Raw genomic sequence first — 52,606 nt, 5'->3', positions numbered from 1 at the left:
AGGTTCCACGCGAAGCGGAAGCCGGGCAGCGCATTCTTGTGGATATGCGTCAGTTCATGAATGAACAGCAGCGCGCGATAGAGGGCGAGCGAGGCGAACAGGCCCAACCCGGCCGCCAGCCACGGGCTGGAGACGAGGATCGCCCCGGCCAGCGCGGCATAGCCGAGCGCGGCGGAAATCAGCATGTCGGGCCAGTAGATGTCCGGCCGCGCGGTGTTGATGTCACGCGTCAGCTCTGCCGCGGCGCGCAGCATCTCCATGTCATCGGGAATCCGGGCCCTCTCCGCTGCGGAAGCGGGATGGGCGGCGGGCGGGACTTCAATAGTTTCGTGCGCTGTCATATGCGGTATCCGGTTGCGCCCATGGTACACAATAGTGGCAGCAACATGTCGTTCTGCCCCCGCTTCTCCCGCACCCCGCGCTTGACAAGCGGGCAGCGCCATATTCTCTGCCGACCGCTCCGCATCAAGGAAATGGCCGTGGCTGACACTGACGTAGTTATCTCTCCCGTATCCGGCAAGAAGGACCTCGATGCCTTCATCGCCCTGGCCTGGCGTATCTATGCGGACGACCCGAACTGGGTGCCCCCGCTCAAGGGCGAAATGGTGGAACTGCTGACCCCCGGCAAGAACCCGTTCCACGAACATGCGGACATGCAACTGTTCCTCGCCCGGCGTGGCGGCGAAGTGGTCGGGCGTATTTCCGCCCATATCGATCATCTCGCCATCAGCCAGCCGGTGGAACAGGGCATGGGTCCAGGCACCGGCAATTGGGGCTATATGGAGGCGGTCGACGAGGCCACCTGCCACGCGCTGATCGCCGCTGCGGAAGGCTGGCTGAAGCAGCAGGGCATGCACCGCGTGCTGGCGCCGATCAGCCAGTCCATCTGGGAAGAACCGGGCCTGCTGGTCCAGGGCTTCGATCACCCGCCCGCGATCATGATGGGCCACCACCGGCCGGAATATAAGGGCTGGATCGAAAGCTACGGCTACACCAAGGCCATGAGCCTCAAGACCTACGATCTGGACGTGACGGGCGGTTTCCCCCCACTGGTCAACAAGATCGTGGAAATGGGTGAGCGCAATCCCCGCATCAATATCCGCGAACTCGATCTCGCCAATTTCGAGCGCGACGTGCAGATCGTGATCCACATCCTCAACGATGCCTGGTCGAAGAACTGGGGCTTCGTGCCCTTCACCGATACCGAAATCCGCTATGCGGCCAAGAAGCTGAAACCGCTGATCCGGCCCGACGTGAACATGATCGCGGAACTGGACGGCAAGGCCGTGGCTTTCATGCTCACGCTCCCCGATGCCAACGAGGTGATCAAGGCGATCAACGGCAAGCTGTTCCCCTTCGGCTGGCTCAGGCTGCTGCTGTGGATTCGCAAGCCCAAGCCGCGCACCATGCGCGTGCCGCTGATGGGCGTGCTCAAGGAATATCAATCCTCGCGCATGGCCAGCCAACTCGCTTTCATGATGATTGAATATATCCGCCGCGTGGCCGTGGGCACTTATGGCACCGAGCGCAGCGAGATCGGCTGGATCCTTGACGACAATCAGGGGATGAACGCCATTGCCGATGCCATCGGCAGCAAGGTCAACAAGGATTACTGGATTTTCGAGAAGCCGCTGGCGGGCTGAACCGCCCTCCTGGCGGCGGGAGCCGTCCAAAAAAAGGCCCCCGTCCTTGCGGAACGGGGACCTTTCGGGATCGTATCACCAGCCGCTTGGACGGGAGGGGGGTCTCGGCGGTGACAAGGCGTAAATGCACGGGCCGCGTCCCGGTTCCCGCCCTCGATGCCAGAGGCTGCAAATTTTTGGCATTATCGTTTGGCGATCCCCGGTCTAGACTGGCGCCAATGGGCTGCCTTGCCGGATAACGGCGCAAATCGGCTGCCTTTTTGCTCGGGAAAGGGTCCGATGTCGCTGGGTAACAAGGTCGCCGCCGATCTGCCATTTCTGCGCCGCTATGCGCGGGCGCTTACCGGATCGCAGGAACTGGGCGATGCACATGTGCGTGCCATGCTGGAAACGGCCGTCGCCGATCCCCAGCTTCGCGCCTCGCTCGAAGGTGGACGGGTGGCGCTCTACCGCGCGTTCAACCTCGTCTGGTCCTCGGCAATGGCCGCAGCGGCCGGCCAGGATGAACCATCCGGTCTGCATGAGGCAGCGGCGCAGGCGCAATTGCGCAAGATCACTCCCCTCAGCAGACAGGCGCTGCTGCTGACCACGCTGGAGGATTTCAGCCCCACGCAGACCTCGGACATTCTCGATCGGCCCGTGAGCGAGGTTGAAGAACTGGTGCGCGAGGCGATTGGCGATATCGCGCGCGAAACCGCCTCCAACGTGCTCATCATCGAGGACGAGCCGCTGATCTCAATGCAGCTGGAAGAATTGGTCCGCTCGCTGGGCCACGACATTGCCGGCACTGCCGCCACCCGAAGCCAGGCGCAATCGGTGGCCGCCGAAGAGATGCCGGGGCTGGTTCTGGCCGATATCCAACTGGCCGATGGCAGTTCGGGTCTCGACGCGGTGGACGATATTTTGGCGCTGGGCGAAGTGCCGGTGATCTTCATCACCGCCTATCCCGAAAGGCTGCTGACCGGCTGCTGCCGCGAACCTACCTATCTCATCACCAAACCGTTCACCGAAGCGAGTGTCAGGGCGGCGATCAGCCAGGCGCTGTTCTTCGGTTCGAGCCGGCCGGTAGACTGATCCGCCGAATTTCGGGTCAGAAGCGCCGCTTCAGCTCGAAGAAATGCGCCTCCCGCACCGGCACAACCAGAGTGCATTTCACTCCTTCGGGATCGAAGCGCAAATCCACCGGATGCCGGAGTTCATGGGCCACGATCTTCTCGATCAAATCCATGCCGAAGCCGCGCTTGCGCTCGGATGGGACCGGCGGCCCCCCGGATTCCGCCCATTCGATCCGCGCCTTGCCGTCTGCCTGCTCCCACCGGATCGACAGCTTGCCCCCAGGCTGGCTCAGCGCGCCATATTTCGCGGCATTTGTGGCCAGCTCGTGGATCGCAAGACCCAGTGACAGAGCATCGTTGGGGGCCAGTTCGATCTGCGACCCGTCCAGTTCGATCACCGGCCCGCAATCGCGCGCATAGGGCGCCAGCTCCGCCTCCACTACCGAACCGATCGGGGTCGCGCCCCATTCGGACTGAGTGAGCAGATCATGCGTGGCGGAGAGGGCGCGGACACGCCCCTCCAGCGCTTCGGCGAATTCGTCCAGATCAGTGGCGCGCCTGCGGGTAAGCGCGACGATGGACAGCACATTGGCCAGCGTGTTCTTCACCCGGTGGTTGAGCTCGCGAGTGAGCGAATCGCGGATCGCGTTCTGCTCTTCGAACCAGATGAGCCGGGCCCCGTCTTCCTTCGCCTGCTGAGTCAGCATTCGCGCCAGAAGAGCGAGCAGGAGGGCAACCGCCAGCCCGAACACCAGTGTCGCCACCGAAAGCGGCGAAAGCAGGGAGCCGCGCGCGCTCGTCACTTCCAGCACCCATTGGTGATCAGCGATGGTCACTCCTTCGCGCACATTCAGCATGCCGGGCTGGGGCGAAGCGATCGAAGCCAGAAGCCGGTCATCGCTCACCACCTCGTCATACAGCTTGATGCCGAGGTCCCCGCGCGAGGCGATAAGCAGTGCCGAGGCAAGGAAATCCTGTGCCACAAAGGCCGAATAGACGAAGCCCCGCAGCCTTGCCCCGCCCGGCACACTTTCGAACACCGGCATGTAGATCAGGAACCCGGCACCGCTGTCGCGCCCCTGCCGACGCAGCGAGACCTTGCCGCTGGCGCTGGGCCGCGCGGTCCGCTCCGCCTCGATCATCGCCGCGCGCAAGGTCGGTTCGGTATACATGTTATAGCCAAGGGCACGGCGGTTGCGCTGGGTATCGGGTTCCAGCAGCGTTACCGGCACCGCATAGGGCTGCCCGGGGACGATGGCCGGGCGGATATGAACGTCCTCGCCATATTCCAGCATCACCAGCCGGTCGAAATCCTCCACCTGCGCCGGATCGACCCTCTGGGCCCAGCCAATGCCGTCAGCCCCGCGAAAATCGGTATCGAGCCGCAATTCGCTCACGAAGCGGCGGAAATGATCGGCCTGCGAATTCTCCAGCGTGCCGAACAAGGCGGCACCAGCGCGCAGATAGGCGGCGTTGGCATTGGCGCGCCTTTCAAGCGCGGAGGCAATGGCGCCTGCCCTTTCGCGCAACTGGGCGGCCTCGCTGCGCTGTTCCACCCGCTCGATCGCGTAACAGGCCATCAGCGTCACGGCCATGACGAGGGCGAAGATCGCCAGCGGCACGGCGCGCGGGAACTGCACCAGCCAGCGCCGCGTCGTGCTCTTCGGGGAAAAAAACCGTGCCAAACAAACGCCCTTATGCCCGCCCTGCCCCCGGCTTCTAGCGCTGGGCCTTCACCGTTGCACCCTCTTCGCCGCTGCCCTACTCACTTGCAGGTACCAAGCGGGAAACACGGACCAACCGGATTAGGTTCCGGAAAGGCACTCCCAGCCCCGCCCGCCAAAGAGACCCAGCCTGCCGGAGCACCCAGCGCCCAATGTCAGAACGCAGCGATAATCCCGGCAAGGCAGACGCAAAGCCCGCATCTGCAAAACAGGGCAAGACCCGCACCGCCAGGGCAGGTGCACGAGCCGCAGCACAGGCCAAGGGCAAGCCGCCCGAATGGGCCGATGGGCTGAAGCGGCTCTACGATTCGGTCGTGGAAGAGCCCCTGCCCGACGCCTTCAAGGACCTGCTGTCTCGCCTGGACGACGATCAGTCATGAGCAGGGACGGCTCCGAAAAGTCCGGCAGGAGCGCCGGCGACAGCTTCAAGCGAGAGTTGACCAACGTCATCCCCCATCTGCGCGCCTTTGCGCGCGGGCTGTGCGGCAGGTCTGATCTGGCAGACGATCTGGTGCAGGAAACCCTGCTCAAGGCCTGGGCCGCGCGCGACCGGTTCGAGCCGGGCACGTCCATGCGCGCCTGGACCTTCGTGATCCTGCGCAACGCCTATCTCACGGACATGCGCCGCGCGCGCTTTCGCGGCGAATATGACGAGGGCCTGGCCGAGCGCATCCTCACTGCCCCGGCAGACCAGGAAGAACCGGTCCATCTGGGCGACCTGCACCGCGCGCTGCAGACCCTGCCGGCGGAACGGCGCGAGGCGCTGCTGCTGGTGGGCGCGGGCGGCTTCTCCTACGAGGAAGCGGCCGAGATCTGTGGCTGCGCCGTGGGTACGATCAAGAGTCGCGTAGGCCGCGCCCGTGCCGCGCTGAGCGCGATGATCGAGGAGGGCAGGATTCCCCGCCGAAGCACGAGCGATGCGGAGGCCCACCGCGCGATTCTGGAAGAACTCGACAGCGTTTCGGGCGGAGTGCCCGGCGGGGCGAACGATCTTTCAAACGACTGACCGGCCCTGCGACGATTAACCGGCCGATTGACCGGGAGGGCAACGCGCGCCAATGATAGCAACGCCGCCCACAGGGAGGGGCGAGCGTGGATGAGTTCCGACAAGACCAGCAGCCCGACACCGCAGCATTCCGACCCCGGCGCCAGTCCCGACGGTGCTCCGCGCCGCCGAACGCTGGCCTTTGCCGCGCAGGAATTGCGGCTGATTTCCGCGCTGGTGTTGCTGATCGCGATCGGCCTGTTCCTGGCCCTGCCCTTCGTCCTCTCGATCGGCTCGGTGGTGTTCCTGCCGCTGGTATCGGCCATCGTCCTGACCATCGTGCTTTCCCCCCTGTCGGACAGGCTGGCATCGTTCGGCATTCCCAATGTGCTGGCATCGTTCCTGTCGATGCTGCTGTTCATCGCCATCCTGGTGGTCGCGCTGGTGACGATCCTGAGCCCGGCCGTCGATCTGTTCGACCGCATGCCGGCCATGGCGGAGACGGTGGGCCAGCAATTCAGCCAATTGCGCGGCAGCCTCGCCTGGGTGAACAAGCTCAATGAGCAGCTGGCGGAAATCGCCGGTCATCGCAGCGGGCCGCAAGTGGTCCTCGCCAGCCCATCGTTCCTCGAGGAAGTGGCCTTCGCCACGCCCAGCGTCGTGCTGGAAGTTCTGCTGACCTTCCTGATGGCCTTCTTCATGATCGAGGCACGCGGGCGAATGCGCCACCATGTGCAGCTGCATCACGCCTCCATCAACACCAGCGTCAAGGCCGCACGGGTGATGCGCGACGTGCAGGACCGGGTCGCGGCCTATATCCTGACTGTTACCGTCATCAATGCCGGCGTGGGCGGGATCGTGGCCTTCGGCGCCTGGGCGCTGGGGATGGAAGCCCCGATCATGTGGGGCGGGCTGGCCGCCTTGCTGAACTTCCTGCCCTATATCGGGCCGCTGGTGATGATCGGGGTGTTGACCCTGTTCGGGCTGGGCACGGCGGACACGGTGCTGTGGGGCATGGTGCCTGCGGCGATCTATCTGGGGCTGCACACGGTGGAATCGAACGTGATCACGCCCGCGATCCTGGGCGCGCGCTTCACCATGAACCCGGTGCTGATCCTGATCGCCCTGTCCTATTTCTCGTGGATCTGGGGCGTGCCCGGCGCATTGCTGTCGGTGCCGATCTTGCTGACGCTGACCGCCGTGGTGGACCATCTCGGCAGGCCGAACCTGCTGGGCTTCCTGTTCGGGGAGCCGCTATTCCCGCTCAACCCGGTCGATCCGCCCGCCGGACCCGCCGCAGAGGCGGGTGCGCTGGCAGGCGAGCCCGGCCAGCCCTGAACCGCAAGGTTCCGGCCGGCCGGGTCACTCAAGGCCTGACTATCAGGCCGGGTACTTCCAGGCCGAACCGCGAGCCAGGTTCTCTGCCGCGAAGCCCCAGTTGAGCTGCGCTATCACCTTGTCGAGATAGGCAGGGCGCGCATTCTGGTGGTCCAGATAATAGGCGTGTTCCCACAGGTCGATCACCAGCAGCGGGTTGCCGCCCTGATCGGCGAAGGTTTCCGCATCGTGCGAATCCTTGACGACCAGCTTGCCGTTTTCGTCGACCAGCCACACCCAGCCCGAGGCGAAGTGACCGGCGCCGACCGTGGCGAGCTTTTCCTTCAGCGCGTCGAGCGAACCGAAATCCGCATCGATCTTCGCGGCCAGATCGCCTTCCGGTGCAGTCGCTTCGGGCGACAGCGAATACCAGAAGAAGCCGTGGTTCCACACCTGCGCAGAGTTGTTGAACAGCCCGGCGTTGCTGCCGCGCGCCTTGGCGATCACGGTTTCGAGATCGTCACCGGCCATGTCGGTGCCTTCGATGGCGGCATTGGTCCTGTCCACATAGGTCTTGTGGTGCTTGCCATGGTGGAACGAGAAGGTCTTGGCGGAGATCGCCGGTTCGAGCGCGTCGCTCGCAAACGGAAGGTCGATAAGTTCGAAAGCCATTGTAAATCCTTGCAAGGGAGCTTCGGAGGCGTTTCCATAACGCCCAGAGGCGCTTAGCGGTGCCGCTTTTTCCGCTCAATCTTTAGATCGTGCCTGATCGACTGAAGCGGTCACAGCCACGTCCATCGTCACATTGCCAACCGTGCGCATGATGTCGGGCAGCATTTCCACCGCCACCAGCAATGCCAGCGGCCCGATCGGCACGCCCATGGCAAGGGCAATCGGGCCGACCGAGGCCACGAAGCTGATCGTTCCGGGCAGGCTGACCGAGCCGATAGTGGTCACCAGCGCCACCGCCGCCCCGGCCGCGATAGTGGCCGGCGTGAGCGGTACCCCGGTGAGCTTCGCCACATAAATCGCCACGGCAAGGTTCATCGCCGGGCTTGTGGCGCGGAAGATGGCGACGGCGAGCGGCAGCACGAAATCCGCGCTCGTCTCCCTCACGCCCAGCTGGCGGCAGGCGGCCAGCATTGCAGGTAGGCTGGCGAGCGAGCTTTGCGAGGAAATCGCCACGGCCTGCGCGGGCAGCACGGCACGGGCGAAGGCAGCCGGGTGCCTGCGTCCCGCGAGCACGGCCAGCGGATAGGCCGCAATCAGCACCACCAGACCCATACTTGCAACCGCGAGGATATAGTGCCCCAATGCCAGGAACGTCCCCGTCCCGGCGCGTGCCGCCACGCCGATTGCCAGCGCGAAAACCCCGGCCGGGGCCAGCCACAATATCCAGCCCACAATCGTCAGCATCGCATTACCCAGCGCGGCGAAGAAGCCGGTCATCAGGCTGCGCTGGCTTTCGGGCAATTTCGCCACTGCCACGCCGAACAGGGCGAAGAACAGCACCAGCGGCAGCATGGCGTTTTCCGCCGCCGCGCTCACCAGATTGGGCGCGACCAGCGAGCGGATAAATTCGGCGATCCCTGGGACTACCTGCGCTTCTCCGGGCGAGACGGCCAGCGCCCGCCCGGCCGATGCAGGAATCGGGAAGGCGTCCAGCAGCAGCGGGGTAGCGATCGCGGCAAACAGCGTGCCCGATGCCAGCACGCCGAAAATGAACGCCAGCGTCCGCCGCGCCATTGCGCCCGCCCGCGCGGTTTCCACCATGCGCGAAATGCCGGTGACGAGCAGCGCGGCTACCAGCGGGATGATCGTCATCTGCAAGGCGCGCAGCCACAGGCCGCCAATTGTCTCCGTCGCTTCCACCAGCGGGCCTTCCAGCCGGGTGCCGCCCAGCAGCGCGCCCAGTGCCAACCCGGCCGCAAGCCCGCCGAAGGTCCACCACACGGGCAGCTTCAGTGCCTGGAAACCGGCCTTCGCCTCGCTACGCTCCATCGGTTCCCCACGCGGAATGCCCAAACCCATGGTGACATTAGCGACGCAAAGCGGCATGGCAATGCGGGGGCAGGCAATGGCGTTTCAGGAGCCTCGATGACGCGCAAATATTTCGGGACGGACGGGATTCGCGGGCGGGCCAATGCCGGCATCCTCAATGCAGCGACGGCGATGAAGGTCGGGCAGGCCGCCGGCCGCCACTTCCTGCGCGGCAGCCACAAGCACCGCGTGGTGATCGGCAAGGATACGCGCCTGTCAGGCTATATGATGGAAACCGCGCTGGTGGCGGGCTTCACCAGCGTGGGCATGGATGTGATCATGACCGGCCCCCTCCCCACTCCTGCCGTGGCATTGCTGACGCGCGAGATGCGGGCGGACATCGGCGTGATGATTTCCGCCAGCCACAACCCCTTTGCCGATAACGGCATCAAGTTGTTCGGCCCGGATGGCTTCAAGCTGTCGGATGAGGACGAGCTGGCGATCGAAAAGGCAATGGGCGAAGACATTCCCCTCGCCCAGGGTGACCAGATCGGTCGCGCCCGCCGGATCGAGGATGCGCGCGGCCGCTATATCCACGCGATCAAGCAATCCCTGCCCAGCGACATCCGGCTCGACGGCCTCAAGATCGTAGTCGATTGCGCCAATGGCGCGGCCTACACCGTGGCCCCCAGCGCGATCTGGGAACTGGGCGCCGAAGTGGTGGCCATGGGCGTGGAGCCCAACGGCCTCAACATCAACGATGGCGTCGGCTCCACTGCGCTCGACGCGATCAAGGCCCGCGTGGTGGCCGAAGGCGCGGATATCGGCATTGCGCTGGATGGCGATGCGGACCGGCTGATCGTGATCGACGAGAAGGGCCAGACCGTCGATGGCGACCAGATCATGGCGCTGATCGGCAGCCGCTTGGCAGAAAGCGGCGAGTTGCGCGGCGGCGGCGTAGTGGCCACGGTGATGTCCAATCTGGGCCTCGAACGCTTCCTCGCGAGCAAGGGGCTGGACCTGCTCCGCGCCAAGGTGGGCGACCGCCACGTGCTCGAGAAGATGCGCAAGGGCGGCCACAATGTCGGCGGCGAACAGTCCGGCCACATGATCCTGCTCGATCACGCCACCACCGGCGATGGCTGCGTGGCCGCGCTGCAAGTGCTGGCCGCTCTGGTACAGACGGGCAGGAAGGCCAGCGAATTGCTCCATCTGTTCGATCCGGTGCCGCAGCTGTTGAAGAACGTCCGCTATTCAGGCGGCAAGCCGCTGGAGAACGAGACAGTGAAATCCGTGATCGCCGATGCGGAAGCTGCGCTCGCCGGCAAGGGCCGCCTCGTCATCCGCCCCTCCGGCACCGAGCCGGTGATCCGCGTGATGGCCGAAGGCGACGACGAGGCACAGGTGAAACAGGTGGTGGAAGACATCTGCGCCGCAGTGGAGGGAGCCGTCTGATGCCGCTGGAAATGCGCCCCGATTGCGAGCGTTGCGGCGCCGACCTCCCGGCTGATGTGGGAGGAGCCTTCATCTGCAGTCTCGAGTGCACCTTCTGTGCACCTTGTGCGGAGGATCTGGACGAGCTCTGCCCCAATTGCGGCGGCGAACTGCTCGACCGGCCGACGCGGGCGAAGAAGTGGCACGAGAAATATCCGCCCTCAACGGAGCGCCGGTTCAAGGGGTAATCGCGTGGCCTTCGACAGGCTCAGCATGAGCTTGTCGAAGGCCACGCGCCACCCTAACCCAACCCCATGACAACACCCCCGCGCATCCTCTCCATCGCCGGTTCCGATTCCTCAGGCGGCGCGGGGATTCAGGCCGATATCAAGACCATCGCCATGCTGGGCGGCTTCGCAATGAGTGCGATCACCGCCGTCACGGCACAGAACACGCTGGGCGTGACCATGGTGGAAGCGCTCTCGCCCGCCATGGTCGCGGCGCAGATCGATGCCTGCCTGTCCGACATCGGCGCGGATGCCGTGAAGATCGGCATGCTCGGCTCGCCCGAGATCGCGACGGTGGTGGCAGACAGATTGGAAGGGCTGGCGATCCCGGTGGTGTTCGATCCCGTGATGATCGCCACCAGCGGCTCTGTGCTGGCGGATGAGGCGACGATTGCCGGGTTCGAACGGTTGATGGCCCTTGCCACACTCACCACCCCCAATGTGCCCGAACTGGCCGCACTGGGCGGTGCGGAGCGCATGGCAGCGCGCGGCGTCGCCTATCTCGCCAAAGGCGGCGATGCCGAAGGCGCGGTGGTGGAAGACCGGCTGGTCCGCCCCGGAATGGCGGATGTGGTGTGGCGTTCCGACAGGATCGAAACCCGCCACACCCATGGCACCGGCTGCACTCTGTCCAGCGCCATCGCCACCGGTCTGGGCCAGGGCCTGCCGCTGGTGGAAGCCATTGCGCGCGCTCGTGAATTCGTACGCGCCGCCCTGCTCGCCGCGCCGGGCTTCGGCGCGGGGCATGGGCCAATGGGGCATCAGGCGGTTCGCTGAGGCGGGCCCACATCGTCATTGCGAGCGGCGCAACCGCGCGGCAATCCAGCGCCGAACGCGGCTGCCCTAGATTGCTTCGCTACACTCGCAATGACGACGTGATCGGAATCTAAAAGTCGCCACTTTCGTCCAGCGGGTCCTTCAGGTCGTAGAACTGCTGGATGTGCTTCCAGGCATCCTCGGCCGTTTCGCACCAGTGGAACAGCTTGAGATCGGCCGGGTTGATCGTGCCTTCCTCGGCCAACGCCTCGAAGTTGACGACCTTGTTCCAGAACTTGCGCCCGAACAGCAGGATCGGGATCGGCTTCATCTTCTGGGTCTGGATCAGGGTCAGCGTCTCGAACAACTCGTCCATCGTGCCGAAGCCACCGGGGAACACCGCGATGGCCCGCGCGCGGATCAGGAAGTGCATCTTCCTGAGCGCGAAATAGTGGAAGCGGAAGGAGAGATAGGGTGTGACATAGGCGTTAGGCGCCTGCTCATGCGGCAGCACGATGTTGAGGCCGATGGATTCCGCCCCGGCGTCGGACGCGCCCTTGTTCGCCGCTTCCATGATCGACGGGCCTCCGCCCGAGCAGATCACGAATTGGCGCTGGCCATCCTCGATGATCGACTTCTCGCTGACGATCCGGGCAAGCTTGTAGGCTTCCACGCAATAGCGGGCCTTGGCGGCGAGATTTTCCGCCACCTTCTTTTCCTTGTCCGTCTTGGCGCGGGCGAAGACCGCCTCGATCTCCTCGGGTGCGGGAATGCGGGCGGAGCCGTAGACCACCAGCGTGGAGCCGATGCGGGCTTCGTCCATCAGCATTTCCGGCTTCAGCAGTTCCAGCTGGAAGCGGATCGGGCGCAATTCCTCGCGCAGGATGAAATCGGAATCGCGAAACGCCAGGCGATAGGCGGGATGCTGGGTCTGCGGAGTCTTGGCGGCGCGCTGCTCGACGAACCGCGTTTCCTGTTCGGCGCCATAGAAGCGCCGGTCGGTCAGATCGTGCTCGTCAGTCAATTCGAGCCTCTCCTTTATAATGTTTGCACAAGTGACGTATGGTGCCTTGCCTAGAACCTGTGCCCGGAAGTTGGAAGCGCCGTGATAGCCGCCCCGCCGGGAGAGAGGCCCTCGCGCCTCAGCGGCCCGGCTCGGCGCGGATCAGGCGGTAGCCTACGCCGGGTTCGTTGCGGATGAAGGAGCCGGTGGCGTCGCCGCCGTCCAGCTTCTTGCGCACACCCCGGGCTGCGACGCGCAGATATTCGACATCGTGCTCGTGCCCCGCGCCCCAGACCTGACGCAGCAATTGCGCATGGGTGATGACGCGGCCGGGGTGCTTTGCCAGTTCGGCCAGAAAGCCGAATTCCTTGGGCGTGAGATGGATTTCCTGCCCGCCGCGCCGCACGCTTCGTGCCGCAAGGTCGATGGCGATATCGCCCACTTCCACCACCTGCCGTTCGGCCTCCACCGCAAGCCGGTGGCGCAGGGCCGTGCGCACGCGGGCGAGCACCTCTTCCGTGTCGAAGGGCTTGGTGACGTAATCGTCGGCCCCAAGATCGAGCGCGGTCACTTTCTGGTCGGTCGCATCGCGGGCGGAAACCACCACCACCGCAATGCCCGCCCCCTTGATGACAGGCACCAGTTCGAGCCCATCCCGGTCCGGCAGGCCGAGATCGAGCAGGACGAGGTCCGGCTTGTCGATCTGCAGGGCGGAAACCGCCTCTTTCGCATTTCCAGCTTCCACCAGGCGATAGCCCGCACGGGTCAGGCCCGTGGCAAGCAGGCGGCGAATCTGCGGCTCGTCATCCACCACCAGGATCTTTGCCGCGATCATTCTTCCCGTTCCCCGATCACCAGCTTCGCCTCGGGGAAGATCATGGAAAAGCAGGCGCCGTTCCGGTCCCCGCGATTGGACGCTTCCACCCCGATCCCCATCGCTTCGGCGAAACCCTTCACGATCGCAAGGCCCAGCCCGGTGCCGCCCTTGCGGTCCGACCCTTCGATCCGGGCGAAAGTCTCGAAAATGCGCTTCTCTTCCCCCTCCGGCAGGCCCGGCCCCTCGTCCAGCACCGACAGGACGAGCGCACCCGGCATGCGGCGGGCGGATACCGCAACGGGCGTGCCCGGCGCGCCATATTTCACCGCATTCTCGATCAGGTTGATGAGGCAATGGTGGAACAGCTGCGGATCGACCGAGACGAAGGGCAGGTCCGGCGGCACGTCCAGTTCCACTTTGCGGCCATGCAGCGCCCGGCGCATGTCATGCACTGCCGCCGCGACCGCATCGGTCAAATCCACCGGCTCGATCGACTGTTCGAGCGAGCCCGCCTCGATCCGCACCATGTCCAGCAGATTGGCCACGAAGCGATTGAGACGCTCGGCCTCGCTGCGCGCCTCGCCCAATTGCCTTTCCTGCTCATCGCCGGAAGGCCTGATCTCCCCCAGCAGGCCGAGGATCGAGGTGAGCGGCGTGCGCAGATCGTGGCTGACCGAGGAGAGGAGCACGGCGCGCAGCCGGTCGCGCTCTTTCAGCTGCGTCACGCTGGCCATCTCTTCTTCCAGCGCCACCCGTTCGAAGGCGAGCGCCGCCTGATCGAGGAAGCTGAGCAGCATCGGCAATTGGTCGGACCGGATCGGCGCGGCTGCATCCGGGCTGGCGATGCCGAACACGCCAATCACCCGGCCGCCCGCCGCCAGCGGATGGAATTGCCAGTCCGACGCGGTCAGCGTCTCCGTCGCGCGGCCGGCAGGCTGGTTATGGTCGAAGGTCCAGCGCGACGCGGCATGCTCGATCGCTTCCAGCTGTGCGACCGGGGGCACTGCCGCCCTCAGCTGCAACTGGCCGTCTTCGGGCAGCAGCAGCATGGCGTGGACGCCGAAGATCCGCCCGATCGCCTCGCACAGCAATTCGCCCAGCTCGCCTTGTTCCGTTACCAGCGTCAGTTCCTTGGCGAAGCCCGCCAGCGAACTGTTCTGGGCGGCGCTGCGCTGGGCCAGCAAGGCCTGTTCGCGCACCCGCGCAGCCAGCTGGCTGCTGGCAATGGCCACGCCCAGCAGCACCAGCACGGTCAGGATATTCTGCGGGTCCTGAATGGTGAAAGTGTGAGTCGGCGGGATGAAGAAGAAATTATAGGCCAGCGACGCGACGAGGCTGGTGACGACACCGACCCGCGGGCCATAGCGCGATGCGGCGACCATCACCGGCAGCAGGAACAGCAGCCCGGCATTGGCGATATTGCCTGCCTCGGAGAGCACCGCGCCCAGCACCGCCACCAGCGCCACAAGGCCCAGCGCGACGGCATAGTGGCGCGGCTCGCCCCATTTGCCCGCGGGCGAAGGTTCTGCCCTGCCCCGCCGCGATCCCTCCGCCCGGATCGGCAGGACATGCACGGCAATGTCCGGCGTTTCGCGCACCAGCCGGTCCACCACCGAGCCGTGCCGCAATTCGAACCAGCGCGAGCGGGTGGATTTGCCCACGATCAACTGAGTCGCCCGCGCCTCGGCGGAAAAGCGGGTCAGCCCTTCGACAATGGTTTCAGCCGGGACAGTGGCCACTTGCGCGCCCAGCTGGCTGGCCAGATGCAGCGTCGCGGCCAGCCGGGCATTGTCGGCATCGCCCAGCCTGCCGCCTTGCGGCGTCTCGATATGCACGGCGGTCCACGGCCCGCGCAGGGCATCGGCCAGCCGCTTGCCCGCCCGCACCAGCTCGTCGGCGCCCGGAAGCTCGCTTACGGCAACGACGATCCGCTCCCCCGCCGCCCAGTTCCCGGCAAGGGCATTGGCGCGCAGATATTCGACCATCTCGGCATCGACTGCCTGTGCCGCGCGCCGCAAAGCGAGTTCGCGCAGGGCAGTGAGGTTCGACTTGGAGAAGAAATTGCCCAGCGCCCGGCTGGCTTCCTCGGGCACATAGACCTTGCCCTGCTTCAGCCGCTCGATCAGCTCGTCGGGCGGAATGTCGACCACTTCGATATCGGCATTCTCGATCACCCGGTCTGGCAATGTCTCCCGCACTCGCACCTTGGTGAAAGAGGCGACGACATCGTTCAGGCTTTCGAGATGCTGGACATTGACGGTGGAATAGACGTCGATCCCCGCCGCCAGCAGTTCCTCCACATCCTGATAGCGCTTGTCATGGCGGCTGCCCGGCGCATTGGTGTGGGCCAGTTCGTCCACCAGCACCAGTTCCGGGCGGCGCGCCAGGATCGCGTCGATGTCCATCTCGGGCAGGATGCGCCCCTGATATTCGACCTCGTGCCGGGGGACGATCTCCAGCCCGTGGACCAGCGCCTGCGTCTCCACCCGGCCATGGGTTTCGACCACGCCGACGACCACGTCGGTCCCGTCCCTGCGGCGGGCGGTCGCGTCGGTCAGCATCTCGTAGGTCTTGCCCACGCCCGGCGCCGCGCCGAGGAACACTTTCAAACGGCCGCGGCCCTCCTGCGCGGCCTTGCGCAGGAGGGCCTCCGGGTCCGGGCGCTGATCGGGCAGCGAGTTCACGATGCGCTTTTAGCGCCTTTGGCCGCCAATGTATCCAGTGCCCGGTTAAGCAGCAGCACATTGACCCGTTCCTCGCCAAGGAAACCCAGCAGCGGATGTTCCGTATGGTGCCGCACCAGCTGGCGCAGCCTGTCGGGAGCAAGGCCCCGCGCCGCCGCCACCCGTTCCACCTGGAAAAGGGCTGCCTCGGGGCTGATATGGGGATCGAGCCCCGAGGCAGAGGTCGTCACCAGATCGGCAGGTGGGTTGGCGTCTGGCGTGCGCAGTTTCTCCACATCGGCCTGCACCCGGTCATGCAGGGCCTGGCTTGCCGGGCCGAGGTTGGAGCCATAGCTGTTATCCGCCTCGTAACCCGCCCCGGCGGCGGAGGGACGCGGATGGAAATATCCCTCTCCGGCAAAGCCCTGTGCGATCAGTTGCGAGCCGATCACTTTGCCATCCTGCCGGATCAGGCTGCCGTTGGCCTGATGGGGGAAGGCCAACTGCGCGATGCCGGTGATCGCGGCGGGATAGGCAAGGCCCAGCAACAGCGCGAAGAGCGCGGTGAGCACCAGAGCGGGGCGAAGGGCGGATTTGAGTTCTTCCAGCATTTTCATTCCTTTCCTCCGCTTGCCCCGAGCCTGTCGAAGGGTCGTTCTTCTTCCGAAGAAAGACGGTGCTTCGACAAGCTCAGCACGAGCGGTGTCTTATGCTCAGGCCATTCCCAGCCCGCTCACCGCCACGTCGATCAGCTTGATACCGATGAAAGGCGCGACAAGGCCGCCCAGGCCATAGATGGCGAGGTTGCGGGCCAGCAGCGGCCCGGCGCCGATCGCGCGATATTTCACACCCCTCAGCGCCAGCGGGACAAGCGCCGGGATAATCAGCGCATTGAAGATGATGGCCGAAAGAATGGCGCTGTTCGGGCTGGCCAGCCCCATCACGTTGAGCACGCCAAGGCCGGGATAGAGCACCACGAAGATCGCCGGGATGATGGCGAAATATTTCGCCACGTCATTGGCCACGGAAAAGGTGGTGAGCGCGCCGCGCGTCATCAGCAGCTGTTTTCCGAGCCCGACGATCTCGATCAGCTTCGTGGGGTCGCTGTCGAGGTCGACCATATTGCCCGCCTCGCGCGCGGCCTGCGTGCCGGTATTCATCGCCACGCCGACATCGGCCTGCGCAAGCGCGGGGGCATCGTTGGTCCCGTCACCGCACATGGCGACCAGCCGCCCGCCTTCCTGCTCGCGCCGGATCAGGGCCAGCTTGTCTTCCGGAGTGGCTTCCGCGAGGAAATCGTCCACCCCGGCCTCTGCCGCAATGGCGGCGGCAGTGAGCGGGTTGTCGCCCGTGATCATCACCGTGCGGATGCCCATGCGGCGCAATTCGGCAAAGCGTTCGCGCACCCCGGCCTTGATGACATCCTTCAGCGCGACGGCGCCAAGGATGCGGCCATCGCGGGCGACAGCCAGCGGGGTCATGCCGCCACGCGCGATCTCGTCCGTCGCGCGGCGCAGTTCCTCCGCCGCGGGGCCAGTGCCCGAACCGGGATTGGCGCGGAAGATCGCATCCACCGCGCCTTTCTGGATCAGGGCCTCGCCCGAGCGGACGCCCGAAATGCGGGTCTGCGCCGTGAAGGGGATCACTTCGGCATCGGCGGGCAGCTCGGCCACCGTCACGCCGAACTTCTCCCGCGCCAGGGTGACGATGGAGCGGCCTTCGGGCGTTTCGTCCGCAAGGCTGGCGATCAGCGCGGCGGCGGCCAGTTCGCTGACATGCACGCCGCCCACGGGGACGAACTCGCTCGCCTGACGATCCCCGATGGTGATCGTGCCGGTCTTGTCGAGCAGCAGGGTAGATACGTCGCCCGCCGCCTCCACCGCGCGGCCGGACTTGGCGAGCACGTTGAAGCGCACCAGCCGGTCCATGCCCGCAATGCCGATGGCGGAAAGCAGCGCGGCAATGGTGGTGGGGATCAGCGTGATCAGCAGCGCGGCCAGCAGCGCCACGGGAATGCCGCCGCCTGCATAGGAGGCAAAGCCCGGAATGGTCGCCACCGCGATCAGGAAGATGATCGTCAGCCCCACCAGCAGTACGGTGAGCGCGATCTCGTTGGGTGTCTTCTGCCGTTCCGCCCCTTCGACCAGCGCGATCATCCGGTCGAGAAAGCCCTGGCCGGGTTCCTGCGTGACGCGGACCTTGATCCGGTCGGAAATCACGCGGGTGCCTGCGGTCACCGCCGAACGGTCGCCGCCGGCCTCGCGGATCACGGGGGCGCTTTCGCCGGTGATGGCGGCTTCGTTCACCGAGGCGACGCCTTCGATCACTTCGCCATCGGCCGGGATCAAGTCCCCCGCAGTGACCACCACCACATCGCCGCGCTTCAGCTGCGATGCGGGCACGGTGCGCCCGTCGGGCAGGGTGGCGAAGAGTTCGGCCTTGGCGGCCCTGAGCGAAGCCGCCTGAGCCCGGCCGCGCCCTTCGGCCAGCGCTTCGGCAAAGGTGCCGAACAGCACCGTGAGCCACAGCCATACGATCAGCTGGAGCTGGAAGGTGGTGGAAAGCCCCTCGCCCCCGAAGGGCAGCACGGCGGTGAGGAGCAGCGCGACCACGGCAGTGGTGAAGAGCACGGGGTTCTTCACCAGCTCGCGCGGGTCGAGCTTGCGGAAGGCATCGCCGATGGCGGGTCCCATCAGCTTTGCCGAAAAGATAGAGGATGCAGTCGTCATGGAAGGGACCCTCAGAAAAGCTGGCCGCTGGCCGTCGCGAAATGATCCGCGACGGGGCCGAGCGCGAGGCTGGGAAGGAAAGTGAGGCCGCCCACGATCAGGATGATCGCCACCAGCAGCCCGATCCAGAGCGGGCCGGTCGTGGGGAAGGAGCCCGAGGTTTCCGGCGTATAGCGCTTGCCCGCCAGGCTTCCGGCAATGGCCAGCACCGGCACGATCACGAAGAAGCGCCCGATCCACATCGCCGCGCCCAGCAAGGCGTTATAGAACGGCGTGCCCGAGGTGATCCCGGCAAAGGCCGAGCCATTGTTCCCCGTGGCGGAGGAGAAGGCGTAGAGTATCTCCGAAAAGCCGTGCGGCCCCTTGTTGAGCGGCCCGGCAAGGCCCTGCGGCAGGACCGAGGCGAGCGCGGTGAAGCCCAGGATGCAGAGCGGCAGCACGGCAATCGCCAGCACCGCCAGCTTGACCTCCTTCGCCTCCACCTTCTTGCCGACATATTCCGGCGTGCGGCCCACCATCAGCCCGGCGACGAAGACCGAGAGCAGGGCGAACAGCAGGAAGCCGTAGATCCCCGCCCCCACGCCGCCGACGACGATCTCGCCCAGCTGCATGTTGAACATGGGGATCATGCCGCCCAGCGCAGTGAAGCTGTCATGCATGGCATTGACCGCGCCGCAGGATGCCGCCGTGGTGACGACGGAGAACAGCGCGCTGGCGGCAAGGCCGAAGCGGACTTCCTTGCCCTCCATATTGCCGCCAGCTACGCCCAGCTGGTGCAGCACCGGGTTGCCGGCTGCTTCCTGCCAGTAGACGATGCTTACGCCCGCAAGGAACAGCACCATCATCGCGGACAGGATCGCCCAGCCCTGGCGGGTATTGCCCACCGCCTTGCCGAAGCACCAGGTGAGCCCCACGCCGATCGCGAAGATCGACAGCATCTGCACCAGATTGGTCAGCGCCGTGGGATTTTCGAACGGATGGGCGGAATTGGCGTTGAAGAACCCGCCGCCATTGGTGCCCAGCATCTTGATCGCTTCCTGCGATGCGACCGGGCCGAGCACGATATGCTGCTTCACCCCTTCCAGAGTGGTGGCGTCCACCAGGCTGGCGAAGGTCTGCGGCACGCCGCTGGCCACCAGGAACAGCGCATAGACGCAGGAGATCGGCAGCAGCAGATAGAGCGTCACGCGAGTGATATCGGCCCAGAAATTGCCGATCTCCTTCGTCTCGCGCCGGGCAAAGCCCCGGAACAGCGCGAAGGCCACGGCAATGCCGGTAGCGGCCGAGAGGAAATTATGGATCGTCAGCCCCAGCATCTGGCTGAGGTTCGACAAGGCCACTTCGCCCGAATACCACTGCCAGTTGGTGTTGGTGGTGAAGCTGATCGCCGTGTTCATCGCCCCGTCCGCGCCGATTCCTTCGAGGCCGCGCGGGTTCAGCGGCAGCACGCCCTGCAGGCGCAGCACGGCATAGGTGAGCAGCAGCGTCACCAGCTGGAAGGCCAGCAGGTGAACCGCATATCTGCGCCAGCTCTGTTCCGCCTGGGGATCGACCCCGGCCAGCCGGTAAAAGCCCTGCTCCACCGGGCCGAGAACCTTGTGAAGCGGCGTACGGCGCCCTTCGTAAAGCGCGAAGAGCCACATCCCCATCGGCTTGGCGAGAGCGACGATCAGCGCGGCGAAAAACAGGATGAGCATCCAGCCCTGAACGGTCATGGCGTGCCTCCCTTCAGAAGCGTTCGGGCCGCAGCAGGACTGCGACGAGATAGATGAGAAGGCCCAGCGCAGTGAGGCCGGCGAGCAGGAGCTGTGGGGTCATGGCCGCGCTCCCTCAGGCTTTCTCGCACAGGCGCAGGCAGGCGAAGGCCAGCACGCCCAGCCCCGCCAGTCCGGCGAGCCAGATCAGATCGTTCATCGGGAATTTCCTCGCATGGTGAAGGATAGGGCGCCGCCCCCGCGCGGCAGCGGGACGAGCTTGAACAGTCCCTGGCCGGAGGCGAGCAGGCAGGAGCCGACGCACCAGCTTTCCACTGCGACAAGGCCGACGACGAGTTCGGCGGCAGTCGCTTCGTGAGCGGGCGGGCGGTTAGCGCAGTGGAAAAGCCAGAGGGAAGCCAGCGCGCACAGGCCCAGCAGGGCGAGGCCGAACAGGCGCAGGCCGAAATCGGCCGCCCGCCAGCGCTCTCCCGATTCGAGGCGGCGAATGATCGCGTGCACCTTGTGGCTCCATCTGCGTTCCGCGGGGAACTGATGGAGGCCCTATTGAACCCGGGCGCGATTAAGGTTCCACGGGGAATCCCGGCAGCGGCATAAAGAAGGTGTAAAGCCGCGCGCAGATGGCGCCCCGCATGCCGGCTCGGGCAAGCGGAAGGGGCTCGCCATGCGGCGAGTCAGCGCTTCGATTTCCGGGAGAGTTTTGGATGCCCCGCGAGGGCGTCGCGTTCCCTGCAAAATCAAGACAATGGGCTGTCTAACCGCATTTTCGCACCCCAGCGTTTCTGCGGCTTTCAAGAATGCACTGGCTAACCCTGATGACGCGGGTGACGCATGAGCCAGGCACTGAGAATCGGAGACGTCCTCGCCGGACTGGAAAGGCCACCCTCCCCTCGAACCGGGCGCCCAGTCTGGCGCAACAGCTACTATGAAGGCACCATCGAGAGCCGGATCTGGCGGCCCTTCATGGGCGGGAACCTGCGCGGGGCGAAACGCCGCATCGGCGCGATCCTGAAGTGCGCGCGAGAGCTCGATCGAAAGACTAGGCGGGAAAGACAACGAGCCACACCTGGAGCCAAGAACGGCATTCTCGGCCAGGTGGCACTGGATGTCCTCGATGCGCTGTATAATCGGTTTCTGGATTATCGGACCGGAGCGCTCGAGCCCGCGATCATGACGATCGCTGAGGCAGTCGGCCATTCCTATTCGGCGGTCCATCGTGCGCTCAAGCGCCTGCGTGAAGCCGGGTTTCTTCAATGGGTACGTCGCACGCGCCCGAGCGATAGCGAAGGTGAGGCGGGTCCTCAGATCGAGCAGATCTCGAACGCTTACGCTCTGCTAGTACCTACCAAGATCGAGGCGATGGTTGGCCACCTGGTCGGCAAAGCGCCTGTCCCGAATGACGTCTCGTGGGATCAGGCCCAGCGGCGGGCGGAGTTCAAGGACATGGTTGCAGGCCTAACGGCAAAGGATTTCCATGCCGATTTCTGGCGAGGCGACAGCCTTGCCGGCGAAACCCTCGCAAAAATTGCTGCAGCCATCGACCGGCGTGAAGAGCAGTCGCGCGAATTCTCGAAAGGCGGAGTCACCGGGGGAGTATAAATACTCCTGATAAGGAATGCGGGCGCAAGCGCCCACATGCGCTGATTTGATCAGGTCACCTCCAACCGAATGGGCAAATGGCCCGTCAACGGTGCGCCGAAGGGACCGGCGTATGCGGGCGGCTGTCCGCCGCCCTTGGGCTCGGCAGGGGCCGAGGAGCAAGCCTCATGCCACCATCCCACGGGAGTGCTTGGGGACATGAAGCACGTGCGTCATATTGCGTCGAACGATGGGCGTGATTGTTCGCTCACCAAAGGCGCAGCAAACCTAGCCGTTTCTCGCTGCAGTGCAGTCGGCCAGACTGCATAAAAACCATGCAAAGAAGCCGAGGGCGAGGCGTGGGGGCGAGGGCGGCGCGCGGGTGGCGGTGGGCGGCCTCCGGGCAGTTGGTGTCGCCCGGCCGGTTTCACTGGTTTTGACCGTTAAGATTCTGCTCCCTCGCCTGCCTCTTAGCGAGACAGGTCGACCAACGTGCTTTCCGTAATCCAACTGATTGAGCCACTGACGCACGCTTCCCTAGACAGGGGGCCCAATGGGACATGGTTAATGACATTCTGGATCATCACCGCCGGTGGCTGGCTCTTATCGGCCGCCATCATGGCCTGGTTCGTGCTCCGCGCGCCGATGGGCTATCAGGATGAGGAGGGCTTCCATTACGGATACCCGCCCGGCCATATCCCGGCGGAGCGCATGGAGGGCCTGCGCTTGGCCTTCGAGCGGGCGGCCGCTGACTTCGAGCCGAGCATGGAAGGCTGGGCCAACATGGTGGCCCAGCGCGCGGAAGTGGGCGAATTGCTGAAGCACGCCCGTGCGGCATGATCCCGGCCCGCCTCCAGCACTGGAGATATTGCGCAATCTCGGCCGCCGGATCTGGGCCAACCGCCTCGCCTTGGAGTTTGCAGCACTTATGGTGCTTATCGGGATCGCACTCGCCCGCTGCGCCCGGATCTTGTTCGATTAGGGCTTGGGCTCACTTACGCCTGACCACGGCATGGAATGTGTGCTCACATCTGCGTAGCGCCTCGTCGGGTTTCTCTCCTGCATGAGATGCTGAACCCTGTCGGTGGTATCGGCCAGCTCCAGGTGCGGATGCGCATCCAGAAAACGCACCGCATCCTCAGCGGTGCGGAAATAGAAGCCGAACCCGATCACGCCGATCCTGGACTGCCCGTGGCAGGCAAAATTCCCGCGCCCGATATGCTCCGCCGCCCAAGCCTGGGCCTGCGTGATGCGCAGCCCCGGCCCGCCAGCACGATCAATATCCGCAATCAGCACCCGCACCGGGAAGGCGCGATCGTCTAGGATAGCTCTGGGAGTCGAACGGCGGACCATCCCGCCCAAATCCGCCTGAAGCGCGATTCGGGTCAAGCAATTTGTTCCCTTTATGTTTCATTTTTGCGCAATTGCTCGCGCGCAATGCCCTTGCTGAAGGCGCGGCACCCAAGGAACGACAGCAGGCCGCCATTTCCGCAGACGATAAAGAATCGGCTATGAATTTGAGACAAGCCTACTGACCGCCTCCGTATTTCTAAAAGTTGCGCTTTAGATGATTCCTCATTGCAGTGAGGCTTTAGGCAGAAATTTTTACTCGCCACCATTGTGCCCTTGTTTGAGCTTTACGACACCCCATATAGGATTAACCGTCAGATCGACCCGATGCCCAAGGCGGCTGAGAGACATGAGCGTGCTCCCGCATCCGGTGGAGCTTGCTTGTCATGACCGATACTCCCCAAAATTGCCGCGACCGCGCACAATTTGCGCGTACTGCCGCTGAGGGGCCCATGTTGGAAAACGAGCGGCGCAAGCATCTGGCTTCGGCAACTGCATGGGAAAATCTTGCGCAGGTGCTGCAAGGTCAATCGCCCCCCCGCCCTCGTCCAACGCCGCAAGTGGCCGGCTCGCCTGCCGCTGCTGTGGAAATGAATGGGGCAACTTCACCGCGCCTCTTCCCAGTCGCAAGCTGGGAAAACGAAGGCGGAAGCGTCAGCCGTGTCCGTTCGCGGCGCGGCGATTTCGGGCCAGGGAGGATTTAAGATGCCCATCGAAAACACCGAACTGGAACGCCGGGTTCTGGCACATGAACGCATTCTGCAGGCTCTCATTGAGCACATAGCGGATGAGCAGCCGCACATCCTCGACCGTTTGAATAAATCGTTTGGGGAAGGTCACGATCTGGGCAGCTGCGAGCAGGATTTCACGTCCACCGCGCAATACGCAGAGCATTTCATGCAGATCATCAAAAATGCCATCCGGAGCCACAGCCCATAACCGAAACTACCCCGCCCAATTCCGGGCATCATGAAAGGTTGTTCGACATGAACGACATCAAGAACCAGCAGAACGACAAGCGCGAGCACAAGGGCCAGCCCCAACAGCAGGGCCAGTCAGGCGACAGGAACGCGCAACCCAACGAACCCAAGCAGGGCGAGCGAGATCGCCAGCAGGAGCAGAAGCAGGACGGCGATCGAAAGCAGGATGCTGACAAGAACTCCAGCCCGAACTGATTTCGGCGCAATCAGATGTACGAAGGCCGCCCCTGACTGGGCGGCCTTTGTCATTCTCGCCGCCATCATTGTAAATCGGGTTGAGGGCACCACATCCAATGTATCGCGATCGGGATTTTATGTAAGCACTCGCGGCTGAGAGACCATGTGCTCCCGCTTACGGTCGGAGAGCAGCCGTGACAAAAGAATATCCCGCGAACGTCAACAACTTGCCTGTACTGGAAGATGCAAAGGAAACTGCGTCCCTTCACTATCGCACGATGAACCGCGATTTTGCCGAAATGGACGCGCTCGGCATCAAGGTCACGCTGGTCGAGCAATATTCCGTTGGCGATTATCACTACACGAATCTAGCAGACGCCGTCGCCCAGGCGCACCGTATGCAGGCGCGAGGCAACAAGTCATGAGCAGATCAGTCAATCTGGACATGCCTGAGGACAAGGTTGCTTCACTGTGCCTTGCAGAGGGCATTGGCATCTATTCCCTCAAACCACTTCCCTTTGGCGGGACGCGTGCATTCTGCAAAACCGAAGATGGCGCCGATGAATTGAGATTACGCCTTCAAAAGTACCTTATAAATTAGGCGATCATTGATTTCCCATATTTAATAATGGCTTATTTAAATCCGTAAAATTCAAACAAATATGCGTCGCACTCTTGTTATTTTACGCAATAAACCCCATCTTCGTACTGCTACCAGTCGAGATCGACGGTCCAAGGCGCTAAGCCGCACCTTCTTCCCTCTGTTGCGTCTCCTAGCTGCGGACGCAGTCAATGGTGATTGCCCGCCTGAAGAAGGAAACTCCAATGACCAGCTTTGGCACAATCAAGTCGTATGACAGCGATCGCGGACGCGGCAAGATCACCTCGGAAAAGGAAGGCACAGTCCTCCGTTTCGAGCAGAGCGCCCTCCCGTACAAGGATGATCTGCCCAAGGAGGCCGAGCGTTACTCTTTCGAGGAAGGCAAGGATGCCGGCGGAAACACCTGCGCGGTGAGTCTTCATCGCGTCACCGCCTAGGTGGGTGGGGGGCGAAAGCCCCCCATTTGACGCCACCATGGCATCCCAGTTTTTACGACGAGGGAGCCCGATCATGGACCTCAACGAACTTCTATCGAACCACCAGCGGGCACTCATGAATGCGAACCATGCGCGCTCCAGCGATGACAAGGTCACCTATTTCGATCTGGTCGCCTATTATGCCAAGCGGATCAGGGAACATCGGGCCAGGCTTGGCTTTCCTCGACTTCCTTGGTTTGTCACCCCGGTGTCCCCAGAGGATAATCGCAGTTCTAGCGGCACTACGCCGCAATAATGACGATTGCACAGATCTTGTTTCACCTGATCGGCAAGCGACTGGAAGCGCAATTGGCTGATTGACTCCGTCAAGTATCGGTGACTGCGCGCTCCCAGCGGTCGAACCTCAGATATTGGCCGCCGCACCCATCGGCTGATATTCGCGATATTGCACCACCGGCAGGCCGCTGATCTCGTTCACCTGCTCCATCGCGCGCATGATCGGCTCGATCTCGTTGGCGAAGAACACATCCACCGCGCTGCGCACATCGCCAAAGCCGCCATTGTTCTGCGGGATCACGCCGATCAGCTGGGGCGGCACGCGATGGGCGGCCAGCATATCGTCGCGGCTCACATTCTTGATGCCCATGAACTCGTCCTTGGCCGCCACTTCGGCCAGGGGCACCACCTTGATGTTGTCGGTCTTCCCGCCCGGCATGTGGATGAACAGGTTCTTGAAGTTCCCCCGGCCCGATGCCGCGCGCATCTGTGCCTTGATCTTCTCCCAATCGTCGTCGCTGATCACGGATTCCGCATTGAGGAAGATGTAACCGGCATGGCCGCCATTTTTGTAGTAGCGCCTCCTGAACAATGTGGCGCTCTCATTGAGCAGGCCTGACTGCAGGGCGCTCAGCCATTCGGGCAGGCCGTAGATTTCCTGCGCGACATCCGGCTCGCGCAGGTGGATCACGCTATTGGCCGGAAATTCGTAATCGCCGCTCACACTGCCAAGGCCCATCGTGTCGGGCTTCACCCAGAAATAGCGGCCCTGCTCCACTCCCACCCGCGTGTGCAGCGCCGGGCTGACCTCATAACGCAGCGGCCGCTTGGCCAGATTGCGGATCTCCTGCAGGAACAGATTGCCCATCTGGAGATAGTCCAGCACCGCCCGCTCATGCGTGGCCGCATCCATCCAGCGCGAAGGGACGAAGTGCTTTTTCAGCAGGTTCACCTTCAGCTTGATCGCACTCTGGTGGTGCGGGCTCATGCGATAGCTTTTCGCCAGCCCGTGGAACGGCACCGGCGGTTCGTACCATTGCCCGCAGATCCATGCCCCTTCGAAGAAGCCCCACAGGCTCTGGCCGTCCAGCACGCCGACATCGTCGCCAAAGCTGGGCATTACCCAGATCGATGGCGTGCTGATCCGCGCGCTGGGCGCTTTCCAGGCGGAAGACACCGGCGCCGTCTCCTCTGTCGAACTGGTGATGCGCGGCCGCCATCAGGAACTGGACTTCGGCAACTGGAAGCCCGGCGACGATACCGAGAAGAAGGTGAAGAGCCTATTACGATGAGTAGCGACCGCCTCCTCTCCATCGGCATGTTCATCTTCGCCACCGATGGCCTCTCCTATCAGGAGCTGGAACGGCGCATGAGCTGGAACTGGGCCGCCGCGCCCCGCTTCGGCGCGCGCGATGCGCTGCAATTCACCGGGCCGGGCGAGGACAAGATCACGCTCAACGGCGTGCTGGTGCCCGAAGTGGCGGGCAAATATTCCGACATCGCCCGCCTGCGCGAAATGGCCGACAGTGGCCAGGTGCAGGATGTCACCCTGGGCGAAGGCGACGTGCTGGGCCAGTTCGTGATCGTGGCAGTGGATCACCGCGAACAGAACATCATCATGGGCGGCCGCGCCCGCCGCTATGACTTCGCGGTGGATCTGCTGAGGTATCAGCCATGAGCGCCCGCCGCGCCGGCTTCTCGCTGGTGGTGGACGGGATCGACTATGCGAAGGAAATCGTCCCCCGCCTGATTCGCCTCTCCCTCACCGAAAAGCTGGGCGAAGCGGCGGACGAGTTGGAGATCGAGCTTTCCAACCATGACGGCGCCCTGAAGCCCATCAAGCGCGGCGTCTATGCCAGCCTTTCGCTGGGCTGGCTGGAAGGCGAAGGGGTGAAGCTGGGCCTGATCGACAAGGGCCGCTTCATGGTGGACGAGGTGGAGAAAAGCGGCCCGCCCGATACATTGCGCATCAAGGCCCGCTCGGCCGACCTGACCGGGGATTATCGCAAGCGCAAGGACAAGGGCTGGAAAGACACCACCCTGGGCGCCGTGCTGCAGGATATCGCCGGGGCCAATGGCCTCAAGGCCAGCATCCATGCCGATCTGGCGGGCATTGCCCTGCCCTCAATCGAGCAGGCCGCCAAGAGCGATGCCGCCTTCGTGCGCGATCTGGGCGCGCGTTACGATGCCGTGGCCACGGTGAAGGACGGCACGCTGATCTTCCTGCCCATCGGCGCCAGCGCCAATGCCTCCGGCCAGGTCTTCACGGGCGCCACGCTGATCCGCCAGAACAACAGCCGCTGGAGCTTCACAATTCCCGACCGCGAGCAGCACGACGGCGCCGAAGCGCGCTGGCACGACAAGCGCGGGGCCAAGGGCAAGACGGTGAAGGTAGGCGGCGGCAAGAACGCCAAGCGCATCAAGCGCAGCTTCGCCAGCGAGGCCGAAGCGAAACAGGCCGCCGCCGCCCAAGCCCGCAAGGCCGCACGCGGCGAATATCAGTTCTCTTACCAGATGGCGCTGGGCGATCCCGGCCTTGAGCCCAACCAGCCCGTGACGCTGGATGGCTGGGACAGCGAAATTGATGCCGTGAAGTGGTTGATCAGCGAGGCCAGCCACTCGCTTGATAAGGGCGGCGGGCTGGCGAGTTCGGTCAAGCTGGAGAGTGTGGTCTAGGACCTCGAGTGCCCAAGCAGCCGAAACGAAAGCAACACCTTTGCATTCATTCCATGAAAAATGATCACTTCCACGCCCTGACTTTGGTCATCAGTGCTTGACTGGTTTTCTCCATGACATCCTCGAGGTCTCTGCGCAGGCTTGGAAGTGAAAAGGTGTCGCCGAAGAGATGAACCAACCGGCTTTGTGCATCGTATACGATGGCAGTGGCATCAACAACTTCGGCTCTCATTGCCTCTGGTTCCGCATCATCGTCGTGAAGAACAAGCTCCATCGTCAAGAACGGACGTGGCGAGGTTGCCGTCCACGCGTCTAACCGTTCATCGAGATGCTCGATGTGATTTCGCAATGAACGATCGCTTAAGCCATGAGTTTCTGGCAATCCTGTGAGTGATCGCAAGTGAGCACCTCGTGCGATATTTCGTGGGGGCCAGAACAACCGTGAAACGTTCGCAGCCACCTGTAGACCTAGACGGATTTGATCGAAGACCCTTCTGTTCTCGCGAACCTCTACACCGGGCTGGGTCTCCACCCTAAGGGCCGCTAGGCGTTCCACTTCGGCAAGGTTATCGAGTGCTCTTCGGCCTTCTGTTAGCGCGAATGACAGCATTATATAGTCTCTGTCTGACTTCGACATTGCCATTGGGGATCCTCTTCGAATCACTAAATTCGGTCCCTGTTCCTTTATCAGGATGCCGAAGAGAAGTGTTGCGCATGCACACCCGTTCATAATGGTGAACCATTGGTTCAACCGCGGACAGCCCTTCCTGCGCGCCCATCTAAAAGGGTGTAAATATTTGCGCATTTCTTCTTGACCGTCCGCCCAGAAATGCGTATTTATTTGCGCATGGAACGGGACAGCAAAAAGATCGTGAGCCGCCTCAAGGATGAGGGTTTCGAGCTGGTGTCGATCAAGGGATCGCACCACAAGTTCCGCAAGGGCAGCGTCACGGTGATTGTCCCCCACCCAAAGAAAGACCTCCCGCTGGGGACGGCCCGATCAATAGCGAAGATGGTGGGCTGGCTCTAAGGGCCAGCCCACCTAGCCGGACGTGCTCACCCGGCGAACTTCCGAGCAGTACGAGAGATGAGACCCATGAAGTATTTTTACGCCATCATTCACAAGGATCCGGACAGCGCCTTCGGCGTCCAGTTCCCCGACCTTCCCGGCTGCTTTTCAGCGGCGGACGATATGGCCGATGTCCTGCCCAACGCGGTCGAAGCGGTGGAACTCTGGATGGAAGATCAGGACGTCATGCCCGAACCGCGCAGCCTTGAAGCCATCAAGGCCGAAGCTGCTGCCGAGCTGGCGGAAGGGGCTTTCGTCCTGGCCGTGCCCTATGTCCGCAGCAAGTTCCGCATGGTGCGCGCCAATATCTCGCTGGATCAGGGCACGCTCGACGCGATCGATTCCGCCGCCGCTGCCCGGCACCTGACGCGCAGCGCGTTCCTGGCCGAGGCAGCGTTGAACGAGATTTCCGGGCGGCACTGAAAGACACGATACTGGAACCAGGACTTCTATTCACGATCCACCACAAGCGGTCGACGGGTTTCAAATTCCGATCCGTCAGGCGCATGGCAAATTGAAAGTCACAGCTCGCCATGCCTGAGGCCACGTCATCTAGCTGTTAAGCTTCTCGAGCGCCCCTGCATCCAGCGCACTTTTGAGAATGCCGCTCGGTCCTCTGGCTCGTACGCCGAGGATCGCGACCTGATACCTTGCCCGTGTGACGGCAACATACAACTTATTGTGAGCTGCGAACGACAGATATGCTTTGCTTTGAGAATGCTGACTACTTGGCGAGGGCGGCACCCTGCCCTCGTCCACGCCCACAAGAACCACACCGTCGAATTCCAGACCGCCTACATAGTCAGGGAGCGACAGAACAAAGCGCCCGGCGCTCTTCGCTCGCCTCACTACTTCTGGATCGCCGCGATGCTTGAGAATCTCCACCGGCCGGTTCTCCTCGATCGACCGCTTCTCGAGTTCGTGGAACAGATGTTCATCAAATACGACGATCGCAATGTCCCCTTTGGTCGCACCCATCGATACGCGCATTTCCTCCGCCACTATTAGGGCTGCATCTACCATAGCGGCGTCGGTCGAATAGTCGGCATAATAAGGACGTTTAGCCTTCTTCTCTTCCTCGAAAGTCATGTTGCTGTGGGCGAGCTTCATCGGATCCTGAAAGTTCGTGAAGAGGCTCGCACCGGCGGAAGTTATACTGAAAGCGAGGTTCACAATGTCTGGTGAGCATCGGAAGATGCCCTTGACGTTTATTGTGGTACTCGACGAACGCTCTTCCGACGAAGGCATGAGCGAGGCCACGTCTATGTCGTCCGCCCAACCTCTGTCACCGATGGCTTGAGAACGGTCCACTGCGAAGGCGATCGGAAATGAATTCTCCGATCTGGTTAGATGATGAAATATTGAAAGCTCATTCATGTTAAAGAGGTGAGTTTCATCAACGAAAATGGCATCGAAGCCATCGCGCGCACGCCGACGCCTCCAGATCGGCGTAGAGAGCTGGCTAAGTGCAGAGAGAACGACGTCGTCTGTGTCGAACTGTCCACCAGCAACGAGCTGTTCTCGGTAGCGCTCATAAATCCGCCATACGAACGCCTTGTCGCCTTCACTACTCACAGGAAGCGCCGAGGGAATGGGAGAGATTCTCTTATAAGTGTCGAGATTCTCCTTAGCCCTCCCCTTAATGACGACAGAAATTTCATGTTGAATGAGCGGGACTTTGAATTCGTCCTCCTCGTTCTCCATGTAAGCCTTGAAGTCAGGCGACATAAACGCAGCGTAGGAGGCAAACTCGTTGCCCACTTGTCGAAGCGCCTCGTCAACGTACATTAACTGCAATTGCTTGGCATCGTATGCGTCGGTATCGACGAATTCCGTTTCGGAGATTTCCTGTCGAAGCAGACCGCTGCAATAACTCTGGAGCGTCTCAACACGCAAGCGACGGATCGACGGCTGTTCCGGCATGAACTCTTCACCGCCCATCGCCTTAAGAACGGTTGAAATGCTGCGCCTACTCGCTTCACTATGTGTTATGAATACTGCTTGATATTCTCGGCCCTCGCTTGCGGCTTGACGCATTGAATGGATCGCGGCGAGAGCCAATGATGCCGTCTTGCCGGTTCCGGCAGGACCATCGATCCGAACTGGATGCAGCAACGGTGCGAGAATAAACCTCTTCTGATCCTCGGTTAGCAGCCTTAGCCAAGTCTCGTATCCCTGATGGATGTCAACCTTAGCTGAAAGTTGCCCTAACGTGGTGCTTGAGAAATTCGTCTCCCACGCAGGTGCCGCGAGTCCGGGCGACGCCTCGAGCTTCGTGCCGAGCCCGTCGAGATCATCCAGGAACTTGCGAAAAGTTGCGACGCTCGCAGTCTCCTGCGGTCCGTCCCCCTGATCGGTTCCGATCTTGTAGGCCAGCAGGTAGCGGCCGGACCTGTTTCGTTTAGCCAGCCTTTCTACGTCCGGGTTCAAGTCCAGCGCGATCCGCACCCCCGTCTTCTGGCTTAGCGGATAGGGGAACACTGCCGCTGTCGTGGCGCTCAAGACTTTCTCCGCCGGAGTCAGAACGCCCTTGTCCCAGAACTTGATGGCAAACCGGAGAACACGTTGAAGATAAAGAATGGCTTGGTCATTGGTAGCGTCGGAAAAGATGCGACTCTGGTCAAGGTCGAAGACCACGTAGCGCTGCTCCGCAACGTTTCTCCCGTAAGCAATTACCCCATGCTTCGTCTTCGATGTGGAAATTCTCGGTCCAACATCGTCTATCGAACCCGATCTTAGCTGGAGCGCGAGACGGCTGGCTTCCGAAAAATCGTTAGATTGGAGGACGCGTTCCGCAATTATGTCCTCAGCAGCGTCGCGCCTGATCGCAAGGAACGTCATACGGCCTCTTCCAAATTAAAGGGGACGATTGCTCGCAGTGCCTTCAATCGGTCAGGCGAGTAATCGGAGACGCCGATCCTCGCATACAGGCCCGTAAAGCGCTGCATAAAAAGCTCGATGAAAGGCGATTGTAACATGCCCACCGGCATCGCGTATTGCTCCTCATCGGCTACTATTAACTTGTCGGCAAATCTCGGCTGATCGCAGCAAATCTGCTCGAAGCGTTGAAAGTCGATGCCTTCTCTTAACTCAGCGGCCAATGCTGCAGGGAGATATCGTATTTCGCGCAGGAGAGCCACATAGCCTTCGCAAGCTTCGCCCGGTTCGGAACTCTCGATAAAGTGATAATCCGAGATGCCATTCGACAGAAGTTCTTCTATTATCCGCTGATATTCCTTTGGCTGCGCGTCGAATAAGTCAGCTGCAGTCTTCGCCCCTGGCGCAGCTCCGAGAGCTGCCTCTGCAGCCTGCTTCTTTGCCTCAGCGTCGGCGAAGCGCTTGGCAGCGCTTTGCTGTGCTTTATCGGTCAGCTTGCCCAAGTGCTCGCGCACGGTTGCCGGGGAGAGCGTGTCGAGCAAAGAGTCAACCAGCCCAGCATCGCGCAACGCGGACTTCATCGCTCCCCGGCTAGCGGCAAGGGCACGCGAAGCCAGCAACCTCAGCCCATCCCGAAACAGCCACGCACGGAAGTTAATCAGCGGTACATAACTAATTACGGAAGCTTTGCCGTGTGCCAAATCGCAGCGCGCGGTGATCACTATTCCCCGCGGAGCGGTGTCGCCATAGTCCTCAGACGCCGCACAAGTGAAGATCGTGCCTTGGGTCAGTTCCTTCGGCAACGGATAGCCAATCATGTCCACAATGCTGTCGCCCCCATCGCTTCAGCCACGTTATCACTGCCACCATCTAACGAGCGAGCAGCACCTCCCCATCCTCCACACTGGTCGAGAAGGTCAGAGGGCCGCCCGCCGCCCTAGTTTACTGGATGTCGCAGTCGGCGAGCATCGGAGAACCGACGACTTCCGACACGTCCTGGCACAGCAACTTCACGTGCTGGCCCTTTGAGAGCGAAGCGGCCTTCGGCTGGCTGTCTTCGGTCAGCGAGGCCTGCGCGCTCTGGAATTCGTTCGACGTGCGCAGCACCACAACCGGCTTGTCCATGAAGTCCAGATCGATGCGCTCGATGGTTCCGGAAACAAGCAGCGGCCGGTCGCCATATTGCTGCTGCGCTGCGGCTTCGTTCGCCTCATATGCTTTGAACAGTTCCTGCGCGGTCACTTCCGTTGGCGGTTCGGCGTTGGCGGGGGCAGCGCTATCGCCGCTCGAACTTCCGCCCGAAGTGCTGCTGCCATCGCCGCCCACCATGCTGCCGACAATGCCCAGCAGAATGAACGCGCCAACGATGATCAGGCCGATCTTGAGGCAGCCCATTTTCTTCTTCGGCTGCGCAGCTTCACCAGTCATGAAATCCCCCTTGTAACGGGCCCAGATCCGCCCAGCCCCCTGTGCGGTTCAGCGCCGGCATTGTGTGGCCCAACACAAGGCCAGATGTGAAATTACGTATTTCCACATTGCAGCACAGGCTGCCATCAGGACTATACCCTAGCAGTTCGCGCGCTCATCCTTAACTTCCATTCCCGGTGTACCTATGTCTGCCTCATGACAGACGAAACCCGCACAATTCTGGAATGGACCTACACCCCGAAAGAATATTTCGAGGTCCCAATCACTGTCTCTTTCAGCGGCGGTTCTATTGAACTTTCCAATGGAAACGCCAGCGGTGAATTCGATGGACGGTTCTACACTGAAGGCAGGGAATTCCGTGACCGGGCAGACGCCTTCCTGCGATCCCAGTTCCGCGCTCAGTTGGTCAAATCCCTGAAGCCATTCACCCTCAACCATGCCGGTTTCTATCGGAGGCACCCGGACGGTCGTACTGACGCATGTGCCTTTCCTGAAACGGTAGTCATACGCTTCTTCAGCACTTCACCTGACATGATTTCGCGAGATGCAGCCGGCAACATCATTCAGGACACCCGTGCTGAACGATTGGCTGACCGCGCGAAATTTCGCGCTGCAATCGCTTGCCTTTACGAAACCGACAGGGTGCTGAAGCGCATGCTCGACAGCATCGAGAACGCACTTCGAGATCCCGACAATTTTCTAATTCACCTCTACGAAGTTCGCGACGCGCTGGCCTCCGAATTTGGGAGTGACGCCCAGGCCAAAGCCGCACTCACTATAAGCAGCGCGGATTGGTCCAAGTTCGGCCGCATGGCAAATGAAGACCCGCTTCTGGAAGGCAGGCACAGAGGCAAACGCGACAATTTGCGAAAAGCAACTCAAGACGAGATCGATTGGGCCAGAAAGTTCTGCGGGACGCTAATTGAAGGGTATGTTCATTACCGCATTGCCAGTCACGCGCAGTGATTTGTGCATCTGACTTTGTGAGCTGGCCTTATTCCCATTTCAGCGCCAGTGCCTTTGTCGACGGGCGAAATTGCTCCTCTGCCGGCAGATGCTTCAATTCAGCTGGCAGATTGAATTCCTCCACGATGTGAGCTTCGGCTGAGATTTTATAGTCAGGTCCAATCTTCAGAAGTCCGAGGTCGAACAGAGTGTGGAGGTCGGCTCGCAGGAGCAGGCCATTTCTAACGTCGTTCGTCTCTTCTCCGAGATATGGCATGATATGGGCCGCTTCGAGCACTTCCCGGACATCACACCCGGAGATTGCGCAGCGACCCTCGTATGCGACCATCAATGCGCTCCGGAACTTGGGTTGCCCCCTCCGAAGGACAACCATTTGCTGGATCCTGCGTCGGCCATCCTTCAGATCAACTGGATCAAATTCGTAGAGTGCCTCCAGCGGAACGTCGACCTCAAAGGCGTCGACATCTTCTACCCTGAACTCGTCAGTTCCCTCATCGCGCCAAAGGACCTTAATCACCTTGCTTCGGCCAGGGTCTGCGAAATGGATACGAAGAACGCCAATGAAGTGGTGCTCTTCGTTAAAGCGGGCATGCTCGCCCCCATAATCGAACTCGACTATCGCGCCTTGAATCTGAACAGTGCATCGAGCAGGATAGAGACCGCCCCTTGGACCCCGGACGTTGTGTTCTCGGCGAGGGTAACTCCCGTCACTTCGAAGCCAGCTAGACGGGTACAAGTCGCTAAAACCCTTTGAAGGGCCCGAGTTCCAGTGAAGTATTAGCACGCGAATTGTCCAATTCTGTGGTGCACGCGGCGTCTGAGCCATTTTGTCCCGCAAAAGCAGCGATTTCGACGCCCCGCCGACATATGCGGCGTTACGCGCAGATCCTCGAACATCACCCCCATTAAGCCCCCCCTTGGCTTTGCTATACCTTCCTCACCCCATGCTCAGCAGACCGGCAAAACCCCATCCGTCATGATCTCCGACCACTCACCGGCCGAAACGATCACGGTATTGCTGGCCCGCGCCTTCTTGATTTTCGAGCTGCTGCCCATCGGATCGGCGGCGACCAGCACATCCGTGAATGGGCTGGGATCGTCTGTCGTATCCCAGCCATTGGCCTGCGCTTCGGCTTCCCAATCGTCGCGTTGCCGATGCTGCCCATTCTGGTCAAGCAGGCGCCCTGTGAAGCACACCAACGGCTTGCCGCTGGTTCGGGGATTGATGGAGGGGCGTGACCGATGCAGCCCCCGCCAGGCATAATCCCGGCGCCAGCTGGCCTGCCATCCTTCGGGCGCCGACAGGCTTCCTCCCGCCAGTTTCATCGCCGCTTCCGCTGCAGGCCGATCTTCCTCCGGCACCATGAAACGCTCGCCATGCACCAGCACGGCATCAAGGTGGCGGCAGAATTTGTGAAGCGCGAAGCCGGTGCAATCGCAGCTGCATTCGTCGCCCACTGTCACGACATGCAACTGTCCGGGTTCCGACCAGGATTTCACCCGGAACGATATTGATTCAGCCATGATCCCCCCGATGCTCTGGCCGGCCCAACGGCTCAGGCACTAAGTCTTCCGAAATATCCCCGCCACCCGGCCGATGATCTGCATCTCGCCGTCGTAGGCCACGTCATCGGGCACATCGGGGTTCGATGAAATCAGGATCATTCCGGAGCCGTCCTTGGTCGGCCGCAGGCGCTTGATCGATCCCAGCCCGCCGATCTCGATCGCCCAGATCTTGTCGGCAAAGCGCGGAGTGCGGTCGAAACTGTCGATCAGCACCACGTCGGAATCGAGGATGGTGGGCATCATCGAATCCCCGGTGCCGGTGGCGAAGAACAAATGCTCCATCGGGGATTCGGTGAACTGGCGCACCCATGCGCGCGAGAAGACCCGCTTCTTGCCGGTAACCGGCACGTCATGAATGAATGACGCGCCAAGTCCGAACGACACGTCGAACTCGTGCAATTCGACCAGATCGGCGGCCTCGCCAACCCCTTTGACTGCAGCCTTGTTGGTCGCGCTGGGCGGCGTCGGCACGCCTCCATGCGGCGCGGAATCGTCGGTTTCGCCCATCAAATATTCCGCCGATGTTCCCAGCTCGCTGGCGATCCGGTGGATATACTTTGATCCCTGCGATTGTCCGCTGACGAGCTTGTAGATCACCGTTTGCGAGACGCCAACGCGTCGCGCCAGCTCGGATTGTGACAATCCAAGCGCGATCAGCAGCTCTTCTAGGCGATCACCACGAAACATCAGCCACCGACGCTACATCATTGGTTTTAGCGCGCCACCCAACTTTAGGCATTGACATGGCTAAATCATTAGTTTTAGCTATGCCTATTGATATAGCCCTCCAACCAAGAGGAAGCCGCGCATGAAACTCCTGACCGCCATCGCCACTGAGTCCGAATATTTCGACCCGCCCTCCGGCTTGACTGCAGGGCTGAGCTATCGCGCCTACTGGCTGCTGGGCTTCGCCGATCGCGCGATAGAACTGTGGCCCACCTTCAGCTCCATCGTGTGGCGTCTCGCGCCGGGCGGGCCGGGATCGCGGGATCGCATGCCTGGCCATGCAGAAGGCTATGACACTGCCTGCGTGTGGCTTCGGGCCGACTCCATCGAAAACCTGTCCGGTCGGAATGCGGCCCACTGAGATGTCAGCCCGGTTCACACCGTTCGAAGCGCTCGAAGCTCTGGTCGAGAAGGCCGGCTCGCAAAGCGCCCTCGCCCGCGCGCTCAGCGTCTCGCAGACGGCGGTGTGGAAATGGCTGCAATCCTCCAAGCGCCTGCCTGCCGAATACGTCCTCACGGCAGAAGCCCTTTACGGCGTCTCCCGCCACGATCTGCGGCCTGACATCTACCCACGCGGATACCCTCCTGCCCCCGATGCCCGCTGGACCGGCACTGATCGCCGCGCGGGGGCATCGGCATGAATTTCTTTCACCAGGTGACCCGAGCCGGGCCTTCTCCCTCAAATGCAGTCCCGGCTCACCTCAGGGCGGGCGGCGGAGGGGGTTTAGCCCCCTGTGCCCCTTCCGTCGCTCGCCCGCCTTTCACCTATCGCGCCGCAATTGGCCGGTCAGCGGGAGCTTTCCGCCTGACTTCCCCCCACCCCCGGAACGGAACCCACGCATGAACCTCCCCGCCCAGGAACAGCGGCAGGCCGAACGCGCACGCCAGTTGATCGAAGATGCCGGCGGGCTGGAAGCCTGCGCCGAGGAAACCGGCCTCTCCACCAGCCAGCTGCACCGCTATTATTCCAAGTCAGACCGGGATTCGATGCCCGCCCGCGTGATCGAGGCGCTGGAGGCTGTCACTCATGGCAAGCCCGGCCACCCGGTGATGACGCGCCACCTCGCACGGCGGCAGGGCTTTGTCCTCGTGCCGCTGCCCCGCGCCTTCCCCGGCGAAGGTGAATGGAACCGCCACATTGCCAACCTCTCCAGCGAGGCAGGCAATCTGATTTCCGGCATTGCCGAAGATCTGGCCGATGATCTGGACGTGGACCCCTGCGAGGCCGCCCAGCGCCTGCCGGGTGCGCGCAGGCTGGTGGAGATCGCTGCAGAGATCGAGGCTGCCCTTGCTGCCCGCGCCACCGCCCGCGCCGGGAGGGATCGCTGATGAGCGGCGAAGGCGTCCTGCCCTCGCGCCACGCAGAAGGCCGCCATGGGCGCGCCAAGATCAAGCGCGGCACGGTGATCTGCCCCGTCTGCAATGCCGATGCCACTATCCATGGCAGCGAGCGGGTGACCCCGCTGGTCAAGACCATGTGGTGCCGCTGCAGCAACATCGATTGCGCCATGTCGTGGCGGATGCAGCTGTCCTTCGAATACGTGATCAGCCCTTCCGGCATCACCCATGCGCTCGATCTGCCGCTCGCCCCGGCTGACCTGCAGCGCAAGGTCTTCGCGCCGCCCAGCGCGGGCCCCGCCCCTGTGCCGGTGCCGGAACACGATCCCAACCAGCTCTGCATGTTCCCTGACCACGGCGAGCCGCTCGCCCCGTCAGACCCCCTCACACCCTGCACCGGAGAGTAACATGGCCGAAGCCACCGATGATCGCCTGCGCCTGCTGATCGAGCGCGTGGAGCGCCTTGAGGAAGAGAAGAAGGGTATCTCCGACGATATCCGCGACGTCTATGCCGAAGCGAAGGCCGTGGGCTTCGATCCCAAGATCATGCGCCAGATCGTGAAGCTGCGGAAATTGCGGCCTGACGATCGCCGCGCGATGGACCTCGTCCTTGAAACCTATCGCAGCGCGCTGGGGCTGGACTGATGGCCCGCCGCGCCTCCCCCGCCCGCCGTGCGCCCCTTCCCACCGCCATCGTGCATGAATACGCCCGCTGCGCCCGCGCGCACCATGGCGGCGGCACTCCACCGGGCTGGGCCGTCCATCCCGGCCACGGCCTGCTGTGCGACGATTGTGACGAGGCTCTGCGCCTCTCCGGGATCACCGGCATCCCTTTGGCGCGGCGGGCGGCGTGAACCCGCGCCCGCCCGAATTCATCGGCGTCGATTGGGCCGTGCAGGATCAGCGCCTAGCCATGCTCAATCGCCGGGTGGAGAAATGGGCCCTGCGCGCCCAGCTCGCCATCCTCGGCACTTGCGGCCTGGTCGCCGCCTTCGCCGCGCCGGTGTTCTTCAAGAACCTCGCCCTCGGCCTGCTGCTGCGCGCGGAAGGCCTGCTGCCATGAGCCTGCGCGATGTCGCCTTCATGGCCTCGGCCCTGATCCTCGCCGCCCTGATGGGCTGCGCCTTCGCCCTGCTGTCCACCCCGCCGGAGTTCCCCTGATGCGCCCCTACCGCGCCTCCCGCCGCCAGCTCAGCGTGCTGCGCTACATCCGCGGCTATCAGCTCGCCCACGATGGCATTTCGCCCACCCTGCGCGAGATTGCGCGCGGCGTCGGCACCATGAACAAAACCGGCGTCTGGCGCGTCCTGCGCACGCTGGAACGCCAGGGCGCCCTCCGCCGCCTCTTCCGCCGCCCCCGCGCGATCGAACTGCTGGTGCCCGTGGCCATCCCCCAGGCCCCAAACGGCGCCCCGCTCTTCCACATCCCCATCCCGCAGCCCCACCGGCTGCGCCCCCAACCCTGAGGACCGCCCGATGCTCACCCGCAACGCCAGCTGGCCCGGCCCCAACCATGGCGCCCGCTTCCGATTGGTGCAGACACGCACTCGGGGCGAGTTACTGCTCGATGATATGGAACGCTACCGCCATACCCACCGCACCGGCCTGCGCGCCATCTGCGCAAGGGCCGGCGTCAACGAAAGCCTGATCTTCCGCCTCCGCAACGGCCTCAACCCCCGCGCCGACATCGAGAAGAAAGTGCGGGACTTCATGCAGCGGAGTGCTGCGTGAACGGAAACCGATCCACAGCGGTCATGCAACGCCGCGCCCCTGCACCTGACGAACTGGATTACTTCCCAACCCAGCCTTGGGCCGTGCGCGCTGCCTGCGAATTCCTCGCGGAGGAACTGGGCGAGGACCTGACCGGCCAGACCTGCTGGGAACCCGCCTGCGGCGAGCTGTTCATGGCCCGCGCGCTTGCGGAATACTTTGCCCACGTGATCGCCAGCGACATCTATCGCTACGCCCCCGATCACCAGATCCATGATTTTCTCTCGCATGGCCCGCCCTTCGCCATGCCGGACTGGATCTTCACGAACCCGCCCTTCCTGCTGGCCGAACAATTCGTGGCCCGCGCGATCGAGCGCGCACGGCGCGGTGTCGTCATGTTCGTACGTGGAGCCTTCACAGAGGGCGACAAGCGCTACGAGGCCCTTTTCCGGCCGCATATCCGGCCATCCTTCATTGTGACTTACGTCGAGCGCGTAGTGCTTCTGCGCGGCCGCCTGATCCGCTCCGGCGCCCCGGATCCCTTCAACGTGGATCCCATTACGCTGGAGCCGCGCAAGGCCAGCTCCGCCACCGCCTATTCCCTCGTGATCTGGCAACCCGGCCAGCACGACACCCGCCACCGCTGGATTCCCGCCTGCCGCCGCCGCCTTGAGCGCGATGCCGACTATCCGGCTTACGAGGATCAATGGGCCGCGCTCCGCCTGCTGCAGGAAGAACGAGCCTCTGCCGGCTGTCAGGAGGCATTGCTTTGAACGCCCACGCCAGCATCCCCGCGCTACCGCGCAAGAGCAGGCGCGCGCTCCTCTCCGAACGGGATCTGCGCCGCATGGCGCGGGTAGCGCGAGAAGAAGGCGTGTCCTTCCGTGGCCGCGTGGATGCGCTCGGCGGCCTCACTTTCACCATCTCACCCATCCTCGCCCACGTGGTGGAGGCCGAGGACGATCTGGACACCCGTATCGAGGCCTACGGCAGCCGATGAAGCGCAAAACCTATCCTTACGTCACCAGCTTCAAGGATCGCCACGGCAAGCGCCGCTGGCGTTTCCGCCGCAAGGGCTATGACACGCACTATTTCAAGGCGCCCTACGGCACGAAGGAGTTCGAGCGGGAATATGCCGCCTGCCTTGAGGCAGAGCCTTTGCGTGTGGGCGTGGATCGCGTCCGGCCGGGCAGCGTCTCCGATGTGATCGCCCGCTATTACGCGGACACGGCCTTCCTCGATCTGCGCCCTGCAACGCAGGTGGTCTATCGCGGCGTGCTGGAACGTTTCCGCGCGGCCTTCGGCGAAGATCCGATGATGCGCTTCGATGCGCACCGGATTTCCCGGTTGATGACCGCGATGCGCGAAACACCGCATGCCGCCATCCGCCTGCGCAAGCTGCTCACTCAGCTGTTCATCGTCGCCCGGCGGGCAAAGATCGTCCCCTACAATTTCGATCCGATCAAGGACACCAAACCGCCCAGGGTGGCAAACAGCGAAGGCTACCACCGCTGGACCGAGGAAGAACTGGCCGCATACGAAGCGCGCTGGCCGCTGGGCACCAGGGAACGCCTCGCCTTCGCCTTGCTGCTCTACGGCGCACAGCGCAGCGGCGACATCCGCACCATGACGCACCAGGCCATCGCCGGCGATCGTATTGACCTGATGCAGAGCAAGACGAGCAACGCCGTGAGCGTGCCCGTGGTGGAGCCCCTCCGCCAGGCGCTGGAAGCCGGCCCGCTTGGAAACACCTACCTGCTGGAGTCGCGACGCGGCGACGTGATCACGCCGAAGAGCTTCTACCAGATGATCAAGAAGGCCTGCGTCGAAGCCGGCCTGCCCCACTGCTCCCCCCACGGCCTGAGAAAATCAGCCGCAAGGCGCTGCCGCGAAGCAGGCTGCACCGACGAAGAAGGCATGGCGATCACCGGCCACAAGACCGTGAAAGAGTACCGCCGCTACGCCGGAGACGATTCCCACGCAGCCCGCGCAGACGCCGCAATGAGCAAGGTAATGGCTAACCATTCCAAAAGGTTAGCCAGCGCGAAATCCCAAACCCCTGAAAGGACTGGATAATGCGAAGAAGATTGGATGCCCCGCGAGGATTCGAACCTCGATAGACGGAATCAGAATCCGTAGTCTTACCATTAGACGACGGGGCAGTGCGGGGCGGCCTCTACGGCTGCTTCCCCGCTTGGTCAACCCCACCTTGCCCTGTTCTTTCGCGCCGCTTGCTCCCTACCCCGCATGGCGCTAGCTTGGACGGCAGGTACCCCCCTTTGAAGGGCGGGCATAAGAACAAGAAAGAATTCGAGTATGGCGGATATCTCTCCGCCGGACAGGCAGCGGGCCGCTGCGCGACGATCGGGCCGGGGCAAGCGGCAGGGCAAATCCCGCAGCGCCGGACCGGAAGGCAAGCAATCCCGCGCTTCCGGCGACAAGCAGGAAGCAAGGGCCAATGCGCCCGAACCCGGCAGCGCACGCGCCAAGCCCGCCATGTTTCAGCCCAGTCCGGCCCCCCGCGGCGGAATGCTTCCGCGAAATTCCTATGCTGCGATCGATCTGGGCACCAATAATTGCCGCCTGCTGATCGCGCGGCCTTCCGGCAATAATTTCACCGTCATCGATGCCTTCAGCCGCGTAGTGCGGCTGGGCGAAGGCCTGGCGCAGACCGGCCGCCTATCGGACGAGGCAATGGACCGGGCCGTCGGCGCGCTGCGCGTCTGTTCCGAAAAGCTCAAGCGCCGCAATGTCCACCTCGCCCGCTCGGTCGCGACAGAAGCCTGCCGCCGCGCCACCAATGGCCAGGAATTCATCGAGCGGGTGAAGCGCGAAACAGGCATCGTGCTCAATGTCATCACTGCCGAGGAAGAAGCCCGCCTCGCCGTGTTGGGCTGCCACATCCTGCTGGAAGACGGCAAGGGACCGGCCGTGATCTTCGATATCGGCGGCGGGTCGACCGAACTCGTGCTGATCGAGCAGGGCGGCCCGATCCCAGAGATCGTCGACTGGCAGAGCGTTCCCTGGGGTGTGGTGTCGCTCACGGAAACCTGCGGGCATGACGAATCCTCCGCCCAGAAGCGGGAAGCGCGCTATGCCGAAATGCGCCGGCTGGTGAGCGAGAGCTTTGCCCCCTTCGCGGAGCGCATTGCCTCCGCCCGCGCGCCCGATCTGCGGCTGCTGGGCACCAGCGGCACAGTGACGACACTGGCCAGCGTCCATCTCGACCTGCCGCAATATGACCGCAAGGCCGTGGATGGCCTGATCGTACCGGCCGATTCGATGCGCTCCATCAGCGGCAGGCTGTCCACTCTTTCTCCGGCCGAGCGGCGGCAATTGCCCTGCATCGGCAACGAAAGGGCCGATCTGGTGGTGGCCGGCTGTGCGATTCTCGAATCGATTCTGGACATTTGGCCCGCCGAGAGGCTTGGGGTAGCCGATCGCGGGATTCGCGAAGGCATTCTGCGCAGCCTGATGAGCGCCGACAATGAAGGCGAACAGGCGCGCGCCCATCTGCGCCGGACGAAAAGGCAGGCATCGTGACCCGATCGGGACGCAATCCAGAAAAGCGGGTGAAGACCGCACGCGGCCGCACGGCTTCGTCGAATCGCTGGCTCTCCCGCCAGCTGAACGATCCTTACGTGAAGCAGGCCAAGGCCGAGGGCTATCGGAGCCGCGCGGCCTACAAGCTGATCGAGCTGGACGAGAAATTCGGCCTGCTGAAAGGCGCACAGCGCGTGGTCGACCTGGGCATCGCGCCGGGCGGCTGGAGCCAGGTGGTGCGCAAAGTGGCCCCGCGCGCGGCCATCGTGGGCATCGACCTGCTGCCGACCGAACCGATCGAAGGCGTGACCATCTTCCAGATGGACTTCATGGCCGACGAGGCGCCCGAGGCACTGGAATCGGCCCTGGACGGCGCGCCGGACCTCGTCCTGTCGGACATGGCCGCCAATACGGTGGGCCACAAGCAGACCGACCATTTGCGCACCATGGGGCTGGTGGAAACCGCCGCCGATTTCGCGATCCAGACGCTGGCGCCGGGCGGCGCCTTCGTGGCCAAGGTGTTTGCGGGCGGTACCGATCCGGACCTGCTGACCCTGCTCAAGCAGAAATTCGCCACGGTGAAGCACGCCAAGCCGCCTGCGAGCCGCAAGGGCTCATCCGAATGGTACGTGATCGCGCAGGGCTTCAAGGGGCGCTGAGGGGGCGCTTTAACCCCGAACTTGGGTGGGCCCTGTTCCACTGAGCCAAGGACCTACTTGTCATCCCGGCGAACGCCGGGATCGCTGGCGTTATTGGCTCAAGCTGGCCAGCGGTCCCGGGTCAAGCCCGGGACGACGGAAGAACAAGGAGGGATGCTGAACCAAGCTCGGGGTGACGAGTGGGCAAGCACCGTCAGCCGTCCCTGTAAACAACCCGAACGACAAACAAAAAGGGCGGGAATTACCCCGCCCTTTTCAATTTGGTTGATGCGGCAGCCTTACTTGGCAGCCGGGGTCGCTTCCGCAGCAGCCGGAGCTTCCGAACCCTCGGCGGCAGGCGCTTCGCCTTCGGCCGGAGCAGCAGCGGCATCTTCGGCCGGAGCGTCGGCAGCCGGAAGCGGCAGGTTCGAACCCTTGGTGTTGAGGAACGCGATCAGGTTGGCGCGGTCTTCCGGGTTGGAAAGGCCGGCGAAGCTCATCTTCGTGCCATCGGCGAAGGCACGCGGGCTCTTCAGCCATGCGTCGAGGTTTTCGAAGGTCCACTCGCCGCCATGACCGGCAAGCGCGCTCGAGAAAGCGAAGCCGCCGCGGCCTTGGGCAATGCCTTCACCCACGACAGCGAAGAGATTCGGGCCGATGCCGTTGGCAGCGCCCTGATCGATCGTGTGGCAGGAAACGCACTTGGAGAAGATCTTCTCGCCCTTGGCGGGATCGGCTGCTGCAAGCAGGGTGTTGAGCGACGGGCCGGAGCCCGCGCCTTCTTCCGCGACGCCAGCGATCGGGAAGCCCATCTCGTGCGGACGGTGGTGCTTGTCGGCCTGGAAATACATGCCGCTCAGGATCGAAAGGCCAAGGGCCACGATGCCTGAAAAGAGAAGCCATCCGGCAAAGGTGTTGAAACGGTCGGTCATCCGTGATCTGTCCGGGCGATTGGAGTTTGGGCGCCGCTCTAGTCAGCCCCCGCGCGCTTCGCAAGTGTCAACGTGACTTGTTCGCACAGCCCACTGCGTTTAGGCGCTTGGCGCAATGCACAGCTTCCCTGCCCCCGCGCTCGCCCTGGTCGAGCAGATGACCGCTTCGGCGGCCGAAGATCCCGCGCGCGCGATCGCCTTTCAGGGCGCTCCGGGCGCCAATTCCCACCGCGCCGCGCTGGAATATGCGCCGGAATGCCTGCCTTTGCCCTGCTTCAGCTTCGAAGACGCGCTGGACGCAGTGAAGGCCGGCCGCGCCGGGGCCGCGATCATCCCGATCGAGAATTCGCAGCATGGCCGCGTGGCGGATATTCATTTCCTGCTGCCCGAAAGCGGGCTGTCCATTGTCGGGGAATATTTCCTGCCGATCACGTATACGGTGATGGGAATCGGCCCCGGCCCCTATACGGCGGCCTTTAGTCACCCGCAGGCACTGGGCCAGACTCGCCATTATCTGCGCAGCCACGACATCGTGCCGATGGCCTATGCCGATACTGCGGGCGCGGCTGCCTATGTGAAGGAAATGGGCGATCCCAAGGCCTGTGCCATCGCCCCGAAGATCGCCGCCGAGCTTTATGGCCTGACCATCGCGGCGGAAGGCGTGGCCGACGCGGATGACAACACCACGCGTTTCGTCCTGCTGGCGAAAGAGCCGCTCGACCCGGCAACGCTGGAAGACGAACCGGCGATGACCACCTTCGTCTTCGAAGTGAAGAACGTGCCCGCTGCCCTGTACAAGGCGCTGGGCGGCTTTGCGACCAATGGCGTGAACATGACCAAGCTGGAAAGCTATCAGGCGGGCGCCAGCTTCGCCGCGACCATGTTCTTCGTCGACATCGTCGGCCGCCCGGGCGAGCCCAATGTGGACCGCGCGCTGGAAGAACTGAAGTTCCATTCCAAGGAAGTGCGGCTGCTGGGCAGCTATCGCATGGCCCGCGAACGCGGCTAGGTTGCCCCCACCGGCTGGCGTATCGACCGGTCGATACGCATTATCCCATTGATCCCGCATCGGCCCCAGTCGTTGCTTGCGTGGCCCGCCCGGCCATGCCACCACTCGGCCCGTGACGAGGGCATCGGGCGAAATCGCTGGGGGGACGGCTGCCGGGTCCGCATCCGATGCGGTGCGCGATTGGGAAGCCGTGCGCGCCAATGGCGAGATCCAGTTCGCCCCGGTGCAGATGCCCGAGCGGGCTCCGCCGCCTGACTGGCTGGTGCGTTTTCTCAAATGGCTGGCCGAACTGTTGCGTCCTGCGGCAGATGCGCTGGGCGTGTCCTGGCCGGTGTTCAAGTGGGTCCTGCTGGGGCTGGCCGCGCTGGCTGTATTGGCGTTGCTGTGGCGGCTGCTGGCGCCTGTCGCGCGCATCCGGTTTGGCCGAAAGGATATCGCGGCCACCGATAACGGCTGGGTGCCGGAACGCGGCGCAGCCCTCGCCCTGCTGGAAGATGCCGACAGGCTGGCGGCGGAAGGCCGTTTCGACGAGGCGACTCACCTGCTGCTCCAGCGCAGCGTCGGCCAGATCGCGGATGCCCGGCCGGACTGGCTCGAACCGTCGAGCACCGCGCGCGAGATCGCAGCCCTGCCCGCCCTGCCCGATAGTGCCCGCCGCGCCTTTGCCATCATTGCCGAACGGGTGGAGCGCAGCCTGTTCGCCTTGCGGCGCCTCGAATCGGAAGACTGGCTGGCCGCCCGCGCTGCCTATGCCGATTTCGCACTGGCCGATTTCCGCGGTCGGGCCCCGGCATGAGCGCCGGGCCTGCCTCCGCTTCGCCCGCGCCCTTTTCGGGCAAGGCGGTTCTCGGCCTGCTGCTGTTCGGCGCCCTCGCCTTTATCGCCGCGCTCTATTTCATGGGTGCCGGCGCGATGGGCGATACCGGCAATGACGGCGGCGGCCATGCGGCGGGCGACGGGATCAACGGCTATTCCGCGCTGGCGGAACTGCTGGAAAAGCGCGGCAATGAAGTCAGCTTCATCCGCAACCCCGCCAATCGCGATCCCGATGCCCTGCTGGTGCTGACCCCGCCGGTCCATGCCGATGCGGAAGAGATCAACCTCATCATCTCCGAACATCGCCGCACCGGGCCGACGCTGCTGGTGCTGCCGAAATGGCAGGCCTTTCCCGTGCCGAAATCCGCCGGGGTGAAGGCCGAGGATGGCTGGGTCTTCCTGTTCGGCGCACAAAGCCCGGAATGGGCGGAAGAGATCGGCACCAAGGGGATGATGAAAGCCTCGATCGGCAAGGGAGCGCCCGGCGCGCCTGTCGCCTGGCAGGGGCTGGGCCAGCGCGGCACCCTGCCCGATCCGCAATCGGTCCAGTCGCTGACTTCCAATGCCATGGTCCCGCTGGTGCGCGCCGCCGATGGCAGGACGCTGGCGGGGTTCTGGAACGATGGCGGCTATTATCCCGACCTGTCCGCATGGGCCGAAATCGAGCCCAATAGCGAGGACAGCGCCGATGAGGACCTGTGGCCGGTCGTGATCGTGGCCGAGCCCGATCTGATGAACAATTACGCCCTTGCCGACCGGGACCGGGCGATGCTGGCGCTGACCATCGTAAGCGCCGCGCTGGAAGATTACGACCTGCCCGTGGCCTTCGACCTTACGCTGAACGGGCTGGGCCAGCAGCCCAACCTGCTGACCCTGGCCTTCACTCCGCCCTTCCTGGCCGCGACCCTGTGCTTCATCATTGCCGCCATCGTGGTGGCGTGGCGGGCACTGCGGCGCTTCGGCCCGCCCGTGGCCGCCATGCCCGTCTTCGCTTTCGGCAAGCGGCAGCTGGCCACCAATGGCGCAGCCCTGATCCAGCGTTCCAAGCGCCTCTATCTGCTGGGCGCGCCTTATGCCGCGATCCTGCGTGCCCGCGTGGCGCATCTGCTGGGGATCAGGCCCGGCGGCGATGCGAGCCATACGGAAAGCGAGATCGACCGCCTGCTCCAACGGCGCGGGATCGAACCGGCCGATTTCACTATCCATGCCGAGGCATTGCGCGCCGCGCGCACGCCGCACGAATTGCTGCGCCATGCGCATGCGCTGAAGACCATCGAAAGGAAGCTTGCCCGATGACCACGACGCTTGCAGACGTCCGCGCGCTGGCGGACTCCATCCGCGCCGAAATGGCCAAGGCGGTGGTGGGCCAGCACGACACGATCGAGCATCTGCTGATCGCGCTGGTCAGCCAGGGCCATGTGCTGCTGGAAGGCCCGCCGGGAACCGCCAAGACCTTCCTGGCCCAATGCTTCGCCCAGACGCTCGGCCTCGATTTCGGGCGCATCCAGTTCACGCCGGACCTGCTGCCGGGCGATATTCTCGGCTCCAACCTGTTCAACTTCCAGACCAGCCAGTTCACTCTGACGCGCGGGCCGATCTTCTGCGAATTGCTGCTGGCCGACGAAATCAACCGCACCCCGCCCAAGACGCAGGCCGCCCTGCTGGAAGCGATGCAGGAACGCCGGGTGACGCTGGATGGCGAAACCCACGCACTGCCCAATCACTTCATGGTGGTGGCGACCCAGAACCCGATCGAGAATCAGGGCGTCTATCCCCTGCCCGAGGCACAGCTGGACCGCTTCCTGTTCAAGCTGCTGATCCCCTATCCCAGCGCCGAGGAAGAGGCCGCGATCGTCGCCCGCTTCGGCGAGCGCAGCGGCCCGCCCCATCCGGCGGATTTCGGCGTCTCGCGGGTGACCGATGCCGCGACCCTCAATGCCGTGGCCAGTGCCGCCAAGACCGTGACGCTGGCGCAGGAAGTAATCGACTATATCGTGCGGCTGGTGCGCGCCACGCGCGAGACCGCCGAACTGGCGAGCGGAGCCTCCCCTCGCGCGGCCGTGCTGATGGCCAATGCCGCCCGCGCCCGCGCCGCCTTGTCCGGCCGCGATTATGTGCTGCCCGACGATGTGAAGGCATTGGCCACCGCCGTGCTGCGCCACCGCCTGCTGCTCTCCCCCGTGGCCGAGATCGAGGGCCGTCAGATCGAGGACCTCGTCGCCCAGCTGGTCGAACAGACCGAGGCGCCGCGCTGATCGCATGATCGTCCCATCCGCCCGCAGTCTGGCTCTTGCCGCCCTTGGCGCGCCTGTTGCGCTGCTGGTGGCATCCAGCGCGCCCAGTGCGTGGGTCGTCGCCCCGGCGGCGTGTTTCGCGCTGCTGGTGCTGGTGGTGCTCGACGGGCTGGTGGCGGGCGTGCTGACGGATGTGCGAGTGATCGCGCCTGTCGATGCGGAAATCGGGCAGGCGCTGGACGTCACCGTGCTGGCGGATATCGCAGGGCGCACGATGGGCGGTGCACCCGAAGCCGCGCTGTCCTTCGATCCCCGGCTGGGCGATGGCGGCAAGGCGCAAGTGCGCCTGTCGGCCGATCCCGCGAGCGGCACTTATGCCGGACGCGTGCAGCTCACTCCAGCGCGACGCGGCACCGGCGAGATTTCGCGCATATGGCTGCGCTGGCCCGGCCCGCTGGGCTTGGCTCATCGGCAGATCACGCGCGAACTCGATACGCGGGTCCGCATCTGGCCGGACCTGTCGCCGGTCCGTTCCCCCGCGCTGCAGACCTATCTGCGCGATGCCCAGTTCGGCCTGATCGCCCGGCGTATCCGGGGCGAAGGTACTCAGTTCGAGGCGCTGCGCGAATATGAGCCGGGCATGGATCGCCGCCGGATCGACTGGAAAAGCTCCGCCCGCCAGACGCGCCTCTATGCCCGCGAGAATGAGAGCGAGCGCAATAACCAGATCGTGTTCGCCTTCGATTGCGGGCAGGCGATGTGCGAGCCGGTGGACGGGCTTCCCCGCATCGACCGTGCCGTTTCGGCGGCGCTCACTTCCGCCTATGTCGCGCTCAAGGGCGGGGACAAGGTCGCTTTGTTCGGCTTCGGCCAGCGGCCCGAACTATTCACGCCCTTCGTCACCGACAGCCGCCAGTTCCACCGGTTGCAGAGCGCGGCGGCGGAACTCGATTATCACGCGGCCGAGCCCAATTTCACGCTCGCGCTGGCCACACTGGCCTCGCAGCTCAAGCGCCGCTCGCTGATCGTGCTGTTTTCCGATTTCACCGATCCTACCAGTGCGCAGCTGATGGTGGAAAGCGTCAGCCGCCTGGTGGAGCGCCATCTGGTGCTGTTCGTGACCATGGAAGACACCGAACTGGCCAGCCTTGCCGATGCCGATCCCGAGACAGTGAACGATGTCGCCGTGGCTGTGACCGCCGGAACGCTCGCCCGCCAGCGCGCCATCGTGCTGCAGAAGCTGCGGCAACTGAATGTCGATGTGGTCGAGGCGCCGTGGCAGGCGATCACCTACCGGCTGATCGACCGTTATCTGGACATCAAGCGCGCCGGGAGCATCGGATGATGGGGCGTTCCTCTCATCCCCTCCTCTTCAGAGGAGGGGCAGCGAGACTTGGATCGGCAAAGCCGGCCCTAGTCGCAGCGGGGTGGTGCCTGCCCTTCACGCGAGACATCGCACGGGGCCACCACCCCCAACCCCCTCCTCTGAAGAGGAGGGGGCTCTAATGGCGATCACCGAATTCTTCCGCTCGAAACCGATCGAGGAACTGCCCGATATCGAGGCGGCCGCCCTGCGGTCCGACCGGTTCCGGCTGGAACGCGAGCAGGACTGGAAGCGGCTGGAGGCGATCCTCAAGCGGATGGAAGGCGGGCGCCTGCGCAAGGTGCCCGACGAAGATCTGCTGGACCTGCCCGTGCTCTATCGCACTGCTGCCTCCAGCCTCGCCATCGCGCGCGAGACGTCGCTCGATGCGGCAACGCTCGCCTATCTGGAATCGCTGGTGCAGCGCGCCTGGTTCCAGGTCTATGGCCCGCGCAGTTCGCTGATCGGCTGGCTGCGCCGCTTCTTCGGCGGCGGGTGGAGCGCCTCGGTCCGCGAGATGTGGCTGGAACTGTGCGTCGCGCTGGCGGTGATGGTGGCGGGCGCAGTGGTCGGCTGGCTGCTCTGCGCGCGGGACGAGGCCTGGTATTACTCGCTCGTCCCTACCGAATTTGCCGATAGCCGCATTCCCGGCGCATCGCGCGCGGTGCTGGAAAAATCGCTGAGCGGCGCGGAAAGCGCGGACGGGCTCTCGCTCTTCTCGGCGGCGCTGTTCAGCAACAATGCGCGCGTGGCGATCCTGGCCTTCGCGCTGGGTTTTGCCTTCGGCATCCCGTCCCTGATGCTGCTGATGCAGAATTTGGCGACGCTCGGCGCGATGCTGTGGCTGTTCAACGGACAGGGGCTGACGCTGGACTTCGCCGCTTGGCTTTCGGTCCACGGCACGACCGAGCTGTTCGCGATCCTGCTGGCGGGGGCGGCAGGCCTCCATATCGGCCGCTCCATGGCCTTTCCCGGCGAACGAACCGTCATGGCAGCGGCCGCAAGCGCCGGGCAGCGCGCCGCGCAGGTGATGGCAGGCGTGGTGCTGATGATGGTGGTGGCCGCCGTGCTGGAGAGCTTCGCCCGCCAGCTGGTGACCGACACGGGTGCCCGGCTGGCCATCGGCGGCAGCATGATGACTTTCTGGCTGGCCTATTTCTTCGCCTTCCGCCGCAGCGTGGACCGGAGCGCGGGATGAGCCGTTCGCGCTACAGCCGCCGCCTCGACAAGCGCAAGCGCGTGCTGGTGACGCCGGAAGGGCTGAGCCTGCCGATCACTATCGCCAGCCGGGGATCGCGTGCCGCCGCGCTGCTGCTGGACCTCATCTTGATGATCGTGATCCAGGTAAGCGTCACGCTGGCACTGATCGCCATATTGGGCGGCATCTTCGATGGCGGCGGGGCGAAGGGGCCGTTCGAGTTCCTGGCCGTGGCGTGGATCGTGGCCATGTTCCTGTTCCGCTACGGCTATTTCCTCTATTTCGAACTCGGCCCGCGCGGGGCCACGCCCGGCAAGCGCATATTGGGCATCCGCATCGCCGCCCGCGATGGCGGCCGCCTGAGCGTCAATGCGGTGATCGCCCGCAACCTGCTGCGCGATATCGAGGTGTTCCTGCCGCTGATCTACCTCATCACCAGCGCGGGGGCAGGCGGCGCGGCCAATTGGGCGACCTTCGCCTGGCTGGCGATCTTCCTGCTGTTTCCCTTCTTCAACCGCGACGCCCTGCGCGCGGGCGACCTGATCGCCGGCACATGGGTAGTAGAACTGCCCAAGCGCAAGCTGGAACAGGCCATGTCGCTGGGCGACGGCGCGCGCGGCCGTTCGGTGGCGACCGGGGCGGAATATCGCTTCGGCGAGGCCGAGCTTTCGGTCTATGGCGAATATGAACTGCAGACGCTGGAACGGGTGCTGCGGGAAAACAACGCCGAGGCTCAGGTGGCAGTGGCCACCGCGATCTGCAACAAGATCGGCTGGTCGGCCGGATCGGGCGACGAGCGGGCCTTTCTCGAGGCGTTCTACGCCCAGCTCCGCGCCCGGTTGGAACGGAACATGCGCTTCGGCAAGCGCAAGGCGGATAAATTCTCATGAGCGAAACCAAGGCCAGGATCACTCTGCGCGAAGCGACACAGGCGGATATTCCCGCCCTCGCCGCGCTGGGACGCGACAGTTTCATCGCCAAGTTCGGCCATCTCTATTCGCAGCAGAATC

General features: G+C 63.6%; 66 protein-coding genes, 1 tRNA gene and 1 pseudogene (2 of these 68 only partly in view). 43 read left to right on the top strand and 25 right to left on the bottom strand.

All coding sequences use genetic code 11. The annotated features are described in order from the left end of the window. On the bottom strand, positions 1 to 341 hold the beginning of the coding sequence (locus tag WFP36_RS09410) for a fatty acid desaturase family protein (protein WP_336979945.1). 748 nt of this gene lie to the left of the window's left edge; only the first 341 of its 1,089 coding nucleotides appear in the window; the start codon lies at positions 339 to 341; the stop codon falls past the left edge of the window. 138 nt (positions 342 to 479) lie between these two features. Between WFP36_RS09410 and WFP36_RS09405 the strand changes: the two genes are divergently transcribed. Continuing rightward, positions 480 to 1,643, top strand: coding sequence for an N-acetyltransferase (locus WFP36_RS09405; RefSeq protein WP_336979943.1), 1,164 nt, complete (start codon positions 480 to 482; stop codon positions 1,641 to 1,643). 279 nt (positions 1,644 to 1,922) lie between these two features. Next, positions 1,923 to 2,717, top strand: coding sequence for a response regulator (locus tag WFP36_RS09400; RefSeq protein ID WP_336979941.1), 795 nt, complete (start codon positions 1,923 to 1,925; stop codon positions 2,715 to 2,717). Positions 2,718 to 2,733: 16 nt separating this feature from the next. Here WFP36_RS09400 and WFP36_RS09395 read toward each other — a convergent pair whose 3' ends face one another. Further along, a complete protein-coding gene (locus tag WFP36_RS09395) occupies positions 2,734 to 4,383 on the bottom strand; it encodes a CHASE domain-containing protein (RefSeq protein ID WP_336979940.1) in 1,650 nt (549 codons plus the stop codon). Positions 4,384 to 4,574: 191 nt separating this feature from the next. Between WFP36_RS09395 and WFP36_RS09390 the strand changes: the two genes are divergently transcribed. From WFP36_RS09390 to WFP36_RS09380, 3 genes are all read left to right on the top strand, one after another. Further along, entirely contained in the window at positions 4,575 to 4,802 is a 228-nt protein-coding gene (locus WFP36_RS09390) for a NepR family anti-sigma factor (protein ID WP_336979938.1), read from the top strand. After that, positions 4,799 to 5,428: a sigma-70 family RNA polymerase sigma factor gene (locus WFP36_RS09385; protein WP_336979936.1), complete on the top strand. Its 630-nt coding sequence runs from the start codon at positions 4,799 to 4,801 to the stop codon at positions 5,426 to 5,428. The genes WFP36_RS09390 and WFP36_RS09385 overlap by 4 nt, the downstream gene beginning before the upstream one ends. A 90-nt stretch (positions 5,429 to 5,518) precedes the next feature. Next, complete coding sequence (locus WFP36_RS09380) at positions 5,519 to 6,745, top strand: AI-2E family transporter (RefSeq protein ID WP_336979935.1); 1,227 nt, start codon at positions 5,519 to 5,521, stop codon at positions 6,743 to 6,745. Between the two features lie 42 nt (positions 6,746 to 6,787). Here the strand turns inward: WFP36_RS09380 and WFP36_RS09375 are convergent, their stop codons facing one another. Together WFP36_RS09375 and WFP36_RS09370 are read right to left on the bottom strand one after the other, a co-directional pair. Continuing rightward, entirely contained in the window at positions 6,788 to 7,396 is a 609-nt protein-coding gene (locus WFP36_RS09375; RefSeq protein WP_336979934.1) for a superoxide dismutase, read from the bottom strand. Positions 7,397 to 7,471: 75 nt separating this feature from the next. Continuing rightward, positions 7,472 to 8,755: a dicarboxylate/amino acid:cation symporter gene (locus WFP36_RS09370; RefSeq protein ID WP_336979933.1), complete on the bottom strand. Its 1,284-nt coding sequence runs from the start codon at positions 8,753 to 8,755 to the stop codon at positions 7,472 to 7,474. Between the two features lie 66 nt (positions 8,756 to 8,821). Between WFP36_RS09370 and glmM the strand changes: the two genes are divergently transcribed. The 3 genes from glmM to thiD all read left to right on the top strand — a co-directional run bounded on the left by glmM (position 8,822) and on the right by thiD (position 11,202). Next, complete coding sequence (glmM, locus tag WFP36_RS09365; RefSeq protein WP_336979931.1) at positions 8,822 to 10,159, top strand: phosphoglucosamine mutase; 1,338 nt, start codon at positions 8,822 to 8,824, stop codon at positions 10,157 to 10,159. Further along, complete coding sequence (locus tag WFP36_RS09360; protein ID WP_336979929.1) at positions 10,159 to 10,386, top strand: DUF1272 domain-containing protein; 228 nt, start codon at positions 10,159 to 10,161, stop codon at positions 10,384 to 10,386. The genes glmM and WFP36_RS09360 overlap by 1 nt, the downstream gene beginning before the upstream one ends. Positions 10,387 to 10,452: 66 nt before the next feature. Then, complete coding sequence (thiD, locus tag WFP36_RS09355) at positions 10,453 to 11,202, top strand: bifunctional hydroxymethylpyrimidine kinase/phosphomethylpyrimidine kinase (protein ID WP_336979927.1); 750 nt, start codon at positions 10,453 to 10,455, stop codon at positions 11,200 to 11,202. 109 nt (positions 11,203 to 11,311) lie between these two features. Here the strand turns inward: thiD and WFP36_RS09350 are convergent, their stop codons facing one another. The 8 genes from WFP36_RS09350 to WFP36_RS09315 all read right to left on the bottom strand — a co-directional run bounded on the left by WFP36_RS09350 (position 11,312) and on the right by WFP36_RS09315 (position 20,609). Beyond that, positions 11,312 to 12,205, bottom strand: a complete 894-nt coding sequence (locus tag WFP36_RS09350; RefSeq protein ID WP_336979925.1) for an LOG family protein — start codon at positions 12,203 to 12,205, stop codon at positions 11,312 to 11,314. 118 nt (positions 12,206 to 12,323) lie between these two features. Next, entirely contained in the window at positions 12,324 to 13,019 is a 696-nt protein-coding gene (locus WFP36_RS09345; protein WP_336979923.1) for a response regulator transcription factor, read from the bottom strand. Next, a complete protein-coding gene (locus WFP36_RS09340; protein ID WP_336979922.1) occupies positions 13,016 to 15,685 on the bottom strand; it encodes a sensor histidine kinase KdpD in 2,670 nt (889 codons plus the stop codon). Before WFP36_RS09340 ends, WFP36_RS09345 begins: the two co-directional genes overlap by 4 nt. Continuing rightward, the gene (gene kdpC / locus WFP36_RS09335) at positions 15,682 to 16,275 is read right to left on the bottom strand and encodes a potassium-transporting ATPase subunit KdpC (RefSeq protein ID WP_336979921.1); all 594 of its coding nucleotides are present in this window, start codon (positions 16,273 to 16,275) and stop codon (positions 15,682 to 15,684) included. Before kdpC ends, WFP36_RS09340 begins: the two co-directional genes overlap by 4 nt. A gap of 102 nt (positions 16,276 to 16,377) precedes the next feature. Further along, positions 16,378 to 18,393 carry a potassium-transporting ATPase subunit KdpB gene (kdpB, locus tag WFP36_RS09330; RefSeq protein ID WP_336979919.1) on the bottom strand — a complete coding sequence of 672 codons (2,016 nt, stop codon included), beginning with the start codon at positions 18,391 to 18,393 and terminating at the stop codon, positions 16,378 to 16,380. An 11-nt stretch (positions 18,394 to 18,404) separates the two neighbouring features. After that, a complete protein-coding gene (gene kdpA, locus WFP36_RS09325) occupies positions 18,405 to 20,108 on the bottom strand; it encodes a potassium-transporting ATPase subunit KdpA (protein WP_336979917.1) in 1,704 nt (567 codons plus the stop codon). A 13-nt stretch (positions 20,109 to 20,121) separates the two neighbouring features. Continuing rightward, a complete protein-coding gene (gene kdpF, locus WFP36_RS09320; RefSeq protein WP_336979915.1) occupies positions 20,122 to 20,211 on the bottom strand; it encodes a K(+)-transporting ATPase subunit F in 90 nt (29 codons plus the stop codon). A gap of 92 nt (positions 20,212 to 20,303) precedes the next feature. Beyond that, complete coding sequence (locus WFP36_RS09315) at positions 20,304 to 20,609, bottom strand: hypothetical protein (protein ID WP_336979913.1); 306 nt, start codon at positions 20,607 to 20,609, stop codon at positions 20,304 to 20,306. Positions 20,610 to 20,939: 330 nt separating this feature from the next. Here WFP36_RS09315 and WFP36_RS09310 point away from each other — a divergent pair, with 330 nt between their 5' ends. Both WFP36_RS09310 and WFP36_RS09305 read left to right on the top strand, forming a co-directional pair. Then, a complete protein-coding gene (locus WFP36_RS09310; RefSeq protein ID WP_336979911.1) occupies positions 20,940 to 21,707 on the top strand; it encodes a winged helix-turn-helix domain-containing protein in 768 nt (255 codons plus the stop codon). Positions 21,708 to 22,253: 546 nt separating this feature from the next. Next, entirely contained in the window at positions 22,254 to 22,526 is a 273-nt protein-coding gene (locus WFP36_RS09305; protein WP_336979909.1) for a hypothetical protein, read from the top strand. Between the two features lie 138 nt (positions 22,527 to 22,664). On the opposite strand, the gene WFP36_RS09300 is transcribed toward WFP36_RS09305, so the two are convergent. Continuing rightward, positions 22,665 to 23,075: a hypothetical protein gene (locus WFP36_RS09300; protein ID WP_336979907.1), complete on the bottom strand. Its 411-nt coding sequence runs from the start codon at positions 23,073 to 23,075 to the stop codon at positions 22,665 to 22,667. A gap of 615 nt (positions 23,076 to 23,690) precedes the next feature. Further along, the gene (locus tag WFP36_RS09295) at positions 23,691 to 23,966 is read right to left on the bottom strand and encodes a hypothetical protein (RefSeq protein WP_336979905.1); all 276 of its coding nucleotides are present in this window, start codon (positions 23,964 to 23,966) and stop codon (positions 23,691 to 23,693) included. Between the two features lie 56 nt (positions 23,967 to 24,022). On the opposite strand from WFP36_RS09295, the gene WFP36_RS09290 reads away from it, so the two are divergent. From WFP36_RS09290 to WFP36_RS09275, 4 genes are all read left to right on the top strand, one after another. After that, positions 24,023 to 24,211 (top strand): hypothetical protein, encoded by a 189-nt coding sequence (locus tag WFP36_RS09290; protein ID WP_336979903.1) that lies wholly within the window; start codon positions 24,023 to 24,025, stop codon positions 24,209 to 24,211. 176 nt (positions 24,212 to 24,387) lie between these two features. Next, positions 24,388 to 24,618, top strand: coding sequence for a hypothetical protein (locus WFP36_RS09285; RefSeq protein WP_336979902.1), 231 nt, complete (start codon positions 24,388 to 24,390; stop codon positions 24,616 to 24,618). A gap of 400 nt (positions 24,619 to 25,018) precedes the next feature. After that, positions 25,019 to 25,231 (top strand): cold-shock protein, encoded by a 213-nt coding sequence (locus tag WFP36_RS09280; protein ID WP_336979900.1) that lies wholly within the window; start codon positions 25,019 to 25,021, stop codon positions 25,229 to 25,231. Between the two features lie 73 nt (positions 25,232 to 25,304). Further along, a complete protein-coding gene (locus tag WFP36_RS09275) occupies positions 25,305 to 25,526 on the top strand; it encodes a hypothetical protein (RefSeq protein ID WP_336979898.1) in 222 nt (73 codons plus the stop codon). Positions 25,527 to 25,634: 108 nt separating this feature from the next. Here WFP36_RS09275 and WFP36_RS09270 read toward each other — a convergent pair whose 3' ends face one another. Beyond that, on the bottom strand, positions 25,635 to 26,627 hold the full coding sequence (locus tag WFP36_RS09270; RefSeq protein WP_336979896.1) for a phage portal protein: 993 nt from the start codon (positions 26,625 to 26,627) through the stop codon (positions 25,635 to 25,637). Positions 26,628 to 26,643: 16 nt separating this feature from the next. Here WFP36_RS09270 and WFP36_RS09265 point away from each other — a divergent pair, with 16 nt between their 5' ends. From WFP36_RS09265 to WFP36_RS09255, 3 genes are read left to right on the top strand one after another with little or no spacing between them, the layout of a single operon-like run. Then, positions 26,644 to 26,799, top strand: a complete 156-nt coding sequence (locus tag WFP36_RS09265) for a phage major tail tube protein (RefSeq protein WP_336979895.1) — start codon at positions 26,644 to 26,646, stop codon at positions 26,797 to 26,799. Beyond that, a complete protein-coding gene (locus tag WFP36_RS09260) occupies positions 26,796 to 27,185 on the top strand; it encodes a phage tail protein (protein WP_336979894.1) in 390 nt (129 codons plus the stop codon). Before WFP36_RS09265 ends, WFP36_RS09260 begins: the two co-directional genes overlap by 4 nt. Next, positions 27,182 to 28,183, top strand: a complete 1,002-nt coding sequence (locus tag WFP36_RS09255) for a contractile injection system protein, VgrG/Pvc8 family (RefSeq protein ID WP_336979892.1) — start codon at positions 27,182 to 27,184, stop codon at positions 28,181 to 28,183. The genes WFP36_RS09260 and WFP36_RS09255 overlap by 4 nt, the downstream gene beginning before the upstream one ends. A gap of 64 nt (positions 28,184 to 28,247) precedes the next feature. On the opposite strand, the gene WFP36_RS09250 is transcribed toward WFP36_RS09255, so the two are convergent. Beyond that, a complete protein-coding gene (locus WFP36_RS09250) occupies positions 28,248 to 28,826 on the bottom strand; it encodes a hypothetical protein (RefSeq protein WP_336979891.1) in 579 nt (192 codons plus the stop codon). A gap of 204 nt (positions 28,827 to 29,030) precedes the next feature. On the opposite strand from WFP36_RS09250, the gene WFP36_RS09245 reads away from it, so the two are divergent. Further along, the gene (locus WFP36_RS09245) at positions 29,031 to 29,213 is read left to right on the top strand and encodes a type II toxin-antitoxin system HicA family toxin (RefSeq protein ID WP_336979890.1); all 183 of its coding nucleotides are present in this window, start codon (positions 29,031 to 29,033) and stop codon (positions 29,211 to 29,213) included. Between the two features lie 66 nt (positions 29,214 to 29,279). Next, positions 29,280 to 29,675 carry a type II toxin-antitoxin system HicB family antitoxin gene (locus WFP36_RS09240; protein WP_336979889.1) on the top strand — a complete coding sequence of 132 codons (396 nt, stop codon included), beginning with the start codon at positions 29,280 to 29,282 and terminating at the stop codon, positions 29,673 to 29,675. Between the two features lie 129 nt (positions 29,676 to 29,804). Here the strand turns inward: WFP36_RS09240 and WFP36_RS09235 are convergent, their stop codons facing one another. From WFP36_RS09235 to WFP36_RS09225, 3 genes are all read right to left on the bottom strand, one after another. Next, a complete protein-coding gene (locus WFP36_RS09235) occupies positions 29,805 to 31,889 on the bottom strand; it encodes a UvrD-helicase domain-containing protein (RefSeq protein ID WP_336979887.1) in 2,085 nt (694 codons plus the stop codon). Between the two features lie 200 nt (positions 31,890 to 32,089). After that, positions 32,090 to 32,947, bottom strand: a complete 858-nt coding sequence (locus WFP36_RS09230) for a hypothetical protein (protein ID WP_336979885.1) — start codon at positions 32,945 to 32,947, stop codon at positions 32,090 to 32,092. A 124-nt stretch (positions 32,948 to 33,071) separates the two neighbouring features. Further along, positions 33,072 to 33,557 (bottom strand): OB-fold protein, encoded by a 486-nt coding sequence (locus WFP36_RS09225; RefSeq protein WP_336979883.1) that lies wholly within the window; start codon positions 33,555 to 33,557, stop codon positions 33,072 to 33,074. Positions 33,558 to 33,752: 195 nt separating this feature from the next. Between WFP36_RS09225 and WFP36_RS09220 the strand changes: the two genes are divergently transcribed. Next, positions 33,753 to 34,523: a hypothetical protein gene (locus WFP36_RS09220; RefSeq protein ID WP_336979881.1), complete on the top strand. Its 771-nt coding sequence runs from the start codon at positions 33,753 to 33,755 to the stop codon at positions 34,521 to 34,523. Positions 34,524 to 34,551: 28 nt separating this feature from the next. On the opposite strand, the gene WFP36_RS09215 is transcribed toward WFP36_RS09220, so the two are convergent. After that, positions 34,552 to 34,851: an HNH endonuclease gene (locus WFP36_RS09215; protein ID WP_336979879.1), complete on the bottom strand. Its 300-nt coding sequence runs from the start codon at positions 34,849 to 34,851 to the stop codon at positions 34,552 to 34,554. A 45-nt stretch (positions 34,852 to 34,896) separates the two neighbouring features. On the opposite strand from WFP36_RS09215, the gene WFP36_RS09210 reads away from it, so the two are divergent. Then, positions 34,897 to 35,277, top strand: a complete 381-nt coding sequence (locus WFP36_RS09210) for a hypothetical protein (protein ID WP_336979877.1) — start codon at positions 34,897 to 34,899, stop codon at positions 35,275 to 35,277. 194 nt (positions 35,278 to 35,471) lie between these two features. Here WFP36_RS09210 and WFP36_RS09205 read toward each other — a convergent pair whose 3' ends face one another. The 3 genes and pseudogenes from WFP36_RS09205 to WFP36_RS16810 form a co-directional block, all read right to left on the bottom strand. Further along, positions 35,472 to 36,047, bottom strand: coding sequence for a BRCT domain-containing protein (locus tag WFP36_RS09205; RefSeq protein ID WP_336979875.1), 576 nt, complete (start codon positions 36,045 to 36,047; stop codon positions 35,472 to 35,474). A gap of 39 nt (positions 36,048 to 36,086) precedes the next feature. Then, positions 36,087 to 36,596 carry a S24 family peptidase gene (locus WFP36_RS09200; protein ID WP_336979873.1) on the bottom strand — a complete coding sequence of 170 codons (510 nt, stop codon included), beginning with the start codon at positions 36,594 to 36,596 and terminating at the stop codon, positions 36,087 to 36,089. Between the two features lie 12 nt (positions 36,597 to 36,608). Next, a pseudogene (locus WFP36_RS16810) lies at positions 36,609 to 36,776 on the bottom strand (helix-turn-helix domain-containing protein); the annotation flags it as partial. 121 nt (positions 36,777 to 36,897) lie between these two features. On the opposite strand from WFP36_RS16810, the gene WFP36_RS09195 reads away from it, so the two are divergent. The 12 genes from WFP36_RS09195 to WFP36_RS09140 all read left to right on the top strand — a co-directional run bounded on the left by WFP36_RS09195 (position 36,898) and on the right by WFP36_RS09140 (position 41,939). After that, positions 36,898 to 37,176, top strand: a complete 279-nt coding sequence (locus tag WFP36_RS09195; RefSeq protein ID WP_336979871.1) for a hypothetical protein — start codon at positions 36,898 to 36,900, stop codon at positions 37,174 to 37,176. A gap of 1 nt (position 37,177) precedes the next feature. After that, positions 37,178 to 37,456 (top strand): transcriptional regulator, encoded by a 279-nt coding sequence (locus tag WFP36_RS09190; RefSeq protein WP_336979869.1) that lies wholly within the window; start codon positions 37,178 to 37,180, stop codon positions 37,454 to 37,456. 199 nt (positions 37,457 to 37,655) lie between these two features. Continuing rightward, positions 37,656 to 38,144 (top strand): hypothetical protein, encoded by a 489-nt coding sequence (locus tag WFP36_RS09185; protein WP_336979867.1) that lies wholly within the window; start codon positions 37,656 to 37,658, stop codon positions 38,142 to 38,144. Continuing rightward, complete coding sequence (locus tag WFP36_RS09180; RefSeq protein ID WP_336979865.1) at positions 38,144 to 38,560, top strand: ogr/Delta-like zinc finger family protein; 417 nt, start codon at positions 38,144 to 38,146, stop codon at positions 38,558 to 38,560. The genes WFP36_RS09185 and WFP36_RS09180 overlap by 1 nt, the downstream gene beginning before the upstream one ends. Position 38,561: 1 nt before the next feature. Further along, entirely contained in the window at positions 38,562 to 38,798 is a 237-nt protein-coding gene (locus tag WFP36_RS09175) for a DUF2312 domain-containing protein (RefSeq protein ID WP_336979864.1), read from the top strand. Next, positions 38,798 to 39,007, top strand: a complete 210-nt coding sequence (locus WFP36_RS09170; RefSeq protein ID WP_336979862.1) for a hypothetical protein — start codon at positions 38,798 to 38,800, stop codon at positions 39,005 to 39,007. Before WFP36_RS09175 ends, WFP36_RS09170 begins: the two co-directional genes overlap by 1 nt. After that, the gene (locus WFP36_RS09165) at positions 39,004 to 39,216 is read left to right on the top strand and encodes a hypothetical protein (protein ID WP_336979861.1); all 213 of its coding nucleotides are present in this window, start codon (positions 39,004 to 39,006) and stop codon (positions 39,214 to 39,216) included. Before WFP36_RS09170 ends, WFP36_RS09165 begins: the two co-directional genes overlap by 4 nt. A gap of 97 nt (positions 39,217 to 39,313) precedes the next feature. After that, on the top strand, positions 39,314 to 39,619 hold the full coding sequence (locus WFP36_RS09160) for a LexA family protein (protein WP_336979860.1): 306 nt from the start codon (positions 39,314 to 39,316) through the stop codon (positions 39,617 to 39,619). A gap of 10 nt (positions 39,620 to 39,629) precedes the next feature. Next, entirely contained in the window at positions 39,630 to 39,884 is a 255-nt protein-coding gene (locus tag WFP36_RS09155) for a hypothetical protein (RefSeq protein WP_336979859.1), read from the top strand. A 23-nt stretch (positions 39,885 to 39,907) separates the two neighbouring features. Continuing rightward, entirely contained in the window at positions 39,908 to 40,636 is a 729-nt protein-coding gene (locus WFP36_RS09150; RefSeq protein WP_336979858.1) for a hypothetical protein, read from the top strand. Next, positions 40,633 to 40,863: a hypothetical protein gene (locus WFP36_RS09145; protein WP_336979856.1), complete on the top strand. Its 231-nt coding sequence runs from the start codon at positions 40,633 to 40,635 to the stop codon at positions 40,861 to 40,863. Before WFP36_RS09150 ends, WFP36_RS09145 begins: the two co-directional genes overlap by 4 nt. Next, positions 40,860 to 41,939, top strand: a complete 1,080-nt coding sequence (locus tag WFP36_RS09140) for a site-specific integrase (protein WP_336979854.1) — start codon at positions 40,860 to 40,862, stop codon at positions 41,937 to 41,939. The genes WFP36_RS09145 and WFP36_RS09140 overlap by 4 nt, the downstream gene beginning before the upstream one ends. Before the next feature lie 12 nt (positions 41,940 to 41,951). Here the strand turns inward: WFP36_RS09140 and WFP36_RS09135 are convergent. Next, positions 41,952 to 42,025, bottom strand: a tRNA-Gln gene (locus WFP36_RS09135). A 154-nt stretch (positions 42,026 to 42,179) separates the two neighbouring features. On the opposite strand from WFP36_RS09135, the gene WFP36_RS09130 reads away from it, so the two are divergent. Together WFP36_RS09130 and WFP36_RS09125 are read left to right on the top strand one after the other, a co-directional pair. Further along, a complete protein-coding gene (locus tag WFP36_RS09130) occupies positions 42,180 to 43,406 on the top strand; it encodes a Ppx/GppA phosphatase family protein (RefSeq protein WP_336979852.1) in 1,227 nt (408 codons plus the stop codon). Next, positions 43,403 to 44,065, top strand: coding sequence for an RlmE family RNA methyltransferase (locus WFP36_RS09125; RefSeq protein WP_336979851.1), 663 nt, complete (start codon positions 43,403 to 43,405; stop codon positions 44,063 to 44,065). The genes WFP36_RS09130 and WFP36_RS09125 overlap by 4 nt, the downstream gene beginning before the upstream one ends. A 278-nt stretch (positions 44,066 to 44,343) precedes the next feature. On the opposite strand, the gene WFP36_RS09120 is transcribed toward WFP36_RS09125, so the two are convergent. After that, the gene (locus WFP36_RS09120; protein WP_336979849.1) at positions 44,344 to 44,976 is read right to left on the bottom strand and encodes a c-type cytochrome; all 633 of its coding nucleotides are present in this window, start codon (positions 44,974 to 44,976) and stop codon (positions 44,344 to 44,346) included. A 115-nt stretch (positions 44,977 to 45,091) separates the two neighbouring features. On the opposite strand from WFP36_RS09120, the gene WFP36_RS09115 reads away from it, so the two are divergent. The 8 genes from WFP36_RS09115 to WFP36_RS09080 form a co-directional block, all read left to right on the top strand. Further along, complete coding sequence (locus tag WFP36_RS09115) at positions 45,092 to 45,985, top strand: prephenate dehydratase (protein ID WP_336979847.1); 894 nt, start codon at positions 45,092 to 45,094, stop codon at positions 45,983 to 45,985. Between the two features lie 112 nt (positions 45,986 to 46,097). Further along, positions 46,098 to 46,781: a hypothetical protein gene (locus WFP36_RS09110; RefSeq protein ID WP_336979845.1), complete on the top strand. Its 684-nt coding sequence runs from the start codon at positions 46,098 to 46,100 to the stop codon at positions 46,779 to 46,781. Further along, positions 46,778 to 48,097 (top strand): DUF4350 domain-containing protein, encoded by a 1,320-nt coding sequence (locus WFP36_RS09105; protein ID WP_336979843.1) that lies wholly within the window; start codon positions 46,778 to 46,780, stop codon positions 48,095 to 48,097. Before WFP36_RS09110 ends, WFP36_RS09105 begins: the two co-directional genes overlap by 4 nt. Further along, complete coding sequence (locus tag WFP36_RS09100) at positions 48,094 to 49,056, top strand: AAA family ATPase (RefSeq protein ID WP_336979841.1); 963 nt, start codon at positions 48,094 to 48,096, stop codon at positions 49,054 to 49,056. Before WFP36_RS09105 ends, WFP36_RS09100 begins: the two co-directional genes overlap by 4 nt. A 4-nt stretch (positions 49,057 to 49,060) precedes the next feature. Next, on the top strand, positions 49,061 to 50,380 hold the full coding sequence (locus WFP36_RS09095; RefSeq protein ID WP_336979839.1) for a DUF58 domain-containing protein: 1,320 nt from the start codon (positions 49,061 to 49,063) through the stop codon (positions 50,378 to 50,380). A gap of 160 nt (positions 50,381 to 50,540) precedes the next feature. Further along, the gene (locus tag WFP36_RS09090; RefSeq protein ID WP_336979837.1) at positions 50,541 to 51,596 is read left to right on the top strand and encodes a stage II sporulation protein M; all 1,056 of its coding nucleotides are present in this window, start codon (positions 50,541 to 50,543) and stop codon (positions 51,594 to 51,596) included. Beyond that, the gene (locus tag WFP36_RS09085) at positions 51,593 to 52,486 is read left to right on the top strand and encodes an RDD family protein (protein WP_336979835.1); all 894 of its coding nucleotides are present in this window, start codon (positions 51,593 to 51,595) and stop codon (positions 52,484 to 52,486) included. Before WFP36_RS09090 ends, WFP36_RS09085 begins: the two co-directional genes overlap by 4 nt. Continuing rightward, on the top strand, positions 52,483 to 52,606 hold the beginning of the coding sequence (locus tag WFP36_RS09080) for a GNAT family N-acetyltransferase (protein ID WP_336979834.1). The gene runs 413 nt beyond the window's last position; only the first 124 of its 537 coding nucleotides appear in the window; its start codon is at positions 52,483 to 52,485; its stop codon lies off the right edge, out of view. Before WFP36_RS09085 ends, WFP36_RS09080 begins: the two co-directional genes overlap by 4 nt.

This window comes from Fulverythrobacter fulvus (assembly GCF_037154085.1).
Classification (GTDB): domain Bacteria; phylum Pseudomonadota; class Alphaproteobacteria; order Sphingomonadales; family Sphingomonadaceae; genus Andeanibacterium; species Andeanibacterium fulvum.
The sequence above is the reverse complement of the archived record's forward strand: the minus strand, read 5'-3'. Positions and strand labels throughout refer to the sequence as shown.

Excerpts from the sequence above, each read along its gene's own strand:
- WFP36_RS09400 (WP_336979941.1), top strand. The coding sequence starts at position 1,923 with ATGTCGCTGGGTAACAAGGTCGCCGCCGATCTGCCATTTCTGCGCCGC.
- WFP36_RS09390 (WP_336979938.1), top strand. The coding sequence starts at position 4,575 with ATGTCAGAACGCAGCGATAATCCCGGCAAGGCAGACGCAAAGCCCGCA.
- WFP36_RS09385 (WP_336979936.1), top strand. The coding sequence starts at position 4,799 with ATGAGCAGGGACGGCTCCGAAAAGTCCGGCAGGAGCGCCGGCGACAGC.
- WFP36_RS09380 (WP_336979935.1), top strand. The coding sequence starts at position 5,519 with ATGAGTTCCGACAAGACCAGCAGCCCGACACCGCAGCATTCCGACCCC.
- WFP36_RS09375 (WP_336979934.1), bottom strand. The coding sequence starts at position 7,396 with ATGGCTTTCGAACTTATCGACCTTCCGTTTGCGAGCGACGCGCTCGAA.
- WFP36_RS09370 (WP_336979933.1), bottom strand. The coding sequence starts at position 8,755 with ATGGGTTTGGGCATTCCGCGTGGGGAACCGATGGAGCGTAGCGAGGCG.
- glmM (WP_336979931.1), top strand. The coding sequence starts at position 8,822 with ATGACGCGCAAATATTTCGGGACGGACGGGATTCGCGGGCGGGCCAAT.
- WFP36_RS09360 (WP_336979929.1), top strand. The coding sequence starts at position 10,159 with ATGCCGCTGGAAATGCGCCCCGATTGCGAGCGTTGCGGCGCCGACCTC.
- thiD (WP_336979927.1), top strand. The coding sequence starts at position 10,453 with ATGACAACACCCCCGCGCATCCTCTCCATCGCCGGTTCCGATTCCTCA.
- WFP36_RS09345 (WP_336979923.1), bottom strand. The coding sequence starts at position 13,019 with ATGATCGCGGCAAAGATCCTGGTGGTGGATGACGAGCCGCAGATTCGC.
- kdpC (WP_336979921.1), bottom strand. The coding sequence starts at position 16,275 with ATGCTGGAAGAACTCAAATCCGCCCTTCGCCCCGCTCTGGTGCTCACC.
- kdpB (WP_336979919.1), bottom strand. The coding sequence starts at position 18,393 with ATGACGACTGCATCCTCTATCTTTTCGGCAAAGCTGATGGGACCCGCC.
- kdpA (WP_336979917.1), bottom strand. The coding sequence starts at position 20,108 with ATGACCGTTCAGGGCTGGATGCTCATCCTGTTTTTCGCCGCGCTGATC.
- kdpF (WP_336979915.1), bottom strand. The coding sequence starts at position 20,211 with ATGACCCCACAGCTCCTGCTCGCCGGCCTCACTGCGCTGGGCCTTCTC.
- WFP36_RS09310 (WP_336979911.1), top strand. The coding sequence starts at position 20,940 with ATGAGCCAGGCACTGAGAATCGGAGACGTCCTCGCCGGACTGGAAAGG.
- WFP36_RS09305 (WP_336979909.1), top strand. The coding sequence starts at position 22,254 with ATGACATTCTGGATCATCACCGCCGGTGGCTGGCTCTTATCGGCCGCC.
- WFP36_RS09290 (WP_336979903.1), top strand. The coding sequence starts at position 24,023 with ATGAACGACATCAAGAACCAGCAGAACGACAAGCGCGAGCACAAGGGC.
- WFP36_RS09280 (WP_336979900.1), top strand. The coding sequence starts at position 25,019 with ATGACCAGCTTTGGCACAATCAAGTCGTATGACAGCGATCGCGGACGC.
- WFP36_RS09275 (WP_336979898.1), top strand. The coding sequence starts at position 25,305 with ATGGACCTCAACGAACTTCTATCGAACCACCAGCGGGCACTCATGAAT.
- WFP36_RS09270 (WP_336979896.1), bottom strand. The coding sequence starts at position 26,627 with ATGCCCAGCTTTGGCGACGATGTCGGCGTGCTGGACGGCCAGAGCCTG.
- WFP36_RS09260 (WP_336979894.1), top strand. The coding sequence starts at position 26,796 with ATGAGTAGCGACCGCCTCCTCTCCATCGGCATGTTCATCTTCGCCACC.
- WFP36_RS09255 (WP_336979892.1), top strand. The coding sequence starts at position 27,182 with ATGAGCGCCCGCCGCGCCGGCTTCTCGCTGGTGGTGGACGGGATCGAC.
- WFP36_RS09250 (WP_336979891.1), bottom strand. The coding sequence starts at position 28,826 with ATGGCAATGTCGAAGTCAGACAGAGACTATATAATGCTGTCATTCGCG.
- WFP36_RS09245 (WP_336979890.1), top strand. The coding sequence starts at position 29,031 with ATGGAACGGGACAGCAAAAAGATCGTGAGCCGCCTCAAGGATGAGGGT.
- WFP36_RS09240 (WP_336979889.1), top strand. The coding sequence starts at position 29,280 with ATGAAGTATTTTTACGCCATCATTCACAAGGATCCGGACAGCGCCTTC.
- WFP36_RS09230 (WP_336979885.1), bottom strand. The coding sequence starts at position 32,947 with ATGATTGGCTATCCGTTGCCGAAGGAACTGACCCAAGGCACGATCTTC.
- WFP36_RS09225 (WP_336979883.1), bottom strand. The coding sequence starts at position 33,557 with ATGACTGGTGAAGCTGCGCAGCCGAAGAAGAAAATGGGCTGCCTCAAG.
- WFP36_RS09220 (WP_336979881.1), top strand. The coding sequence starts at position 33,753 with ATGACAGACGAAACCCGCACAATTCTGGAATGGACCTACACCCCGAAA.
- WFP36_RS09215 (WP_336979879.1), bottom strand. The coding sequence starts at position 34,851 with ATGGTCGCATACGAGGGTCGCTGCGCAATCTCCGGGTGTGATGTCCGG.
- WFP36_RS09205 (WP_336979875.1), bottom strand. The coding sequence starts at position 36,047 with ATGGCTGAATCAATATCGTTCCGGGTGAAATCCTGGTCGGAACCCGGA.
- WFP36_RS09200 (WP_336979873.1), bottom strand. The coding sequence starts at position 36,596 with ATGGGCGAAACCGACGATTCCGCGCCGCATGGAGGCGTGCCGACGCCG.
- WFP36_RS09195 (WP_336979871.1), top strand. The coding sequence starts at position 36,898 with ATGAAACTCCTGACCGCCATCGCCACTGAGTCCGAATATTTCGACCCG.
- WFP36_RS09190 (WP_336979869.1), top strand. The coding sequence starts at position 37,178 with ATGTCAGCCCGGTTCACACCGTTCGAAGCGCTCGAAGCTCTGGTCGAG.
- WFP36_RS09185 (WP_336979867.1), top strand. The coding sequence starts at position 37,656 with ATGAACCTCCCCGCCCAGGAACAGCGGCAGGCCGAACGCGCACGCCAG.
- WFP36_RS09180 (WP_336979865.1), top strand. The coding sequence starts at position 38,144 with ATGAGCGGCGAAGGCGTCCTGCCCTCGCGCCACGCAGAAGGCCGCCAT.
- WFP36_RS09175 (WP_336979864.1), top strand. The coding sequence starts at position 38,562 with ATGGCCGAAGCCACCGATGATCGCCTGCGCCTGCTGATCGAGCGCGTG.
- WFP36_RS09170 (WP_336979862.1), top strand. The coding sequence starts at position 38,798 with ATGGCCCGCCGCGCCTCCCCCGCCCGCCGTGCGCCCCTTCCCACCGCC.
- WFP36_RS09160 (WP_336979860.1), top strand. The coding sequence starts at position 39,314 with ATGCGCCCCTACCGCGCCTCCCGCCGCCAGCTCAGCGTGCTGCGCTAC.
- WFP36_RS09155 (WP_336979859.1), top strand. The coding sequence starts at position 39,630 with ATGCTCACCCGCAACGCCAGCTGGCCCGGCCCCAACCATGGCGCCCGC.
- WFP36_RS09150 (WP_336979858.1), top strand. The coding sequence starts at position 39,908 with ATGCAACGCCGCGCCCCTGCACCTGACGAACTGGATTACTTCCCAACC.
- WFP36_RS09140 (WP_336979854.1), top strand. The coding sequence starts at position 40,860 with ATGAAGCGCAAAACCTATCCTTACGTCACCAGCTTCAAGGATCGCCAC.
- WFP36_RS09130 (WP_336979852.1), top strand. The coding sequence starts at position 42,180 with ATGGCGGATATCTCTCCGCCGGACAGGCAGCGGGCCGCTGCGCGACGA.
- WFP36_RS09120 (WP_336979849.1), bottom strand. The coding sequence starts at position 44,976 with ATGACCGACCGTTTCAACACCTTTGCCGGATGGCTTCTCTTTTCAGGC.
- WFP36_RS09115 (WP_336979847.1), top strand. The coding sequence starts at position 45,092 with ATGCACAGCTTCCCTGCCCCCGCGCTCGCCCTGGTCGAGCAGATGACC.
- WFP36_RS09105 (WP_336979843.1), top strand. The coding sequence starts at position 46,778 with ATGAGCGCCGGGCCTGCCTCCGCTTCGCCCGCGCCCTTTTCGGGCAAG.
- WFP36_RS09100 (WP_336979841.1), top strand. The coding sequence starts at position 48,094 with ATGACCACGACGCTTGCAGACGTCCGCGCGCTGGCGGACTCCATCCGC.
- WFP36_RS09095 (WP_336979839.1), top strand. The coding sequence starts at position 49,061 with ATGATCGTCCCATCCGCCCGCAGTCTGGCTCTTGCCGCCCTTGGCGCG.
- WFP36_RS09090 (WP_336979837.1), top strand. The coding sequence starts at position 50,541 with ATGGCGATCACCGAATTCTTCCGCTCGAAACCGATCGAGGAACTGCCC.
- WFP36_RS09085 (WP_336979835.1), top strand. The coding sequence starts at position 51,593 with ATGAGCCGTTCGCGCTACAGCCGCCGCCTCGACAAGCGCAAGCGCGTG.